This is a genomic window from Streptomyces sp. Root1310 (assembly GCF_001426425.1).
Classification (GTDB): domain Bacteria; phylum Actinomycetota; class Actinomycetes; order Streptomycetales; family Streptomycetaceae; genus Streptomyces.
This window is the reverse complement of record NZ_LMEQ01000012.1, coordinates 968619-1026289: the sequence shown is the minus strand read 5'-3', so window position 1 is coordinate 1026289 and position 57671 is coordinate 968619. Positions and strand designations below refer to the sequence as shown.

At 65.9% G+C, this 57671-nt stretch carries 44 protein-coding genes and 2 tRNA genes (1 of these 46 only partly in view); 14 read left to right on the top strand and 32 right to left on the bottom strand.

Annotated features, from left to right (window positions below):
- Positions 1-29: 29 nt before the first annotated feature.
- The 3 genes from lysA to ASD48_RS22660 form a co-directional block, all read right to left on the bottom strand.
- Positions 30-1421, bottom strand: a complete 1392-nt coding sequence (gene lysA, locus ASD48_RS22670) for a diaminopimelate decarboxylase (protein WP_057603449.1) — start codon at positions 1419-1421, stop codon at positions 30-32.
- Between the two features lie 15 nt (positions 1422-1436).
- Positions 1437-2528, bottom strand: coding sequence for an ArgS-related anticodon-binding protein NrtL (gene nrtL / locus ASD48_RS22665; protein WP_057603448.1), 1092 nt, complete (start codon positions 2526-2528; stop codon positions 1437-1439).
- A gap of 565 nt (positions 2529-3093) precedes the next feature.
- Positions 3094-3636, bottom strand: coding sequence for a response regulator (locus ASD48_RS22660; protein WP_079073909.1), 543 nt, complete (start codon positions 3634-3636; stop codon positions 3094-3096).
- Positions 3637-3756: 120 nt separating this feature from the next.
- Between ASD48_RS22660 and ASD48_RS22655 the strand changes: the two genes are divergently transcribed.
- Both ASD48_RS22655 and ASD48_RS22650 read left to right on the top strand, forming a co-directional pair.
- A tRNA-Arg gene (locus ASD48_RS22655) sits at positions 3757-3828 on the top strand.
- 276 nt (positions 3829-4104) lie between these two features.
- Positions 4105-4728 (top strand): hypothetical protein, encoded by a 624-nt coding sequence (locus ASD48_RS22650; RefSeq protein ID WP_242432677.1) that lies wholly within the window; start codon positions 4105-4107, stop codon positions 4726-4728.
- 50 nt (positions 4729-4778) lie between these two features.
- Here the strand turns inward: ASD48_RS22650 and ASD48_RS22645 are convergent, their stop codons facing one another.
- The 12 genes from ASD48_RS22645 to ASD48_RS22590 all read right to left on the bottom strand — a co-directional run bounded on the left by ASD48_RS22645 (position 4779) and on the right by ASD48_RS22590 (position 12375).
- Complete coding sequence (locus ASD48_RS22645; RefSeq protein WP_057603446.1) at positions 4779-5657, bottom strand: nuclease-related domain-containing protein; 879 nt, start codon at positions 5655-5657, stop codon at positions 4779-4781.
- A gap of 97 nt (positions 5658-5754) precedes the next feature.
- A complete protein-coding gene (locus ASD48_RS22640) occupies positions 5755-6099 on the bottom strand; it encodes a hypothetical protein (protein WP_157880668.1) in 345 nt (114 codons plus the stop codon).
- Positions 6100-6130: 31 nt separating this feature from the next.
- Entirely contained in the window at positions 6131-7504 is a 1374-nt protein-coding gene (locus ASD48_RS22635) for a tyrosine-type recombinase/integrase (RefSeq protein ID WP_057603444.1), read from the bottom strand.
- Complete coding sequence (locus ASD48_RS22630) at positions 7501-7695, bottom strand: helix-turn-helix domain-containing protein (RefSeq protein ID WP_057603443.1); 195 nt, start codon at positions 7693-7695, stop codon at positions 7501-7503. The genes ASD48_RS22635 and ASD48_RS22630 overlap by 4 nt, the downstream gene beginning before the upstream one ends.
- The gene (locus tag ASD48_RS22625; RefSeq protein WP_057603442.1) at positions 7671-8993 is read right to left on the bottom strand and encodes a replication initiator; all 1323 of its coding nucleotides are present in this window, start codon (positions 8991-8993) and stop codon (positions 7671-7673) included. The genes ASD48_RS22630 and ASD48_RS22625 overlap by 25 nt, the downstream gene beginning before the upstream one ends.
- A 130-nt stretch (positions 8994-9123) precedes the next feature.
- Entirely contained in the window at positions 9124-9369 is a 246-nt protein-coding gene (locus ASD48_RS22620) for a hypothetical protein (protein WP_057603441.1), read from the bottom strand.
- Between the two features lie 13 nt (positions 9370-9382).
- Positions 9383-9577: a hypothetical protein gene (locus ASD48_RS22615; protein WP_057603440.1), complete on the bottom strand. Its 195-nt coding sequence runs from the start codon at positions 9575-9577 to the stop codon at positions 9383-9385.
- A 9-nt stretch (positions 9578-9586) separates the two neighbouring features.
- Entirely contained in the window at positions 9587-9778 is a 192-nt protein-coding gene (locus ASD48_RS22610; RefSeq protein ID WP_057603439.1) for a mobile element transfer protein, read from the bottom strand.
- Positions 9778-9969 (bottom strand): hypothetical protein, encoded by a 192-nt coding sequence (locus ASD48_RS22605; RefSeq protein ID WP_057603438.1) that lies wholly within the window; start codon positions 9967-9969, stop codon positions 9778-9780. The genes ASD48_RS22610 and ASD48_RS22605 overlap by 1 nt, the downstream gene beginning before the upstream one ends.
- Before the next feature lie 19 nt (positions 9970-9988).
- Positions 9989-10624 (bottom strand): DUF2637 domain-containing protein, encoded by a 636-nt coding sequence (locus ASD48_RS22600; protein WP_057603437.1) that lies wholly within the window; start codon positions 10622-10624, stop codon positions 9989-9991.
- A 3-nt stretch (positions 10625-10627) separates the two neighbouring features.
- The gene (locus ASD48_RS22595) at positions 10628-12013 is read right to left on the bottom strand and encodes an FtsK/SpoIIIE domain-containing protein (protein WP_057603436.1); all 1386 of its coding nucleotides are present in this window, start codon (positions 12011-12013) and stop codon (positions 10628-10630) included.
- A gap of 5 nt (positions 12014-12018) precedes the next feature.
- A complete protein-coding gene (locus tag ASD48_RS22590; protein WP_057603435.1) occupies positions 12019-12375 on the bottom strand; it encodes a hypothetical protein in 357 nt (118 codons plus the stop codon).
- Positions 12376-12740: 365 nt separating this feature from the next.
- Between ASD48_RS22590 and ASD48_RS22585 the strand changes: the two genes are divergently transcribed.
- Positions 12741-12956, top strand: a complete 216-nt coding sequence (locus ASD48_RS22585) for a hypothetical protein (RefSeq protein ID WP_199875901.1) — start codon at positions 12741-12743, stop codon at positions 12954-12956.
- Positions 12957-13005: 49 nt separating this feature from the next.
- Here ASD48_RS22585 and ASD48_RS22580 read toward each other — a convergent pair whose 3' ends face one another.
- From ASD48_RS22580 to ASD48_RS22570, 3 genes are all read right to left on the bottom strand, one after another.
- Complete coding sequence (locus ASD48_RS22580; protein WP_057603434.1) at positions 13006-13734, bottom strand: GntR family transcriptional regulator; 729 nt, start codon at positions 13732-13734, stop codon at positions 13006-13008.
- Positions 13735-13817: 83 nt separating this feature from the next.
- Positions 13818-14255: an ATP-binding protein gene (locus ASD48_RS22575; protein ID WP_057603433.1), complete on the bottom strand. Its 438-nt coding sequence runs from the start codon at positions 14253-14255 to the stop codon at positions 13818-13820.
- Between the two features lie 284 nt (positions 14256-14539).
- The gene (locus ASD48_RS22570; RefSeq protein ID WP_057603432.1) at positions 14540-15280 is read right to left on the bottom strand and encodes a GntR family transcriptional regulator; all 741 of its coding nucleotides are present in this window, start codon (positions 15278-15280) and stop codon (positions 14540-14542) included.
- 81 nt (positions 15281-15361) lie between these two features.
- Between ASD48_RS22570 and ASD48_RS22565 the strand changes: the two genes are divergently transcribed.
- Together ASD48_RS22565 and ASD48_RS44320 are read left to right on the top strand one after the other, a co-directional pair.
- Positions 15362-16474 carry a DUF1152 domain-containing protein gene (locus ASD48_RS22565; RefSeq protein ID WP_079073908.1) on the top strand — a complete coding sequence of 371 codons (1113 nt, stop codon included), beginning with the start codon at positions 15362-15364 and terminating at the stop codon, positions 16472-16474.
- A gap of 57 nt (positions 16475-16531) precedes the next feature.
- The gene (locus ASD48_RS44320; RefSeq protein ID WP_157880667.1) at positions 16532-16720 is read left to right on the top strand and encodes a hypothetical protein; all 189 of its coding nucleotides are present in this window, start codon (positions 16532-16534) and stop codon (positions 16718-16720) included.
- Positions 16721-17299: 579 nt separating this feature from the next.
- Here the strand turns inward: ASD48_RS44320 and ASD48_RS44315 are convergent.
- Positions 17300-18394 (bottom strand): hypothetical protein, encoded by a 1095-nt coding sequence (locus ASD48_RS44315; RefSeq protein ID WP_157880666.1) that lies wholly within the window; start codon positions 18392-18394, stop codon positions 17300-17302.
- Between the two features lie 2406 nt (positions 18395-20800).
- Between ASD48_RS44315 and ASD48_RS44815 the strand changes: the two genes are divergently transcribed.
- The 5 genes from ASD48_RS44815 (at position 20801) to ASD48_RS22540 (ending at position 29916) form a co-directional block, all read left to right on the top strand.
- Entirely contained in the window at positions 20801-21427 is a 627-nt protein-coding gene (locus ASD48_RS44815; RefSeq protein WP_079073906.1) for an SHOCT domain-containing protein, read from the top strand.
- Between the two features lie 1105 nt (positions 21428-22532).
- Entirely contained in the window at positions 22533-24068 is a 1536-nt protein-coding gene (locus ASD48_RS22555) for an ATP-binding protein (protein ID WP_242432676.1), read from the top strand.
- Positions 24069-24135: 67 nt separating this feature from the next.
- On the top strand, positions 24136-26922 hold the full coding sequence (locus ASD48_RS22550; RefSeq protein WP_057603429.1) for a Z1 domain-containing protein: 2787 nt from the start codon (positions 24136-24138) through the stop codon (positions 26920-26922).
- The gene (locus ASD48_RS22545; protein WP_057603428.1) at positions 26919-27923 is read left to right on the top strand and encodes a PD-(D/E)XK motif protein; all 1005 of its coding nucleotides are present in this window, start codon (positions 26919-26921) and stop codon (positions 27921-27923) included. Before ASD48_RS22550 ends, ASD48_RS22545 begins: the two co-directional genes overlap by 4 nt.
- A complete protein-coding gene (locus ASD48_RS22540) occupies positions 27916-29916 on the top strand; it encodes an AIPR family protein (protein ID WP_057603427.1) in 2001 nt (666 codons plus the stop codon). Before ASD48_RS22545 ends, ASD48_RS22540 begins: the two co-directional genes overlap by 8 nt.
- A gap of 66 nt (positions 29917-29982) precedes the next feature.
- Here the strand turns inward: ASD48_RS22540 and ASD48_RS44310 are convergent, their stop codons facing one another.
- On the bottom strand, positions 29983-30162 hold the full coding sequence (locus ASD48_RS44310; RefSeq protein WP_157880665.1) for a hypothetical protein: 180 nt from the start codon (positions 30160-30162) through the stop codon (positions 29983-29985).
- Between the two features lie 193 nt (positions 30163-30355).
- On the opposite strand from ASD48_RS44310, the gene ASD48_RS22530 reads away from it, so the two are divergent.
- Positions 30356-32329: a DNA cytosine methyltransferase gene (locus ASD48_RS22530; RefSeq protein ID WP_057603425.1), complete on the top strand. Its 1974-nt coding sequence runs from the start codon at positions 30356-30358 to the stop codon at positions 32327-32329.
- Positions 32330-32346: 17 nt separating this feature from the next.
- On the opposite strand, the gene ASD48_RS22525 is transcribed toward ASD48_RS22530, so the two are convergent.
- From ASD48_RS22525 to ASD48_RS44305, 6 genes are all read right to left on the bottom strand, one after another.
- A complete protein-coding gene (locus tag ASD48_RS22525) occupies positions 32347-33666 on the bottom strand; it encodes an ATP-binding protein (protein ID WP_057603424.1) in 1320 nt (439 codons plus the stop codon).
- 604 nt (positions 33667-34270) lie between these two features.
- The gene (locus ASD48_RS22520; protein WP_057603423.1) at positions 34271-36073 is read right to left on the bottom strand and encodes a DUF1998 domain-containing protein; all 1803 of its coding nucleotides are present in this window, start codon (positions 36071-36073) and stop codon (positions 34271-34273) included.
- Entirely contained in the window at positions 36054-39230 is a 3177-nt protein-coding gene (locus ASD48_RS22515) for a helicase-related protein (RefSeq protein ID WP_057603422.1), read from the bottom strand. The genes ASD48_RS22520 and ASD48_RS22515 overlap by 20 nt, the downstream gene beginning before the upstream one ends.
- Positions 39227-40744, bottom strand: a complete 1518-nt coding sequence (locus ASD48_RS22510) for an NERD domain-containing protein (RefSeq protein WP_057603421.1) — start codon at positions 40742-40744, stop codon at positions 39227-39229. The genes ASD48_RS22515 and ASD48_RS22510 overlap by 4 nt, the downstream gene beginning before the upstream one ends.
- Positions 40741-45456, bottom strand: a complete 4716-nt coding sequence (locus ASD48_RS22505; RefSeq protein WP_057603420.1) for a DEAD/DEAH box helicase family protein — start codon at positions 45454-45456, stop codon at positions 40741-40743. Before ASD48_RS22505 ends, ASD48_RS22510 begins: the two co-directional genes overlap by 4 nt.
- Positions 45457-46470: 1014 nt before the next feature.
- Positions 46471-46614, bottom strand: a complete 144-nt coding sequence (locus ASD48_RS44305) for a hypothetical protein (RefSeq protein WP_157880664.1) — start codon at positions 46612-46614, stop codon at positions 46471-46473.
- Between the two features lie 87 nt (positions 46615-46701).
- Here ASD48_RS44305 and ASD48_RS44300 point away from each other — a divergent pair.
- Both ASD48_RS44300 and ASD48_RS22500 read left to right on the top strand, forming a co-directional pair.
- Positions 46702-46789: transfer RNA gene (locus ASD48_RS44300), tRNA-Arg, on the top strand.
- A gap of 314 nt (positions 46790-47103) precedes the next feature.
- Positions 47104-47682: a suppressor of fused domain protein gene (locus ASD48_RS22500; protein WP_057603419.1), complete on the top strand. Its 579-nt coding sequence runs from the start codon at positions 47104-47106 to the stop codon at positions 47680-47682.
- Positions 47683-48250: 568 nt separating this feature from the next.
- On the opposite strand, the gene ASD48_RS22495 is transcribed toward ASD48_RS22500, so the two are convergent.
- The 4 genes from ASD48_RS22495 to ASD48_RS41350 all read right to left on the bottom strand — a co-directional run bounded on the left by ASD48_RS22495 (position 48251) and on the right by ASD48_RS41350 (position 55032).
- Complete coding sequence (locus ASD48_RS22495; protein ID WP_063887480.1) at positions 48251-50470, bottom strand: peptidase domain-containing ABC transporter; 2220 nt, start codon at positions 50468-50470, stop codon at positions 48251-48253.
- A gap of 116 nt (positions 50471-50586) precedes the next feature.
- Positions 50587-51162 (bottom strand): hypothetical protein, encoded by a 576-nt coding sequence (locus ASD48_RS22490; RefSeq protein WP_057603417.1) that lies wholly within the window; start codon positions 51160-51162, stop codon positions 50587-50589.
- Positions 51163-51180: 18 nt separating this feature from the next.
- The gene (locus ASD48_RS22485) at positions 51181-54549 is read right to left on the bottom strand and encodes a type 2 lanthipeptide synthetase LanM family protein (protein WP_079073904.1); all 3369 of its coding nucleotides are present in this window, start codon (positions 54547-54549) and stop codon (positions 51181-51183) included.
- A gap of 252 nt (positions 54550-54801) precedes the next feature.
- Positions 54802-55032, bottom strand: coding sequence for a mersacidin/lichenicidin family type 2 lantibiotic (locus ASD48_RS41350; RefSeq protein WP_063887479.1), 231 nt, complete (start codon positions 55030-55032; stop codon positions 54802-54804).
- Positions 55033-56305: 1273 nt separating this feature from the next.
- On the opposite strand from ASD48_RS41350, the gene ASD48_RS22475 reads away from it, so the two are divergent.
- Positions 56306-56560 carry a hypothetical protein gene (locus tag ASD48_RS22475; protein ID WP_057603415.1) on the top strand — a complete coding sequence of 85 codons (255 nt, stop codon included), beginning with the start codon at positions 56306-56308 and terminating at the stop codon, positions 56558-56560.
- A 120-nt stretch (positions 56561-56680) separates the two neighbouring features.
- Here the strand turns inward: ASD48_RS22475 and ASD48_RS22470 are convergent, their stop codons facing one another.
- Together ASD48_RS22470 and ASD48_RS22465 are read right to left on the bottom strand one after the other, a co-directional pair.
- Positions 56681-57514: a DUF4436 family protein gene (locus tag ASD48_RS22470; protein ID WP_057603586.1), complete on the bottom strand. Its 834-nt coding sequence runs from the start codon at positions 57512-57514 to the stop codon at positions 56681-56683.
- Positions 57515-57576: 62 nt separating this feature from the next.
- Positions 57577-57671, bottom strand: the final stretch of a protein-coding gene (locus ASD48_RS22465; protein ID WP_057603414.1) for a hypothetical protein. 130 nt of this gene lie beyond the right edge of the window; the window shows 95 of its 225 coding nt (coding positions 131-225); its start codon lies off the right edge, out of view; it ends in the stop codon at positions 57577-57579.

The following is a 57671-nucleotide window of genomic DNA, read 5'->3' as shown; positions in this document are numbered from 1 at the left end:
CGGCTGTTCCCGGCTGTTCCCGGCTGCTCTCAGCCGACGTCGAGTCGCAGCAGGTCCTCCTCGGTCTCCCGCCGCACGATGACCCGCGACTCCCCCTCGCGCACGGCGACCACGGGCGGGCGCAGCACATGGTTGTAGTTGCTGGCCATGGAGCGGCAGTACGCGCCCGTGGCGGGTACGGCGATCAGGTCACCCGGTGCCAGGTCGGAGGGCAGGAACGCGTCCTTCACGACGATGTCGCCGCTCTCGCAGTGCTTGCCGACGACCCGCGCCAGCATCGGCTCGGCGTCGGAGGTCCGGGAGACCAGCGCGACGCTGTACTCCGCGTCGTACAGCGCGGTACGGATGTTGTCCGACATGCCGCCGTCGACGGAGACGTACGTACGCAGTCCGTCGAGGGGCTTGATGGTGCCGACCTCGTAGAGGGTGAAGGCGGTCGGGCCGACGATGGCGCGCCCCGGCTCGACGGAGATACGAGGAGTGCGGAGCCGGGCGCCCTCACACTCACGGGTGACGATCTCGGTGAGCGCCTTGGCGATCTCGTGGGGCTCGCGGGGATCGTCGTCGCCGGTGTACGCGATGCCGAGGCCACCGCCGAGGTCGATCTCGGGCAGTTCGACGCCGTGCTCGTCACGGATGTCCTTGAGCAGCCCGACGACCCGGTGGGCGGCGACCTCGAAGCCGGACATGTCGAAGATCTGCGACCCGATGTGGGAGTGCAGTCCGATGAGTTCGAGCCCGTCGAGCTGAAGAGCCCGCCGGACGGCTTCCGCCGCCTGTCCGCCCGCGAGCGGAATCCCGAACTTCTGGTCCTCGTGCGCCGTGGCGATGAACTCGTGCGTATGGGCCTCGACGCCGACGGTGATACGAATCTGCACCCGCTGCCGCTTACCGAGGGACTGCGCGACATGGGCGACGCGCACGATCTCCTGGAAGGAGTCGAGAACGATACGCCCGACCCCGGCGTCGATGGCACGGTGAATTTCGTCGACGGACTTGTTGTTGCCGTGGAAGGCGATGCGATCGGCGGGCATGCCGGCGGAGAGGGCGGTGGTGAGCTCGCCGCCCGAACAGACGTCGAGGTTGAGCCCCTCCTCGTGCAGCCACCGCACGACGGCCCGGGACAGGAACGCCTTGCCGGCGTAGAAGACGTCGGCGTCGGCCCCGAAGGCGGTACGCCAGGCACGGGCCCGCTCGCGGAAGTCGGCCTCGTCGAGGATGTAGGCGGGGGTGCCGTACTCCTCGGCGAGGGCGGCGACGTCGACACCGCCCACGGTCAGCACACCGTCGGTGTTACGGGTGACGGTGTGCGCCCAGACCTTCGGGTGGAGGGCGTTGAGATCGGCGGGCGGGGCGGAGTAGTGCCCCTCCGGAAAGACGTCGGCGTGACGGGGCCCGGCGGGGTGGGCGGAACGGCTCATCTTCGGCGTGCTCTTTCAGAGATGGTCGGGTGCGTCGATGCCGAGCAGGGACAGGCCGCCGGCCAGCACCGTCCCGGCGGCTTCGGCAAGCGCGAGCCGGGCACGGTGGGCGGCCGAGGGTTTCCCCTCACCACGGGGCAGGACGGTGGGGAGAAACGGCGTGACGGCGTCGGCGACGGCGAGGAGATGCCGGGCGAGACGGTCGGGAGCGTGCTGTGTCGCCGCCGCGGCCAGGACGCGGGGATGGTCGGCGAGCGCGATCTCTAGTGCGCGTACGTCCTGGACGACTCCGGGGTCGGCGTCGAATCCCAGGTCGGCGGCGTTACGGCTGAGCGCCCGGGTGCGGGCGTGGGCATAACGGACCCGGAAGAGCGGGTTGCCCTCCCGCTGGGACAGGTAGGCGGAGGCGATGCGGGGCCGGTCATGAGCGGCGGGGTGGAGCAGAGCCCAACGGCCGGCGTCGCGGCCGAGCGACACGGGATCGGCCGGGCCGGCGGGGACGGGACGCACGTTCACCTCGAGCGGAGCCGGCGCGTCGGGCGTGCCGTACGCGTCGACCTCGACCCCGAGCACCTCGGTCCACTCCCGCTCGGGACGCGCCGCACAGCTGGTACGGACGAGGGCCCCCTGCGAACGCAGCACACGGGCCACGGCGTCCATGACGACGACGGCACGAACCTCATGAGGGGCATGCAGCTGCACGACCTGCCCGGTGGCCCGATCGACACACCCGTACCCGCCCCCGCCCCCGCTGCGACTCCGACTCCGACTCCGACTCCGACTCCGCAGGATCTCGCCGACGAGCGCGACCGACCCCTGCGCCGCCCCCTGCAGGCTGATGTTGAGGAACCCGGGCCCGGTGACGACGACGTCACCCACCCCGGCGGCACCGAGAAGGTACGGCCGGAGAACCTCGGCGACCCGCTGCGGCGGCTGCCCGGCCGGCCGCGCGAGCTGCAGCGCGATGTTGGTCGCGTAGTCCCCACAGCCACCGGGCCCCGGAACGGTGACCACGGCCCGCCCCGGCACGACCACACTCAGCTCCCCGTCATCGACAGCACGACGCACCGCGCGCAGCACGGTACGTGAGAGCTCGACGGGGGTCACGGGACAAGCGTAGGGGAGGAGGGGGGTGGGTAGGCGACCCGGTTTCCCAGAGGTCCGGGATGTGGACGGGGAGGGGGCGGGCGGTGGCGGGGCGGGGCGCTGGTGGCGAGGGGCGGGACGGGGGCGCTGGGCGCGGAGGGGGCACGGCGGGGACGCCGGGCGCGGTGAGGGCGCTGGGGGGCGGTGAGGGCGCTGGGGGCGGAGGGCGTGTGCCGGCTGTAGGGCCGTGCGGTCCGCCAGGGGCAATGGTCCGAGGCGAGCCAGGGGGCCGGGGGCCGGGTGAAGGAGCCGAGCCAGGCGAATGGGGCTTGGCAGGTCCAGGTGGATCCCGGTGGATCCGGTCCGGGTAGGCCTTGACGGGTCCAAACATGCCTTGGCGGGTCCGGGTGGGTTCAGTTGGCTTCGGGCGGCAGAGCCACGGGACCGTACCCACCGGGACCTGGACGGGCCACGGGGAATGATCTACGGCCGCACCGATACACCCGCGCACGAACACACGCACCGAGCGCGGAGCGTGGGGTACGGGGCACGGATCCACTGACGCTGTTGGGCCTACAGAGCGGCTCTACTCGGCCCCGGAGCCCGCGGTGCCCGGCCCCAACCCCGGCCCTGCACCCTTCCCCGCCCCTACGCCTTCCTCCGCCACACGCACGGTCCCGAGCCCCCGCTCCAGCCCCAGACCTTCCCCACGCTCCATCAACTCCCGCACGACGGAGACGAGTTCGGCAGGGTCGAAGGGCTTGGCGAGGAACGCGTCGACGCCCACCTCGAGCCCGGCTTCGACCTCGTACTGCGTACAGGCGCTGATGACGACAAGGGGAAGATCACGCGTCCGAGGATCGGCACGCAACCGGGCGGCGGTACGCAACCCGTCCAGCCGGGGCATGACGACATCGAGCGTCACAAGATCCGGCTGCACCTGATGAACGACATCCAGACACTCGACGCCATCGCCCGCGGTCACGACCTCGATGCCCTCCAGCTCGAGATTGACCCTGATCAGCTGCCGGATGACCTTGTTGTCGTCCACAACAAGCACCCGGCCCGACGCGCCTGGCACAACTCGAGAGTAGGTCCGGACCGGCCACCGCGTCCGGGTTTTCCCCACTTCCACCCCGTGCGAGCGACCCTCACCCCCGCCCGGACCCGCAGAAACCCGTTCATGAACACCCCGGGCGAGCTGGTAGTGTTCTACCCGTCGCCGCGAGCAACACCTCACGACCGACACGCCCCCGTAGCTCAGGGGATAGAGCAACGGCCTCCGGAGCCGTGTGCGCAGGTTCGAATCCTGCCGGGGGCACCTTGGATCAGGTGCCCAAAGACCCCGCCACCAGCGCTTTCGCTGAGGACGGGGTCTTGGCGTATGTGCAGGCAGATGCAGCCTGAAGCGGCCGTGTGTCGAGGTCTGTGGACGAGGCGTGGACGGGATCTTGAGGCATTCCCGCAGGTGGCGCAGCGCATCGAAGTCGAGCAGCCGCGCCGCTCGCTATCGTCGTCCCGGTAGTGGATGGCGTCGAGGGTGGGAAGACTGACGACCGCCGCCGGCGGGCAATGATCGGACGAGGTGGGGGATCTCGTGGACGTGACCACGCTTGCAGTTGCGCTCATCGGCGTCGGAGGAACGTTGGGTGGAACCCTGGGTGGGGCGTTGCTCAGCCAGCGCGTCACCCGGGAGCAGAACCAGCGCGCCGATCGTGAACGGGCAGAGGACCGCCACGACCGAGCGCAGGAAGCCAGGCGGGATCTCTATGCCCGTTTGAATACCACGGCTCGCGCGTACCGGGTCGCTGCCCGAGACGCAGTCCTAGCGGCCGAGCGCGGTGAAAGCGCCGAACCAGCAGTCCTCAATGCCGCAAAGGAAGCCTGGGCAGAGCAGTACTCCTTGGCCCAGATGGCTCTACCGAAGGACGTCAACGAGATCGCCTCTTCCCTCAATCGGGCGCTCGGAGTCGGGTACACCGTGGTGAAGCAATTGGCGAGCAGCCCTGCCCCAGACAGGTCGTACGACCGGGCCAAAGATTGGTTCAGCGGCCCCCTGTCCGACGGGGTGTATCTGCTGCGGGTCACCCTGCGCCATGACCTCGGCGTCGAGGTCGAGCCTGACTTCGAGCACACACGCACGCGGATGCTCGCTGTGCTCGACAACGAGCGAAGGAGCCTTGAGCGTCTGCTCTCCTCCGAACAGGCACAGGCCGGGTGAACGACGAGGCTCCCGAGCACCATTCGGGAGCTTCGGAGACGCCCAAGTGCTCAAACCTTTGGTGTCGCCATCGGCGGGACCTGGCGCCAGGCCTGGCGATGACGAGCAACGCTATACACCTGCTCGACCTGTTCGGCCATCAGCACCCCGGAGAGCGGCGCCAGCGCCGCCACCTGACGCTCCTGGTACACGCGCACGCTGAGCTGTGTGGCAACCACCTTCAGATCGGTCACGCCGACGAAGACAAGCACGGGCTCCACCGGTACGGGAAAGCCGCAGTAGCGCTCAATCACTCGAGCTACTCGCTTCGCTTCCGCCCGGCTCTTGCGCGCGTAGGGGACGGGCTTTCCGTGATTGACCTTCACGGAATCGTCGCCGACCCATACGGCCTTTTTGTGGTGGTGCTTGGTGTTGATGCTGAACACGCCGCCGGGCCCGACCAGCAAGTGATCGACGTCCACCTTGTCGGCCAGGGGGATGGAATGCAGGACCCGCCAGCCGTGACGCACCAAACGGTTCAGCTCGGCTCCCACTCTCCTCTCCCCTGCCAGGCCCTTACGCCACGAGTCCGACTCCGTGGGGCGCCGCAGAAGCTGTGAGATGACTCGTTCGATCAGACCCGGGCCGGATTTGTCGAGCAGGTCACGGAGGGACTCACCGGGACGGTTGGTGGACAGATCGTCGGCTGGCGTCAGAGGCGGCAGCATCAGACGGGCTTCAGCCTCCGGTACCCCCTGCGACAGGACCGGCTCAGGGTTGTTGCGTAAGTGGTGTGTCAGCGCAGCGATCACGTCATCGCGATAGTCAGCGACCAAGACGGTGATGTCGCCCGTCCTCACGTCCGCCCAGCCGACCGCGGTGCCATCCGGCAGATTCGCGTACCAGCGATCATGTCCGTACCGCTTCCAGCGCGTGACCTGCAGCTCCACGAGCCCCCCTCAGCCCGAAGCATCGCAGCAGGTAGGGCTCAAAACGAGAGAGGCCCCGGACAATATGCCGGGGCGGCCTCACAGGTGGACTCAGTGATCAGACGTGCATTTCACGGACCAGTGCGTCGTCTCCCTGGTAGAGCTCCAGGGAGTAGCTCAAACCGAGGCGATGAAGTACGCCGCCGAGTTCGTCGAAGTGTTGAGGGTCGACGACTCCGTTCAGGAGGATGTCTGGACCCTCGATCGGCTCGACCTCCAGCTGGCACCAGCTGATTTCGACTTCGTAGCCGTGCCAGGAAGACGACCTCGAACTCCACCCCGTTCGCACGAAGTGCTGGGCCACCGCAGAAGCATCCCGGCAACCGCGCAGGACACCGCATACGTTGTTGCCAACCTCCACCCACTCAGGATCGATCTTTTGGTCATCGTCGGATATGGCCACGCCGGAAGTATGAGGCCCAGGCTTCGTGTGATCACTCGTATTCGCGCAACAGATCCTCGATACGCCGGTTGGCGACGTCCTGCCGTCCGTCGAGGCACTTCGCGTAGCGGGTCAGCAACACCTCGACGCTGTTGCCAGCGCGCTCGGCGACCTCGGTCGGGTCGACACCGGCATTGAGCCAGGTCGACAGGGCCGAGTGTCTAAGGTCGTATGGCCGACTCGCGAGCGGCGAGGAGGCTGCGGCCGGTGGGAGCGCGAGAAGCCGGGCCTCCTGCCACACGCGGTAGTAGGTCGAGGACGGGACGACCGAACCTCTTTCGCTGAAGAACAGGCGCCCGTCGTCCGCCGTGCCAAAGGTGGCCAGGTGCTCACGGAACACGGCGACGAGGTGAGGCGGAATAGGTACCCGCCGGACGTCCTCGGTCGGCCGGTTCTTCAGCCCGCGGTCATCGTGGGTCTCCCCCGAGTCGGTCCACTGCTTGCCGACCGACGGGCGCGTTCGGTGGAGCACCGCCGAGCCCCAGCCCTGTTCGGGGAGGATCAGGTCCCTCTCGGCGAGACCGACCGCTTCAGCCGGCCGAAGGCCACCGAAGTACATCGCGGCGAACAGACCCACGAGACGACGACCGCGGGCACGTCGGTATCCGCCCACGTAGGAGACAGCCGCCAGGAGGTTGCGAGCCTGCTCCGGGTTGGCGACTACGCGCGGGTCCACCTGATTGGACACCTTCGGTTTCTGCCAGCGAACCGCAGTGATGGGGTTCTCGCGCAGCTCCCCCAGGTCGACCGCGTAGTTCGTGGCATTGACGAGCGTCCGACGCTTGCGCCGCACGGTCTCTGCCGCTGCCGCCGTACCGTCGAGCTTGAGCTTCAGCGAGTCGAGGACCGCGCGGGCCGTGGCGGGCTCAGCAAGATCGGCGAGCGGTCGGGAGGCCTTGGACACCCAGTGCAGAACGTTCCGCACGTCGTCCGGGACTTCCCGATCGTCGGGCCCCGGCAACACGAAGGCCCAGTTGCGCAATGCTTTGCGGATCACCTCATCGGACGGCCGTCCGGCACGCTCGTCGAGGAGCTCCAGCGTCACGCTGGTGAGGGATTCATTGATGCCGTCCCTCGTATTGGGGGCGGCGTGGGGCCACTTCATAGCCAGGTATCTGAGGGCGAAGGCGTACCAGGACACGGCCGACTTCTTCTCTTCCATCGAGGCCGGGAGGCCCGACTCGGTGTCGAACTCTTCACCGTCGCGCATCGCTCGCATGAGCTTCGTGCGGAAGTGGTCGGCGAGCGCCTTCGTGCGGAATGACTCCGAGAGCACATTGCCGGCAACGGACCAGCGGACACCGTACGAGGGCGTTTTGGTGTCCCGCTTGCGAACCGCCCAGACCTTCACGTCAAGGGACTTCACGCCGCTGCCTCCAGCTGTCGAAGCCACGTGGTGAAGTCGCTACGCCATACCCGGAGCTCTCCGTTGGGCAGCTTGAACGCGGCCGGCCCGTGTCCCAGCTCCCGCCAGCGGTAGAAGGTGCGGCGAGAGACGCCGCCCAGCTCGTCCAGGACCTGGCGAACGGTCATCAGCTCGTCGCGACGGGCGTCCATGTTGGTTCCCCTTCCGTTCCGGGGGCGGGTTCGAGGGATGTGGACAGCCAGGCTTCGGCGCGGGAGAGGCCGGTTCCGGCGAAGACCCAGTGCGAGAGGACGAGGGTCGTTCCCGTCGGCTCTGTCTCGACCACCAGGGCGACCTGTGCGCGTCGCCAGTCGGCGCGGGCGGTACGCAGCGCGCCGAGGGTGGTGGAGTAGCGGCGGGACTTGGTGGAGAAGTGGCCGCGGAAGCCGAGCATGTGCGCCCAGGCCCGTAGGCGGAGCTCGGCGAGCTCGGGGCGTGCACCGAGGGACCAGGCGACGCGGATCATGCGCCGGGCGTGGTCTGAGATGCGCGCCTGGGCGAGTTCGGCGAGGAACTTGAGCGGGCGGTCGAGCGTGCCGGTCGCCGTCTCGGCCCCCTTGGTCGCGTACTTCGCGATGTAGGACGCTACGGCTCGTTCGGTGAGCTCCTGGCCGTTGTCGAAGTCGGCGGATCGGATCGTGCGGACGTCGAGTTGGCGGCCGAAGGCGAAGGTATGGGCGCGTCCGTCGATGGTCGGGCCGTCGACGCGAGCGGCGGTGGCTGCCGCCTGGATGGCGTCGGTCAGGAGCTCTGCCGTCGCCCAGGCGGGCGGTGGGGTGTCGCCGCCTTCCGGGCCGTCGATACGGATGACCGCGTGGAAGTGCACGGCACCGCGCTTCTGATACTCGGCGACCTTCGCGAAGGAGACCCGTGCGTGGTCGCGGAAGGTGCGTTGGGTGAGGGCGGCGCGCTTGGCGATCTCCCGGCGGAGGTAGATCGAGAAGCGCCGCCAGAGGTGCCCGGCGTGGGCGTTCCAGAGCACGGCCGCTTCGTAGTCGTACCGGTCCGGATCGAGGGGCGTGCCTAACGTGCTGTCGTTCTCGTCGTGGCGGGCACCGCAGCGGCAGGGGCGTCCGTCGGTGCGGCGGTTGTGGACCGGGCCGAAGCCGGGGGCGGTGAAGGTGGCGAAGACGCGCGGGTGAGTGGCGACCTGGTCCGAGGTGCCTTTGCCGCCGCGTAGTCCGGCGGTGATCAGGTGGTAGGTGTCGCGGCGGTAAGTCTCGGCGCAGGCCGGGCAGCGGGTCGCGCGGCGGTTGTTGCAGCGGACGAGGAGTTGGCCGGCCGGGAGGGCGGTCGAGTCGAGGTGGTGCAGGGTGCTGCCGATCTCGCCGGTTGTCGTGTCGACGGCGTATTCGGTGCGGTGGCCGTCGAGGCGGACAGGGTGGGTGCAGCCGCCCAGGCCGGAGAGTTGGCGGGCCAGCTCGGGCATGGTGCCGAGAGAGGCCAGCATGGAGAGTTCCGCCAGCGGGGGCGGAGTCTGCCGGGTGATGATGGGTGTTCCTTTCGGCTGTTTCGGCGGTTGGGAGGGACGGCCCCGGGGCGGCGGGATGCTTGGCGGCGTTTGCCGCCCCGGCGGCCGGTCAGCGCCTGTTGGCGTTGTTCAGGAGCGAGCGCAGGACCACGGCAGAGATGGCCACGGAGATGGCCGTGATGGCGACCGCCGCCAGAAGCGCGGTGAGGACGACACCGCCGACCAGGACAGCGGCCACCGGGCCCGCGTAGGGGCTGAGCGAGCGGCCGGCCCTGGGCGCCGGGACGTGGTGCTGCTCGTGGTGAGTCAGGGCCGACGGCGGAACAGGAACGTCGGGCAGCTTCGGGCGGAACATGGCGGAGCTCCTTTCAGCGGTTGTCGCCGTTGACGACCCCGACCCCGGAACGGGTGCCGGACTCGATGACGGGGGCGAGGAAGGTGTGCGAGAGCCAGAAGCCGAACAGGGCGATCACGACGGCGACCCACATGCGGACTCCCAGGAACTTGATCGCTGCCCAGGCGATGACGCCCAGGACGAAGACGAGCGGGAGCGAGACGGTCACGGGATCTCCTCAGCGGACGCGGCAGCGGTGGGTGCGGGCGGCGAGTTCGGCGGCGGCGCGGGTGTCGAAGTCGTTGGAGAAGTCGCAGCGGGGGGCAGTGCAGACGGCGGTGTGCTTCTCGCGGCCGCGGCCGTCGTAGGCGGTGCCGACCTGGACGGGGCCGATGCGGACGACGTTGCGGAAGCGGCGGTTGGCGGGCATCAGGGAAGCTCCTCAGGGTTCTCGCCGGTGAAGTCGGCGACGTGGTCGGCAAGCCAGCGCAAGATCTCGTCGCCCTCGTAGCTGTCGGCGGTGAGAATCACCGGTTCGGCGATGAGCACGGCTTCGGTGAGGCGGTTCTGTCGGGTCAGCTCGGCGGCACGCTTAAGCGCGCGGAGCGTGGACGGACGCAAGGTGGAAAGTCCTCCGGAGTCAGGCGAGTTGGGCGGCGATGGCTTCGGCGAGCGGGAGCGGTACACCGAGCCGAGTGCGAAGGGTCGGGGTGTCGATGTCCGTCCCGGTCCGGGTCCGGTGATCGTCGGCGACCTTGCGAGCGAGGGCGACAAGCGCGGGCGGGACAGGGGCGGAGGAGGGCTGTGCGGCCGGTTGTGGGTCGGCGGCGGGCAGCGCAGGGGCGGTAGTCGTGACTGGTGTGGCCGGCGCCTCGTCCTGATCCGGGACCGGCACCTCGTCGCCGTCCGGGGCCGGTGCACCGTGCGCGAGGAGCGTTCCGCCGAGGAAGGCGACCGCGGGCCACCCGGCGACGAGGATGCGCAGCCAGGCCGGGACGTCCCCGAGGTCGAGCAGGCCGGCCGTGGCGACATTCGCGCCCAGCGATGCGACCAGGGCGACGACGAACCAGCACCAGCCGGCGGCTTTCGCCGTACCGGAGCGCAGCCGTCGCCAGGCCGCGACGAGGAGCAGGTCAACGCTGACCGGGTAGGCCCACGCCTTCCAACCGTCCTGCCCGGCCGCCGCAGCGAGGTCGTGCAAGTGGGCGAAGGAGAGCGCGGCGGCGATGGCCGCTTGGACCAGCACGGGGTCGACGCGGATGCGGTGGGGGCGCATCGCTCAGTCCTCCGGGGTGTCGCAGGCGAGGCGCGCGGTGGGTACCGGTTCGGGGCTGTCGAGGACTACGGGCGGGACATGCGGCCGGAAGGGCGTGAGCGCTGGAACGTCCGGGGCGAGGTGTGCCGTGTCGCGACAGGTGGCCGCAGCAGCGGCGAGGGAGAGGTGCGGAGTACGGATGCGGGACCAGCCGCCCGAGGTGTCACCGGCCACGGCCAGGCCCGGCAGCTCGGCGGCGATGGCGCAGGAGGCGTAGACCGCTTCGGGGGCGATGTCGCCCAGGGCCATCTTGGCCGAGGCTTCGTCGTTGACGCGGTGGCATACGCGGCCGGTGAGCTGGGCCCGCAGCATGGTCGCGCCCTTGCCCAGCTCGGCGCCGAAGCGCTGCCCGCAGACCTCCAGGTAGATACCGGCCGCACGGCCCAGCTGGGCGAGGCGGATGAGGTGGGTGACCATCTCATCCCGCCGCTCCTCGTCCTTGCGGCTCGCGACGAGGAAGAGTTCGGCCACCTCGTCGACGAACAGCACGATGGGTACCGGGCGTTCGCTCTCGGGCAGTCCCCAGATGTCTGAGGTGATCTCCTCGTCGGGCGTGCTTGGGGCGACGCCCTGTCGGGCCTTGATCAGGTCGTATCGGTCCTCCATTTCCTTGACCAGGACCGGGAGCAGCTCGGCAGCCTCTCCCGGATCGGTCGCCAGCGCGGCAAAGCGGGAAGCGAACGGAGCCAGCTCCACACCCCGCTTGCAGTCGACGCCGACCAGGGCGACGGACTGTCGGGCAAGCCCGGTGATCAGGTTCCGCAGGTACATGGACTTGCCCGACAGCGTTGCTCCGAGGACAAGTTCATGCGGGACGGCGCGGTAGTCGCGTAAGAACGCCGTGGCGTCCTCCCGCAGCGCCACCGGCACCTTGAGGAACCCGCCCTCGATCCGTCGGGGCATCCGGACCTTGCGCAGGACGTCGAAGCCGATGAGCCGCAGTTCGACGACACCGGGCTTGACGTCCTTCACGTACACGCCGTGGACGCCCCAGGCATGGCGGAGCCGTTCCGCCGAGGCGGCGACGTCGGCGGGTTCCTGCCCCGGAGCGAGGCGGAGCCGGACGCGCAGGCCGGTCGTAGTGGGCCGGATGATGCCCCGCCGAGGCGGGACCGGACGGATCTCCCGTCGGCTGGTCGCCTTGATGGCCAGCACCCGCAACCGGGACGGCGCGACAGTCAGGCCGCAGGCGTCCATGGTCGAGGAGTACGAGGCCAGCAGCCGGGCCACCGAGACCGGCAGCCCGACCGTGGACCAGTACGCGGCCGGGTTGGCGTGCCGGACGTAGGCCGCGCCGCCTATCGCAGCGAGCGGTGCACCCAGCTCGGCCAACGTGATCAGGTCCGTCACGACGATCAGCCCGCCTGAGCGACCGGGACCGGGAAGGCACCCGGCGCGATCGCGGTGGCGCGGTAGGCGATGCCGTGCCGCTGCTGCCCGTTGAACACGCTCTCCCACGGCCGGGCGATGAGCCCCGGCAGGGACACCGGAGCACCGACTGTCAGGCCCTCCGTCACACCGCTTTCGGGAACCGTGACCTGGATGAGCGACGAGTCCCCCTCGTCGATGAAAACGACGCCGACGGTCATCAGCGCCTCACCGCTCACGGCGTCCTTGGCGATCTCACCGGTCTGCCGGTCACGCACCTTCGGTGCCGGCGCTTCGGTGAGCAGGATCGTCGCGGTCGAGGCGTCAACGCGGATCACACGCACAGAGATTTCTCCTTTGGAGTCGACCAACTCGCTACCTGACAAGTTGACTTAGCAAGTTCGAAAGTTAGAGATGCCAGGTTGACTTGTCAAGTGATTCCCGTGCCCGTCAACGAGCGTCACCAGCACCGCGAGCGCACCATGAAGCCAACCGGTGCAGAGGAGGGCGGGACATGGGCCGAAGAGACCGCGCTCAAGGTCCACAGCCATGGGATCCACGTGACTCGCAAGGGTCCACGCCACCACCGGACGCCTGGCCGACACCGCCACAGGGGCCCCCGCCAAGCAGTCCCTACCAGGGCGGGCCGCCGCCTCAACCGAAGAAGCGACGACGCGTCTTCCTGTGGCTCTTTCTTGCTGTCCAGCTCTTGTTCCTGATCTGGGTGATCACGGGTGCTTCGACCGCCAGCGGCACGCCCGAAGACTGCCGAAGCCTGACAGGCGACGACCTGAAGCTGTGCGAAGACGCGAGCGAAGTCGGAACGACAATCGGCGTAGGGCTCATCATCGGCCTATGGGCGGCCGTAGACGTCATCCTCGGCTTCACATACGTGGTCTACCGGCTCGCCAACCGACGGACCTGAGACGAGCCACCGCACTACACAGCGCGCCTGACCCGCACATCCGGACAGCTCAGCCGAGTCGGTAGGTATCTTCGAGTTCCTGCCCATCAGCAGGAAGCAGCACGTCAGAGACCTGCAAAGCCTGACCGGACGCATCTCGGGCGACGACCAGGACGCTGAGGACGGGCACGCCATCAGGCAGGCCGAGGAGCTCGGCCTCACCGGCATCCGGCATCCGGGCCGAGACGCGCTCCGTCACATGGTCGAATCGGACCTTCTTCCGACCCTCAAGGTGTTCTCGGACGCCGACGCCCAGCGGTTCGGAGTTCCCGAGCTCAGTGCCTTCGACGAGGCCGGCCGGGAAGTACGAGGACGCGAGTTCAACAGCCTCGCCATCCACCTCGACCAGGAATCGGCGCATCAGGACCTTGGCCCGCCTGGGTAGCCCGAGCACGGAGGCGACACGCGCCGGAACCGGCACCTGGTCCACTAGAACCAGGCGTCCAGGAGTCCGCGACTCATCCCGCTCCAGCACTTCGCGCCCGCGGCGTTCCTGCTGCTCGACGTCGGCCGACCGTCCGCGCACGATGGTGCCGTAGCCCTGCCGGGACTCGATCCAACCGTCTCGTTTCAGCAGCTCAAGGGCGCGCACGACGGTAGGGCGGGACATTCCGAACGCCTGGACCAGCTGATTTTCACTGGGGACCTTCGTGCCCGGCGGGTACGTGCCGTCCTCGATGCGCTGCTGGATCGTCTGCGCGAGGCGTACGTACTTCGGCGCCTCTACTTCATACGCCATGCACGCCGCCCGTCAGGATTGGCCAAGTCAACTGGTCAACCAGACTAGCGACAGTGCATATAGAAAAGAACCCGGCTCCCCCTTCAGGTCGGCCAGGCATCGGCCATCACGAAGGAGACGACCGTCCCGCCGAAGCGACTGGGCCCTGAGTGCCAGGACTCGGCAATGGAGTCGACGAGGAGCAGTCCGCGCCCGTGCGCGTCGACAGCGTCGGGCTGCCGCAGCCTCACCCTGGCCGGGAAGCCGGCATTGTGCACCTCGACCTTGAGCGAGGCCCCGTCCCGGAACCACTCCACCCGGACACGCCACACCTCATCGGACCGCCCGTAGACGATGGCGTTGGTCACGAGTTCCGAGATCATCAGTACGCAGTCGTCGACCGAACAGGCCGGGTTGTAAGGGGCGATGAACTTCCGGAACCAACGCCTGGCCAGGTGCACGGACTCAGCGACGGGATACAGGGTCATCGCCCCGAGTCGCGGCGAGTCCTCAGAGGGATAGCGATCGATCGTAAAGGCCATCCGTGCTCACTCCTTGCCGCTGCCGTCACAGTCGAGGCAGCGCCGTTTCGATGCGGCACGGGCACGGTCGTCGACGGTTGACAGCACCAGGGCCGTGCGCGAGCTGACGCGTTTCCAGCCCCGCCCACGGCACCCCCGGCAAGCTAAGTGCGCGCCTTGCTCCGGCCGCTGACCCGTCACAACGTGCCCCCTTCATGAAGTGGCCTTAGCCACTTAATGGATAGTGGCATTAGCCACTCACGCTGCGCAAGCGAAACTGCCAAATGACGATCCATCACGTGCGCTCAGGTGAGGGGGTAGCCCTGCTCGAACGCCCAGCGCTGCGGCGGGTACGTGGCTTCGGCGAACTCCAACGGCCGGTCCTGGAGGTCGAAGACGACGTGGTGCACGATCAAGACCGCGGATCCGGGATCGAGTTGCAGGTCTGCCGACTCCTCGTCGGTCGCCTGCCGGGCGCACATCCGATCCTCGGCGTAACTCCCCTGCCGCCCCGTCATGTTCTCGACGTACATCAGGGTCCCCTCTTGAATCCGCTCCGGTTCCAAGAGCTTGGGCGCCCGCTGCCCGACATCCGGCGCGAACCACGAAGTAGAAAGGGTCATGGGCCCGTCCTGGTTGTTCGTCACGCGCCGACGGTGCACGGCCCGCCGATCCTTCACCAGACCCAGCGCCTCAGCGACGTGATCCGGAGCATCCAACCAGCCGGCCGAGGTGATGACCGCGTACTCACCAGGGGTGTAGATCTTCCCCGTCTGTCGCGCCCGCCCATACAACTCCCTTGCCCGGCGGTTCACTTCGAGGCTGCGCACGTACGTGCCAGAGCCCTGCCGCTTCTCGACGAGCCCCTGGTTGCTCAGCGCCTCCAACGACCGCGCGGCCGTCGGCCTGGACACCTTCCAGTTCGTCGCAAGCTGCCTCTCCGAGGGCACCTCGTCGCCCGGCCTGAGGTCGCCCCGAAGGATCTGATCGCGGATGTAGTGAGCGATCTGGAGATACTTCGGTTGCGCCTCTTCGATCTGAGGCATGTCCCCTCCTCGTCCAAGTGGCTATGGCCTCTAGCCACTATAGGGTGAGTGGCCAGACCCCGAACCCGTAATGTTGCGCACATGACGCGGTTGATCGTCGCAGCAGGAGGAGGGGGCGACGCAGTCGCCTCCGCAATGCTTGACGCCGCCTTGTACGGCGACGACGACCAGGCGGTGATCCTCACCTACGCGTGGGACCGCCTGTTGGTCGACCCAGTCCCAGGCCCCCGAGGCCCCGCCGACTTCACGGGACTCGAGCCACTCACCCCATCTGTCTGGTCGGTACCGGCGGAAGCCCGCCCGATCGCTCCAGCAGGCTCCACACTCCCCCGGCTTGCGGCAGAGCTCCCGCACACCTTCGCCCTGATCGATCCGCATCACGGCGTCCAAGGTGTCACGCGCCAACTCGAAGAGCTGATCAGTAGCTTGGAGCCTGCCTCAATCGACCTCCTGGACGTGGGGGGTGACATCCTCGCGCGAGGCGATGAGCCGACGCTCAAGAGCCCGCTTGCCGACGCTCTGACTCTGGCCGCGTGCTGCCGCGTGAACGCTCCCGTGCGGCTCCTGGTCGCAGGCCCCGGCCTGGACGGTGAACTTCCGCTCGACGAAGTGCGCAGCCTGCTTGGCCCCCTCGTCCACACCTTCACCGCGAAGGACACTGAGCCGGTCAGCGCAGTCCTGGAGTGGCACCCGTCCGAGGCAACCGGGATGCTCGCAGCGACAGCACGAGGGATACGCGGCATCTGCGAAGTCCGGGATGCAGGACTCCCCATCCCGCTCACGGACGCCGGCCCGACGGTCCACGAAGTCGACCTGGACGACGCCCTGAACCGCAACGAGCTGGCCCGCGCCATCCTCTCGACCACCACCCTGGACGAGGCCGAGGCGCACAGCCGCGAGGTCTGCGGCTACTCGGAAATCGACTACGAGCGCAACAAGGCCACCTGGCTCAAGGACCAGCTAACGGTGAAGCTCGATCCTGACACTGTGATGCCCCAGCTCGACGAGTTCGAGAACGAAGCTCGAAGCCGCGGAGTCACCCACACCACGTTCCGCCGGCTTACCGAAGCTTTGGGCATGCCCGGCGGCCAGCGCGAAGACCTCCGGGCCCTGCTCATCCATAGGCGACCGGAGCGATACGCAGCACCCCTCTGGGAGCTGTCAGCCGTCGAGGACGAGACGCAACCACGATGAGCGTCTTCAGGAGCGATCTCAGCTTGGAGGTACACCGGCACCGGGGCGGAAGCCTACGTGGCCCTGAATCTGGCGACCGGCAACATCAGGTTGTCGATCCTCTGGACGCAAGAAATTGAGCTCTCCGCCGACAATGCCGACCAGGTAGCCGAAGCCCTCCAGCGAGCAGCCGCGGAATCCCGAAGCCTCGCGATGACCAAGGAAGCTCAAGCCACCGAGGACCCGACAGGCCCACCAGTAGCCTGAGTTACAACCTTCTTCACAGGTTCAAGGCGGCCCGCCTACGGCGGTCCGCGCGCGCTGGCGGCCACGGGCCGCCGCCGCTCCCTGTCTCCGCCACCGCTGCGCCGGCCCCGGGCCACTCAGCGCGCAACACCGCCGGGACGGACAGCCAGAGCAGGAAGCACCCCGACGGGCCGAGCGCCAGGACCAAGCTGAGGACGGAGCGACGGCAGAACGCACGATCACCGTTTCTTTCAGGGAAGCCCGGAGGCGAGCCAGGGCCGGCCCGTACGTTCGCAACGCTTCAGCAGGTGGGACTGCGGATCGTGACGCATCGAGGAGGCGTGGCTGCGGTCCGGCCAGGGTTGCTGGAGACACACATGGCGGGTGCTCGTTCGGCGAACCCGCCGCCGTGGCTGACTTTCGGTGGCGGGGGTCAGAACGGGGCTTTGTCTGACAGGACTTCATGCGTGTTTCACTCCAACTCGGCAGGGAGACAACCGTTCTGTTTAGGCTACTCCCAGAGAATTCCCTCAAGCTATATCAAGGCTAGTGGAAACGGAAGTTCGACTCAATCGGGCTACGCTCTCCAGAACGCTTTTATCAATGTCGGGGGCGTACAGGCTCAGCTAGATGGAGGAGGGCCACGTTGAGGTATAGATCATCGTCAGTCAAATTAAAGATGTCGTAGACGGTTTCCCAGGTGGATGCATATCGGGAACATATGTCGCACATTGAAGATCCATCCATGGAGTCCTGACCCGATATGTGCTCTCCGATTAGTTCGGCCAGAAGTTCGCGACAACGTTGAATCGGTGAGATAGCACTGTCCGGACTCAAGTTATGACTCAAGGAGTCAAGCAGGCTATCTAGCTGATCTGGAAACTTATCGACCTGAGTCAGCGACCGCTGGTTGGTCAACGGCATGAAATCAGCCCGCAGCAAGTCATCTAGTTCTGGAACGCTAGGTGGAAAATCAATGCCTGCCAGTGACCCAGGTTCCGCTATCTCTCTGGTCTTGGCGACAAGAAGCTTTCTGTCGAGCCAGCATCGCGCTTGGTCTCGTGCAAAGTCATATAGGCACTCCCATATTATCTGCTCATTTTCCAGCCATTCAATCAGTGGCTGTATACGGTCAGGTGACTTTCCCTTTCTGGAATGCCAGGTCAGCTCCATGGCCTTAGCCGTGCAAACGAGTAGCCTATGGTCGTAAGCTGCCATCTCAAGCGGTACGGAGAAGCGCGGGCGTTGGCTGCTGCGTGCAGGGTTTGGAAAGATTTGCCGTTCAAAGTTGGCGAATATCGATGTTCGGCGCAGCTCGATCAAATCGGGATCTTCGGATAGTAGCCAAGACGTCTGCAGAGGATGGAATTTGCTCTCCGGTTTACTCAGCGCATCCTGTAGTTCGCGTATAGCAGCATCGGCAAAGTGGGCGCGCGGCACAGTCCCGTTAGCGGTATCAAGGCGCCCCATGGCAACGGCATAAACACAGGCAGTGTTGTAATGATCCTGTCGTGTGCCCCCGGGGCGGATGCTCCAGCGACAGGCTCTGTATATTCGCTCATCCAGATCTTCCGGTGGCCATGCCATCTTACTCGCAATGCGGAAAATTCGTTTGCGCCATTTTAGATGAAATGAACTGCCACCAAGAAGCATTTTCCCTGGAGGCAATCCCAAATTTCCTGCGGAGTTCACCATTCCCCTATAGTCCGCCCACGCACGAGCCAGCCGTAGTGGGGTGCCGACATCCCGATTTATGCGCAGGGAGGTCCGATTTAGTTTCCATCCGCCTTGTATCTGTGGAAGGAAATTAGCTAGTAGGTAGTCCTCTGCGAGCCGGCACATTTCATAGGAGCAGGCCCGCGCAAAAAGCAGAGCTACAGTCCTAACATCGCGCCGCCTTTCGAGCTCATCGTGCATCCATTGCCGAGCACGCGACTCACCGCCGGGCGCTAGATCGGAGGCGGCACGCCAATACTTGTCTACGAAAACAGGCGTTAGACGGCCGCGAATTTTTGCTCGCTCGTCTGCTCGCCGTGCGTGCTCCGATTCGTCTCTCTTGCACCACTGGACAGCCGTAATCTCCGATGTGCCAAGGACGATGGCGTATCGATACCGGGCCTGCAGTAGAGCTGGGTGCCGCCAGAAGTAAAACAAAAATGAGAACCTGCGCCAACTCCATGGGTAATGCCACAACCTGTCAACGCCCCAAGCGCTCTTCCTTGCAAGACTTATAGCGCTGTAATACGTCTCAAGTGCATCAAGGTGGAGCCCCAATTTCTCCTGGATTGCGGCGATCTGAATCCGTAGATGCAAGTTCATGGGATCGAGGCGTGCTGCGACATAGTAACGGTCCAACGCCTCATCGAACCTTCGTTCAATTTCTAGTTCCTGCGCCTGCTGGTAGGAAGCAAACAACTGGGTCGGTAGATCTCTCCCCCGCCACGCATGCCAGGGCTGTTTTTTGCCAGCACGCGTGACCGGTATAAGCGCTGCAACTACCCAGTATCCGGCAGCACGCACAACCTCTTGCCAATTGCGCCCCCAAACCGTCTCGACGCGAGTGCCACGGGTGGCAAAAGACGTTACGGTTACCGTGACACCCAGCGAGGGAGCGCAGTCTCGTCCCCGCAGTACCCCGCTCACTCTATACGCCACTCTAGGCCGAAGTTGGCTAAAAAGATGCAACAAGCTAGTTCCGAGCTTTTGGGGTTCGACATTCAGGTCACCCAAAAGGTCTAGAAAGTTTTCCGCCGGAGGTTTTACTGGAAGCTCGGTTGGAGGGTGAAGGTCCGTCTCCGAGAGCTGTTTACGAAACTGCGCCGTGAGGTCCGTAACGTTCGGCCTTTGTTCTTCTGTTGTGGCATCAATAAAGTCTCGCACTTCAACAGGGCCCGGAGCGTACGCGTTTTTTGACAGCAGCAACCGGCGTCGCACCACGAAAAACAGAATTAGGAATGCAAGGCAGGCAAGTTTGACACTCAACGGGGATCCATCATTCGTGAAATTTATGACAGATGCTGCCCCGGTGAAGAATTTTTCAATGCCGGATAGGCCATCGGGTTTGGATGCATAGTGGTCGCCAGCCCACCATAGGAGGTAGAAGAGTGATATTAGAACAAGTCCATTGGCTATCCACCAGTAGGCAACGTGGGGCATGGGAAGAGAATTGCCTGACAGGCGTTTTCCGTGACGCGAGAGCATTGCTTCCTCCGGTATCCCTATCGCCTATCCATTCTCGTACAGTGGGCATCATTCGCAAGCTGAGACGTGTTTCGTGGAAAATTCAACACCTCATGCAATGCGTGCCATGCCCTGTTGGCTCGTCGGTCCTAGGTGTTCAGACCTTGCTTGCCGCGCAGAGGGAGGCGGACCGGGTGGTGCGTTCAGCAAGGCTGCTGGCATGACGGCAACGCTGACGGCACCGACGACACACGGGGACTAACGGCCGACACCACCAGCCATCATTCCGGTGAGAGGCGAAGTGCCGACTCAACAGGCTGCCCGATCGTACGGATCAGAAGGTTGCTGACATCCACGGCTGACGTCAACGACGCCGGACAGGGGCGTACACCAGTGACCCTGTCCGGCCGTCGCACCAGTCGCCGACCGCAGCCGAAGCGGGCCCGGATCGAACCCTTAAAGCGGGTGTCGGACCTACCTCCGACGCCGGAAGTAAAAACCGACCGCCACGATGAGGATGGAGACCACGAAGGCCCACACCGTGGTTGCCACGTTGTACGAGCTGTAGACCAGGGCAAGCATGCCCAACAGTCCGCGACGCGGTACCCGTTGCCGCACAAACAGCAGCGACCGCTACGTGGCGACTGCGATGACGGCAACGACGACAGACGGCGGTAGCTGGCAACGGTTGCGTCCAAGGAAGTGGTGTAGGGGCTCCCACCTGGTCCGGCGTGAGCCCACGACCAGAGTCACGGCGCCGACGATGCGGATCTTCGGCTTGTGCCTCTCGTGCCGGTTCTTCGTTTTCAGAGAGGTTCAGATGTCATACGACGACCCGCCTGAGCCCTCTCGACCCGTCGACGACGTCCGGCTGATCTTCTGGGCTTGATTCGGGCCGAAGTCTTGCTCTACGTTTCGCGAATGGCGATTCTGCAGACGCTGACAAACCAAGGACGCGTAGTGGGCGGCCACTTGGCGAGCGGCAGCGTTCTCTCAGGCCACGGCGGACTCACGATCCAGCACCCACGCAACCCATTCAAGCGGCACAAGCTCAACGCCGAGACCGTGCTCGAGTGGGAGGCACTCTCGACCAGGGAAGGTGTCGCTGGCGTCATGGGCCAGGCTGCCGCGAAGGCTGCTCTGCCTGGGGTGATCGGTAAGGCTGTCGGTGCCGGCCTCGGGGCTTCCATGAAATCCGGGCACACCGTCCGCGTGAACTGGGCCGACGGCGCTCAGTCCATCATTGAGTTGCCGGAGAAGCTGTTCATGATCTTCTCCGTGTTGCTCGAGGGCCAGCAAGTCGTAACTGATACCTCCGCGCAGGCCGAGTCTTCGGACCCCCTCCCGGCGCAGCCTGGCGTGACCGGGAAGATCTTGGACCTCGCTTCTTCGGTGATCCAGCGAGGCAAGCATGGGGCACCGGCCGAGGCCGCAGCACAGCCGGATGTTGTCGAGCAGATCGCGAAGCTCGCGTCGCTCCACGACGCTGGCATTCTCACGGACGAGGAGTTCGCGGAGAAGAAGGCTGAGCTGCTCAAGCGTCTCTGACACTTGAGGCGGCCGCCCGGGTCGACGTGCATGATCCAAATTTCTTGGCGTGGCACTGACGTCGGTTCTCGCTCGGGTGGTTGGACCCTACTCCGCAAGATCAACCGACCGGATCTGCCGCAAGGTGAGCGCCAGATCGGCCACGCCCTGAGATGGCTCACGGGCGGCAGCTCGCGCCAAACCTCACCCGGGTATGGGGTCCGCCATCAGATCACAACGAGGCGCGTGGCGTCGGGCTCGCATGCCACATCCCACCAGCGGCTCTTGTCCTCGACGGCGCCGTCGCGGGCCTCGACGGATTAGCGGGCGGTCTCGTCGTCCTCACGTAGAGCAGCACCTCGCGTCGGGAGAGCCGCCCCCCACACTCGCCCGCCTCGCACCGCCCCTCTGGAGAGGCGTCAAGTCGTCAACTCGGCGGGCGAATCGCAGGTGGCGTGCGCCCGCCAGGGCGCGGTCGGGTCAGCGGATCGGAAGGTGCAGTGCGGTGGATGGCCTGGCGTCCTGGGCGGTGCAAGGTTGCTCAACAGTGGCCAACGACGACCAATGACACCTACGCAGGCGCAGCAAGGCACCGCTCGGACCAGCGAATACGCAGGTCGCCAACTTCTTGGGCCAAGATCCAGGGCAAGAAGAGGCAGTCTGGCTGCGCCCGTCACTCAGTCGTCAAGCTTCGCCCACTTGGAGGGGCAACAGACCCCCTTCTATCGGCGCGACTTGCTCTGGTCGACGGCGTCGCAGCGTGGCTGAGGCCGGTGGGGTGCGACATTTAGAGCGTGCGTGGTCGGTCGTCGTGGCAGATGGCCATCGGCTGAGTTGCAGGCGTCGCACGGAGGGTGCCCGCCGTCAACTGATCGGGGCAAGAGCGGTCCACCCCTGGACCGTCGGGCCAACTGTTCCCACCGAGCTCGAATCCTTCATGACATACCGGTCCTACATGCCGCATGACCGCGTCTGCCACCGAACCCTGCAGTGGTCACCTATGGACATATCTATAGGTTCCCGACATGACGGTTAGTCACCATTTCAACAAAGTGACGTACCCGAGGTGCGCCCGTGGTCGTCCTCTCGCCTAAAGATCGCCTTGCGCACAGAAGCTCCACAATCGGTGACGAGGGGATATCTTCATCATCCAACCGTCTTGGACTGGAAGGGCAGGGCCAAGTACCGCATGGCGTATGACCTCGCACCTCCCGAGCCTGCTGGGATGGTGGCCTCCCTGAGTTCGCTGGGCTACTCACTCCCTGATGCCGTCGCAGACTTGGTGGACAACAGCGTCTCGGCCAGAGCGGGGACGATCGATGTGGAGTTCACCTGGGACGGGCGCTTCTCGTGGATAGCCGTGGTCGACGATGGTCATGGCATGTCGGAGGATGCCTTGGTCACCGCGATGACCGTCGCGGCCCGCTGGTCAGCAACCGACCGCACTTCGAGGGACCTGGGCCGGTACGGAGTGGGGCTGAAGTCAGCTTCCTTCTCCCAGTGCCGGCTGCTGACGGTCTGCACCGCGGAGGTCGACGGCCCTTGGCACTCGCGGACGTGGGACCTGGACGTGGTTGAACAGACAGGTGAGTGGCGCCTGCTCCGACAGCCGCCGGCCGAGGCCGAGAAGGCCTTGGAGCAACTCACCGCAGGACGGTCCGTCGGCACGATAGTTCTTTGGCAGCAGCTCGCCGGATACGGGGAGATCACCGCAGGCGATCGCAGGACCCAGCGGCAGTTCTACGACGAGGCCGAGAAGGTCCGCGGCCACCTCGGACTCGTCTTCGCCCGGTTCCTCTCTGGCGCGGCCGCGCTGACGTTGCGTGTCACGGGCCTTGCCGTCGAGCCGTGGGACCCGTTCCTGTCCAACCATCCGTCAGTGTTGCATCATCCGGTGGAGAACCTGCCACTCGAAGGGCACAAGGTCAGGGTCGAGCCGTACGTACTCCCGGGTCTCCAGCGGCTGACCTCTGCCGAGGCGGAACGTGTCGGAGGTCCCAAGGGGTGGCTTCGGCAGCAGGGCTTTTACGTGTACCGCCGTAACCGCCTTCTCCTCGCAGGAAGTTGGCTGGGCATACGTGGGCTCCGGCGCGAGGAGAAGTACAACCTGGCCCGCATCGCCGTCGACATTCCGGCGGAGACCGACGCCCAATGGCAGGTTGATGTCCGGAAGGCGACAGTGGTGCCGCCGGTCGTACTGCGCCAGCATCTTCAGCGCATAGCGCGCACGGTTCGGTCCGCCGCAGCCGAGACCGTCCGCAACCGGGGTCAGATAGCGGCACGGCAGCGCGCCGAGAACCTGTCATTCGCGTGGAACGTACGGCGGGACGAGAACATGGTCCACTGCCGGATCAACCGAAAGCACCCCTTGGTGGAGGCGGTACTACAGGAGGGGGGCGGCGATCCGGCGAACATCCGGGCGCTGCTGCGGTTGCTGGAGGAGACAGTACCCGTGCCAGCGCTGCGAGTGCTGCACGAGGTCGACACAGCAGATGATCCCGAACCCTTCGGTGGTCCGGGAAGGGCCACTGATGAGGCGATCAAAGTGGCTCAGCGCATGTTCGATGTACTTGTCGCCCAAGGCCGTTCTCCGGATGAGGCACGACGGGTCATCCGCACAACGCAACCTTTCGACCAGCTGAATGGATTCTGGAACAAGTGACCGCACGGGTGGGGCGTACCCTCCCGTTCCCATCCAGCAAGTCACATATCTCCAGGGGGAGGAATTCGTGGATCCGGCAGTCAGTAAGGACCTGTCCTTTGCGCTGAAGGTAGCCATTCAGTTTCTGCCGGAAGACCGGCAGGCTACTTCCGACGAGGTGACCAAGGCTGTTGAGACGGCCAAGATGGTCGCCGGCCTCAACGGCGTAAGGGTGGAGGCAGCCGATCTGCGCAAGCTGGTCGAGTCCCGCACCACCATCTTCCAGGAAAGTTCAGCAGGGCTGAGTGACAGTGAGAACCACGTCCGATGGCTGCCCGATGCCAAGAATGACCGTTCGTGGGCCTTCTGGACCCGGTATGAGCGCTTTCTGAAGCATTCGCGAGGCATGTCGCTCCAAGTAGTGAACAGCATCGACCGGACGACGGACGAGGTTCTCGGGGAGCTGGAGGATCCGCACCGACCCGGCTCTTGGCGTCGAATGGGGCTGGTGATCGGCCAAGTCCAGTCCGGGAAGACCGGCCAGTTCATCGGTCTGGCGGCAAAGGCTGCCGACGCCGGATACCGGCTGATCGTAGTCTTCGCCGGCGTCCTCAACGACCTACGCGCCCAGACACAACTCCGCGTCGACGAAGGCTTGCTGGGCTTCGACACTCAGTACCAGCTCCGGTCCGACCAAGAGGGCGCCGACCGCTACATCGGCGTCGGCGCCATGGCCGGTGAGCCCCGTCTTCACGTCGCGTCGCTGACCAACAGCACCGAGAAGGGCGACTTCGACCGGAAGACCGCCTCCAAGGCGAACCTACCGATCGGCAACTTCCCGGTTGTTCTCGTAGTCAAGAAGCACCCGAAGATCATCGACTACCTGCGCACCTGGGTCACGGAGGTCCACGGCGTCGAGGACCCCAAGACGGGTCGCAAGATAGTGCAGGACATCCCGCTCTTCGTCATCGACGACGAGGCCGACAACGCGTCCGTGAACACGGCTGGTGACGGTGCTGACCCCACCAGCATTAACGCCGCTATCCGCAAGCTGCTGACCAGTTTCGACAAGTCGTCCTACGTGGGCTACACCGCGACCCCCTACGCGAACATCTACATAGACCCGGATGCTGACCACGACAGCCTCGGCGGCGACCTGTTCCCCGAGAGCTTCATCCGTACATTGCGGGCGCCGTCCAACTACCTCGGTCCGGAGCGACTGTTCGGTCTGCGTGCCTATGCGGAAGAAGAGGACATCGACCCACTGCCGCTGGTACGCCATGTCGACGACACCGAGAACTGGGTTCCAGAAAAGCACAAGTCCGGCTTCACGGTGACCGCCGAGCTGCCGGATTCGTTGCGGCGCGCCATCCACTCCTTCGTACTGACCTGCGCCGCCCGCCGCGCGCGGGGGCAGGTAGATGTCCACAACTCGATGCTGGTGCACGTCACCCGGTTCACCAAGGTCCAAGGGCAGGTCCGAGACCAGATCGACGACTACGTGAGGCTGCTCCGGAACGGTCTAAGGGACCGCTATGGAGATGCGTCTCGTGCGCACATGAACGAACTGCGGCTTGTATGGGAGGAGGACTTCGAGCCCACCACCGCTTTCTTCACCGCGGACGAGGCCGAACGGCTGTCCTGGGAGCAAACCGCCGCCGAAATCCTCCCCGCGATCCAGAAGCTCGAGGTCAAGGCCATCAACGGGGTGGCCAAGGACGTACTCGACTACTACTCGAACCGCCACACAGGCATGTACGTCATCGCTGTCGGCGGGCAGAAGCTGTCGCGTGGCCTCACCCTTGAGGGTCTTTCGGTGAGCTACTACCTGCGCTTCGCCAAGACCTACGACACCCTGCTGCAGATGGGCCGCTGGTTCGGCTACCGGCCCGGCTACGAGGACCTGTGCCGGCTGCATACGACCACGCAGTTGGTGGCGGCCTACGAGGAGATCACAGCCGCGACCGACGAACTCCGCCGAGATATCGAGGAGATGGCGGCGATCGGCTTCACCCCTCGTGAGTTCGGTCTCAAGGTGCGCACGTCCTCCTTGGGCCTGAGCATCACAGCCGCCAACAAGATGCGTCAGGGCACGCGGGTGCGGCTCAGCTTTTCCGGCGAACTGGCCGAAACAACCATCTTTCCTCTCACTAACGGGAAGCCGAAGCACAACTTCGACAGCCTGCAGACATTCGTCGGCATGCTCTTGGCGCACACTGCACCGCAGGTCGACCCGAAGACTGGCAGTCTCGTGTGGTCGGACATCCCCCCAGAGTTGGTGGCGTCCGGCTTTTTCGACCCCTACAAGTCCGCGCCGGAGGCAAACCGGATCCGTCCGGACGCCATCTCTGCCTACATCCAGCAGTGCGCCAAAGCCGGAGAGCTCGGCCGGTGGACCGTCCGGATCGTCTCCCGCCGGGGAGCGGAAATGTCCGTCGCCCTCGCGGAATACACCTTGGGCGCAGTCACACGAGCGGCCTCCAAGACCGCGCGCCCGGACTCTACGAAACACACCATCAAGCGCATCCTGAACCCCAAAGACGAGTCGCTAGACCTCGACCCAGAGCAATACGAGGCTGCTTGGGAGGCGACGAAGAAAGCCGCTGAAGGGCGCAAAAACCGCAACGGCGGACCGCTCGCACCCACCCTGCCCACGGGTGAGCCGCTTCGTTGGCAGCGCCGTCCCGACCAGGCTCACCTGCTCATTTACATGATGGAGCCGCCCAAGGCGAACCCCGATGTACCACTGATCGGGTTCGCCGCCAGCTTCCCCTTCTCCAAGGCCCACACCGCGACCGAGTACGTCGTGAATGCTCCTTGGTGGAAGGACGACTCGGACGACCTCAGCGACGAGGACGGGGCCGAAGACGCGTGATCAACGAAGCGCTGTGGCAGGAGCTGGAGGCGCCGCAACCGAACCGAGGGCGCTCCACCCGGCGGTTGTTCCCCGAGAGCGGGCACGACATCCATGTGGGCGTGTCCCAACCTGGGCGGCAACGCATGCTGCTGGTGAGAGGCGGTTCACGGGCGGTCGACCGTGCGCGCCCCCTCCTTGCCGGCCTGCGGGAGACTCACGGACTGAGTCTGTCCTGCAGTTCGGTGAGTAATCGCGAGTTCGAGCTCCAGATCTCCCTGACCGCCGGTGAGCTGCGGGAGGTCTTTACCCCTCTCGCAGAAGACATCGCGCGTACCTCGAAGGACGCGTCACCGGAGACCGTTCTCGAGCGGGCGGTCCGAAGGTTCACGCACTGGCAGCAGCTCATGCGCAGTGTCGGAACGCAAGGTCTGGGCAGAGAGGCCCGGCTGGGGCTCTACGGGGAGCTGCGCTGGCTTCGCACCCACCTGCTCGCTGTCCTCCCGACGCATGTTGCGGTGGAGGCGTGGACCGGGCCAGAAGGCAGCAACCAGGACTTTCAGCTCGCGCCCGTCGCCATCGAGGTCAAAACGACCACCAAGAAGAACCCGAACACCGTCCGGATCGCCAACGAACGGCAACTCGACGATCGTGGCGTCAGCCGCTTGGTGCTCGTGCACCTGGTCCTCGACGAGCGCCGGGGCGGTGTGGGCGAGAGCCTCAACGCAGTGGTGGACGATATCCGCACCGCCGCCAGCGCCACCTCGGCATCCGCCCTGTTCGAGAACCGTCTGATCCAGACCGGTTATTTGCCGCACCAGCGGGACCTTTACGATGAACCGCGCTACACACTTCGTCGCGCCGACTTGTGGACCGTCGGCAAGGGATTTCCGCGCATCGTGGAGACCGACCTTCCCGACGGGATCGGCAACTGCGCCTACGACATCAGCGTCATCGCGCTTGAGAAGCACCGCACAACGACCGATGAGGTCACCGAGGTAATCAGAGGAACTGATGGCTGAGCTGCCCCTTGCCGACTACGCCCGTACGCTCACGGGCGACATACAGACCTTGGCAGAAGCGGAGGACGGCTCCATCCCGAGGACGTTCACCCGTTGGGTTCTGGAGCAGTTGGAGGAGTCCGGCTTCGTCTCCAACATGACCGTCGCCTACCACAGCGGGCACGGCGTCATGGTGTACGGCTTCGGATACAGCGACGACCGCTCGGTTCTCGACCTCTACACCACGGATTTCAGCCTCGAGCCCATGGTCGACAGGCTGACCAAGGCCGACGTGACAAAGCACTACCGCAGGCTGCTCGCCTTCCTGCAGAAAGCCGGCAGCATCCGGGGCAACTTCGATCAGCCCACTGAGGTGCACCAACTGTGCGAGGGCGTCGAGAAGCTACTTGCCAACGCCTCCAAGGTGCGCCTCTTCCTTTTCAGCAACTGCGAGTCGGCAGCCCGCACGCAGCCGGAGCCCACCGACTTCAAAGGCCTCCCCGTCGAGCATCACCTCTGGGACCTCGCCCGGCTCTACCGTCACCAGACGTCCGGTGCCGCCAGCGAGCCGATTGTTGTGGAGTTCGACCCGCCGATCAACTGCCTGTCGGTGCAGAGCATCGAGCCCAATCTCTCCGTCACCCTCGCCGTCGTTCCCGGACGCCACCTCGCCGAACTGTACGAGGAGCACCGCACGCGACTTCTCGAGCTTAACGTGCGCGCGTTCCTGCAGGCCCGTAGCACGGTCAACCGGGGAATCCGCCTCACCCTGCTCAACGAGCCGGGGCGGTTCTTGACCTACAACAACGGCATCACGGCAACGGCGACCGCCGCGGAATTTGTCGAGGACGCTGAAGGCAGGCGTGTCGGCATCCGCAGTCTCACTGGCCTCCAGATCGTGAACGGCGGGCAGACCACCGCCACCCTCCACCACGTCTTCAAACGGGACAAGAAGGATCTGGACGGTGTCAGCGTCCAGATGAAGCTGACGCTGATGGGCTCGGACGATCTGATGGCAATCGTCCCAAGCATCTCGCGGTACTCGAACACTCAGAACAAAGTCACGCTGGTCGATCTCTCGGCCAACGACAAGTTTCATGTCGAATTCGAACGGGTCAGTCGCACCCTGTGGGCTCCTCCAACCACCCCCGGCGGACCGCAGACACGCTGGTTCTACGAGCGGGCTCGTGGCTCGTACGCGGTGGAAGAAGCGAAGCACACCTCCATCGTCGCGCGGCGCAAGTTCAAGGCCGAGAACCCGGCCGCCCAGCGATTCGCCAAATCTGACCTTGCGAAGTTCGTCAACGCCTGGAACGGGTTGCCGCACCTTGTAAGCCGCGGAGCGCAGAAGAGCTTCGCCGCCTTCCAGGCCAACGTCAAGGAGCAGCCCCCAGTAATCGATGTGGACTACTGCCGCCGAACGGTCGCCATGGGCATCCTCTTCAAGGAGGTCGACAAGGTGGCCAAGGCGCACGACGCGGGAAGCCACAAGGCCCTGATCACGGCCTACACGACGGCCCGCCTCTGCGAGGAGACTGGCCGGCGTATCGACCTCGACCGCATCTGGCGGGAGCAGCAGGTTAGCGACGCGATCGTCCAAGCCGCCCACGACCTGTGTCCGCTGATCATGGAGATGGTCATCCAGGAGGGCAAGCACGTCACCGAGTGGGCGAAGAGCAGCAAGTGCTGGGAAGAGGTATCCCAAATCCCTTGGAGTGTTCCAGAGGAACTGGCCGAGGAGCTGCTGGCGAGGCCTGTCGAGTTCGCGGTGGACACCCAAGAGGAAGAGGAAGAGCAGCTTTCCCGGCTCAAGCAGATCGAGCTGAGTGAGTGGGAGATGCTGGCCGACTGGGCGCGGGAGACACGCGCCCTGGAGCTGGCCGAGCAGCAGATCGCCACTACGATCGCCGCCAAGCTGGCGACCAACGCCACCATCACGGCGGCACAGGTCAGGAAGGCGCTGGAGGTCTACGACAACGCGATCGAAGAGGGCTTCAGCGCGTTCGCGCCGTAGGACGGCGCCTGAGGGCCTGCTCCCGAGACGGGGAGCGCTTTGGGAACAGGCCCTCGCCAGCCTTGATCAGGGCGTGACCTGGCCGTCGTCCTCCTCGCTGGAGGCTTGGCTGTGCAGATCGGCTTCCAAAGGTTTGCCGACGCAGTGCTCGCGCAGCGGGCACTGCGCGCGGCCGGGCTGGTTGACTTGCAGTCCGAGCAACAGCTTGCGGTGATGATCGCTACGAAGCTGGCCCGGCGAAGGCAAGATCAGGCCTCCACGACCAGGGCATATCCCGGAGGTGCGCAGCAGCCCTCCAGCGCTGGCCCCGTGCGGCGGGACCCAGCACCCCTTCTTTAGCAGGTCCGAGGATGGCGTCAGCGGTGCGGCACAACGCGGTCCCGCCGTCGCGTCGGAAGTAGCAAAGGTAACCTGTGTTGGTGTTTTCTCAGGAGGCGTCATGACGGAGATCGCGGAATCCTCGCGCAGCCCATACAAAGTGAAACTGGTACGGGGCCCCTTCCTTCGTCTGGAACCGCACCCGGAGGAGTGCGGGGATGACACCGCCTTCTTGCACTACGCGGAGCAGCTGCGTACGGAAGGGAAGCTGCTGGCAGCCGACCTGTTCTGCGGAGCCGGCGGTCTGAGTTACGGCCTGGAGTCTGCCGGGTTCCGTGTCGTCCTGTCCGCCGACCATGACCGTGAGGCCCTGGAGACGCACCGGCACCACTTCGGCGGGCTGACCTTGGACTGGGATCTAGGCGATGCGGACCGTGTCAAGCATGTGGCCGAGCTAGTCAAGCAGGCCGGTATCACCCTGCTTTCCGGCGGGCCACCATGCCAGCCCTTCTCCAAGGCGGGACGCTACAAGATCCGGCACCGCGTCCGGGAGGGACAGCGTGACCCATATGACGAGCGCCGGGACCTCTGGCGCTCATTCTTGGAGGTTGTCCGTCTCGCCCTGCCGCCTGCAGTCGTCATGGAGAACGTGCCAGACATGGCGCTCGACCGTGAAATGTTCATTTTGCGGACGATGGTCCACGAATTGGAGTCCCTGGGATACGCCGTGGAGGAGCGCGTCGTTGATACCTGGCGCTATGGCGTGCCACAGTTCCGACAGCGGTTGATACTAGTAGCGCTGCGTGACGGGCATCATTTCGAATGGCCCGATGAGACTCCGGACAAGGTTACGGTATGGAACGCCATCGGGGATCTGCCTGAGGTCGAGGGTGGGTGGCGCCCAGAGGGCGGCGCGCATGGATGGAAAGAGTACACACAACCCCTCACCCGCTTTCAAAAGAAGATGCGCAAGCAGGTGCCGAGCACAGACGCGGGCAAGGTTTTCGACCACATCACGCGACCGGTTCGAGAAGATGATGAAATCGCATTCGAGTCCATGTCTACCAGCACCCGGTACTCTGACCTCCCCGATGAATTGAAGCGTTATCGGGACGACATTTTTCGCGATAAATACAAGCGTCTTGACGAAGACGGCCTGTCGCGAACTATCACAGCTCATATCGCTAAGGACGGATACTGGTACATCCATCCCAGGCAGAACCGAACACTGACCGTGCGCGAAGCGGCCCGCTTGCAGACGTTCCCGGATGGATTCCGCTTTGCTGGTCCCCCCTCGGCCGCATTCCGGCAAGTCGGTAACGCGGTGCCTCCGTTCCTAGGTGAGCATCTAGGCGGTGCAGTCATGGCTGCCTTGGACGAACCGCAACCTGCCGGGCCCACCACGCAGCACATCGCCGAAACCTTGGCGAACTGGTTCACAAGCCTGTCGCATCGCAATCTTCCGTGGCTCACGGCGTCGTCTCGCTGGCAGGTCATCTCTGCAGAAATCCTGTTGGATAGAATGCCATCTCAACAATCCCGCCCCCTCTGGCCATTGCTAGCGCGCTGGACCATGCCCACCGACACACTCACCGCAGAGAAAGAACTGCTCGAGATTTCCCGATGGATCGGTCGGGAGCGGCGTGGCGAGCAGCTTCTCGCTGTAGCTACCGAGCTCGTCGGCGCTCCTCACATGCTTTCCGATGATGAGTTGCTGCCCAAAGTTGCCGGCATCAGTCAGGCCGTGGCCGACCTGGCCATTCTGACCGTACCGGTCAGCGCTAACGACGATGAGGCGGGTGGAGCCGATGATTCCGAGTCGGAAGAACCAGTGCTTGCACGCCAAGGGGTTCTTCGTGTCGCTGCACGGATGTCCGGCGAGGACGTCCACCGGCGCAACCGCCTAACCGATGGACGTCTGGCCGTGGCACGCCTGATCGGTTACGGCGCAAACGCGCGCAACGCACATTTGGGACTGCTCGAGCTCGCCACCAGCCTCTGCCGCCCTGCCGACCCGCTGTGCGTCGAATGCCCGCTGCAGAAGCTATGCGCTGGTTCTAAAGCCGAAGAGCAGAAACAGCAACTTCTCTACTGACAGCGCCAGCTGGTGGCTCACGTGTTCAACCCCAGCACCTGAGCCACCGCAGGGGCTTCCCTCTCAAGGACCGCCACGATGCGCAGCAAGGCCTCGTACTCCCCCGCTTGCATCGACGCGGCACGAAGCGCAAGCCCGGCATCTTTCATTGCGGCCGCCTCTTGTGATTCGGGACCATTCCATGCCGTCTGACGAGGCAAAGAGGGAACGGCAGTTCCGACTCCTGTGCCACGAGCAGTCTTTCGGTACGCCTCGTCCGCTCGGCTGCACAACTCGTTGATCGGCCGCTCCAGCATCTGGCGCAGCTGAATCGGGACGGTTACGCGAACCTTAGCAACGTTGATATTGAATGCGCCGTCTAGATCGGTGTCAAAGTCCAGTGAAGCGCGAGCCAGCTTGGTGTGTTCGTCGATCCCGCGAATGCCGTTCCAACCACCCCATTGCACGAGGCGATCTGCTCGATAGATGTAGAGCCCCTGTTGGCGGTTCCACTTCAATGGACCTGACAAGCGCTCAAATTGCTCTGGTGAGCTGAAATTTTCCTTGGCGGGCAACACGTAGCGACTCATTCGCACAGTTCCGCTGACTTTCCCTATGGTTACTTCAAACCGTTGACTGGGAAGGTCCGCGCGTGCAGGCTCGTGCGGAGCGAAGGGGTTCCACGGCTCAACCTTTTCGCCGTTCACCGTGATGATGATCCTTCGTCCGCTGCCAGTCCCCTCAAGGAAGCGGTGAAAGACCATACCGAGATGCGCAGCCGTGCGTTTAGCCATGGCATCCAGTCTCCGGCGCGCCCAGCCGCCTTCGGGTCGGCTTTCTGGCAGAACCCGGTCCAGCTTGTCCCAGACGACTACCGTGCCGATTGCCTCAGTGAGGTAGGCAACTGCACGATGAGGTAGACCCTCACGCCCGGGGCGCAAAACCACCCATTGGTCCGATTCCGAGACCACGTCGAGATCGAGGGTGCGGATGTACAGACGGGGCGCGTTGACCGACGTTCGAGTAGCAACGGTGACAGCACGGCACTGGGACAGCGATGCCGTTTTCAACCCCAGCCCGTAGCGGCCAAGTTCCCCTTGCGCGTAGCCGCGTCGACTCCCGTACCGGAGCGCTTCCGTCAACTGACTTTCACTCATGCCAGCGCCGTCGTCAGCAATAAGAACGTACGAGTCGGGGCCGTCAAACTCTATGAAGATGTCTACATGATCGGCGCCTGCAGAGACGCTGTTGTCGACAAGGTCTGCAACGGCGGCAGGGAAGTCGTAACCGATGTCCCGCAACGACTCGGTGAGACGAGCCGCGGAGGGGGTGATGCTGTCAAACTTCGGTGGAGTCATAGATCAGGTGCTCCGAGACGTCGACGAGGGCGTCCAGGATCCCACACCCCACCACCAGACATGCTGTGGGCCCGGGTTGCGAGGGCTCGCCGTAGTCGCAGGATCGGGGAGAGGCCGATACCGGCGGGAAAACGACCGGTCGGCAGCTCCGAATGGGAGAGCGCGAACCGCCCCCATCGGGGCGCATCACGTTCGGCACTTCACATCGCACAGAAAGCTGCATTCCACTTATCCGGGAGGCGCGTTTGCCGCGATCCATCATCGACGGCTGAGTGAACTCGTCGCCGCCAACGGGAGCCGCTGGCGGTTGGAGCAGCTGGGAGTCTGTGTTCATTGAGGACGCACGGGTGCGAACTCCTGAACCGCTACTCAGTCGGCCGTGGACTATCCGTGGACTGGTCTCGCACGATCAGTCACGCCTAGGGCTATGGCCTGCTGCTTTATGCAGCTCTCAAGCGCCCTCCGGAACGGGCAGACTGATCAGCACCTCAGAGTCTGAGAGGGCAGTGATGGTTACGGGCCCCTTCCCGCCCGAAAGCGCCCGAGGGATGGCCGCTCTGCGGCCCCAAGCACGTGCCACGGGGCCGCAGAATGCTGAAGGTCGTCACCCGGGCCGTCGGATGTCCGTCAGAACCTCGTCCAGCAGTCCTCTCACGTCGCTTCCGCCGAGGACCAGCTGTCGATCCAGCAGCCGGTTTCCGGTCTCGCAGGAGGTCTCACTCACCAAGGAGCACCCGTGGCAGGCTGAGAGGTTCAGCTGTGAGGCTCCCTGACGGTCGCTTTCGATGCAGACCGGGTCGTTGGAGCAGAAGTCCGCGTCGTCCAGTGCTGCCACCAGGAGTGGGATCAGCTTCTTGGGCTCCCCGAGCCTGACGAGACCGCCGAGAGTCCCCTGGGCGTCCCCTGCCGCGGTATAGATCAGGATCCCGGCTGTCTTGTCCGTGCGGTCGGAGTTCGCGTAGATCCTTTCCTGGAGCGAGGCAGAAGCGTAGCCGCTGGCGAACGCCAGCCGACGGATGAGCAAGTGCGCCAGCGTATGCAGGGCGATGTACCTGGGTTCCGGCACGTCGAGGCGGCCGGCCCAGGGGGAGTCGGCCCTTCTCGTCTTGAGGATGCCGGCGCGTGCCTGCACCTCCGGCTGTGCCTCCCATGCGGCGAGCTTCTCCTCGTCGAACCGCAGGAAGATTCCTTCCCCGAACAGTTCGATCGCCGGGTAGGTGGGCCGATACGACCGGTCCGACCCTAGATCGGCGTTGATCAGCGTCGCTTCCGCGTCGTGGCGTCGGAACCCTTGCAGGGCACGGACCTCCCGCACTCGGCGTACCTGTCCGATGCCGCTGATCTTGGCGAGAAGGCTCTGCGGTCCCGCGAGCCCTTCGAGGCTTCTCCCATCGACGACGAAGTCGCTTCCCGTGCGGTCGCGCCCTTCGTCGAGTTTCTTCAGGAACGCTGACCACTCACCGTCCTTCAGGTCGAGCAGAAGCTCGCCCGCAGGGCTTTCCTCCCCCGCCGCGACGCCGAGGACGGTTTCCGCCGTCACTCCGAGGTCGTCGGCGATCAGCTGCGCCAACACTTCCGACTGGGGTCCGCCGTTGTCGGTCACGACTGTCCCGAAGAGCATGTGACCACGGATCTTGTCGGCCGTCTCCGCGGACCGCGGGCGTTCCTCCGGGATATCGAGAGCCGAGATCCTCTCGGCGATGTAGTTGCCCGTGGCACCGCGCTGCACGGCGACCAACTCGTACGGGCAGGGCTTCTTGACAGAGCTCTCCGGCTCCCAGGGCTGCCGTCCCGCGCAACGGATCCCGTCCTGGTGCAGGGCCCCCTTCGTCACAAGTTCCGCGAGCTTGCGCTCGTTCTTGCACCCGTAGCACTTCACCACCAGGCCCGCGAGGCCTTCGCCGCGGGTGGCCAGCTTGTGAAACCTGAGTGCCTTGTAGTCACGGCAGAAACGGACCGCTTCGTTCAGGCGCGCCGCGCGCCCACGATGCGCCCACTGGAACCAGTTGATGTCCTGGATGTGGCTGCCCTTTTCACAGACGGCGACATATCGCATCGGTACGAGCGCGCCGCCGCAGTCGCAGGTGTTGCTCCACTGACCTTTTTTCCTACCGGTCAGCTTCGAGAGCTTGTCGCAACGCTCGCAGAACCGCCAAGCGGGAAAGCGCCAGTACGGCAGCGCAGGGGTTTCCTTTGCGGCCCGGCCCGCGTGCGCCGGCGGTTGTCTCAGGACACCGGCACCGAGGCGGGCCATCAGACGCTCACAGCTGATCTCATGGGCGACCTTCTTGTCCCACCAGGACGTGTCCGGCGCAATGAGCGACTCGCCTCGCACGTCGACGATCGCTCCCACACCGAACGGTGAGATCGTCTCGGAGAGGCGCAGGTCATGCCTGATCTTCTCCATGGTGCACCTCCTCCTGCGGTTCTTGGACCTCGACCGCCACGTTGGGCTCCACGGACCTCATCGAGTCTCCGACGAGCCACCCCTCGCCGGGCTGACCGAACTTCTTCAACAAAGCTGCCTGGTCTTTCTTCGTCCGCTGGTAGTACAGAGGCTCGCCCGACTCCCGTGCCTGGCCTGCCCGCCGGTCCCAGTCCCTCAGGAGGCTCCATACCGCGGAGCGTGTTTCCGGGGCTTCGAGGCCGTCTGCGCGCGTCACGTAGCCGAGGAACCGTTCCACGAGTCGCTCGACCGCTTCGCGGATCCTGTCGTCCCCGAGGTCGAACCGACCCGCCGCTTCGTTCGGGGCGAAAGCGGTGAACGACTGCCGCATCAGTCCCACGAGCGCGCCGGCGAGCGAGCGATCGCGCGAGGCCAACGACCACGGCGTGACGCTCGTTGGCTCCACGCTCCGGTAGAGGGTCTCGTGGTAGCCACGGAAGGTCTCGAAGTGCGACCGATCACGGGCCCTTCCCGACCGGAACAGCGTGACGACGACGCCCTTCGTGTCTCCACGTCCGACACGGCTCGTGGCCTGGATGTACTCGGCCGTGGTCTTCGGCTGCCCCACCATGAGCATCAGCGCGAGCCGCGGGATGTCGATGCCCACGGAGAGCATGTTCGACGAGAGGACCACGTCGACAGCCTCCGGCGACTCGTCGGCCCTGACCCTGAGCGCGCGGAGATCGTTCGGCAGCTCCTCAGCTCCGCGACGACTTGTCAGTTCCAGGATCTTCCCCGCCCTGACGGGCCGCAGCGGGAAGCCGAGCCTCTCGGCTCGGGGCTCCAGACGACCGTTGACGTCGTCGACGACCAGCGTCCCGGTACGTCCGAGCTCACGAAGACTGTTGTGGTACATGACCAGCGTCCAGTACGCGTCCCGTGACGCGGCGGACGGGGCGCGGGTGGCGAGCGCCTCCGGCATCTCCACCATGGGGGTGACGGCTGCGATGACGGCCGACGGCTGCGAGACCGACTGCGGCATCAGGCCGACGTAGAGACGTCCTTCTCCGTTTTCCACCGGGCGGGAGAAGAAGGTCCGGTCGTCGTCGAGTCCCGATGGCGGGTACAGGGCGACCTCGCGCCCGTACAGTCCCTCCACCTGTTCCTCGGACGCGCGGATGGTGGCCGTCGAGGCCACGATCTTGGGGCTGGAGCCCGACCGGCTCAGCAGGAGCTGGATCACCGCGTCGAAGACGGCGACGGTGGTTCCGAGCGGCCCTGAGAGCAGGTGCAGTTCGTCCTGGATGATCATGGACGGTTGTCTGAAGGTGGTCCCGAGACCGAGCAGCCTGCCAGCTTCCGGCCTGAACTGCAGACGCGCGAACTTGTCGACGGTGGCCAGGAGGATCGTGGGCGGTTCGTTGTATAGCACCTCGTCGACGACCGCGAGCGGGAGCTCGCCGGCGAAGTCGCACGACGCGTCGACACAGTGGAGCACGACGTCCACGCCGTCCAGGCGCATGCCGTAGTCCTCTGGCTTGTCGCTCCTGAGCCTCGGCACCAAGGGCGTCAGACACCATGGGCAGCTCTCGACCTGAAATTCGTTCGCCTCTTCCGGGCGCGCGGCCTTCTGAAGCCTCTTGAGTGCTTCACGTGCGTCTACTCGCGTGCCGGGGGTGACTTCGTTGCCCACCCACAGACCGATCGAGAACGGCGCCATGCCCTTCGCCCGGTCGTCCGTGGCCCGCAGCCGCTCCATCGCGCAGACCAGTGCCGCGGCCCGTTGGAACTGTTGAGAGGTCAGGAGCCGCAGGGTGTAGCGGGTGATGACTGCGGTTCCCCCGCCGGCCGTGCCGTGAGCGAGCCGTCGACGGAACACCTCGATCGCGGCGAGACCCAGGTATGCCTCGGTCTTGCCGCCACCGGTCGGGAACCAGATGAGGTCGACGAGGTCTCGATCCTTGTGCCCCTCATCGACGGTGGAGGCCAGCGACACGAGCAGGAAACCGAGCTGGAAGGGGCGCCACCGCGGCTCCGGCACCTGCTCCTCCGGCTTCCCGTGGTTGGACGCCTGCCGCATCTGAAGACGCATGGCGGCCATGCCGAGTGAGAAGGCCGTTCGAAGGTCCTGTCGTCCCGGCGCCCGGAGGAGGTCTATGCCTTCCCTCATCCTGTCGACGGCGTCCTGCGAACGCTCGGTGATGCGGACGGCCACGGCCCTGTCGTCGCTGAAAGCCTCCGCCCGTTCCATCTGACGGCAGGCCCAGCCGGCGAACGCCTCGAGGAAGGCGTCCAACGATCGAAGGACCGCTTCAGGATCCTTGTCGATCTGCTGGAGGTGCCGCAGCTCCAAGGCCTCGGCCTCGGCCGTCCCTTCGTCGAACCCCGTGGTCTCGACGGCGGGCACCACGAAGGCCGGCACGGGCTCGAGGAAGACCTTGGCACAACGGCCCTCCGCGAACTCCCAGTCCGCGGCCATTCCGTGCCCGACCGCGTAGACCTTTCGGTTGCGATACCGCAGGCGCAGCTCGGCGGCTTCCGGGTCGGTGACGATCGAGCGCGTCGTGTCGTACTCCAGGATCTCCGCCCCGGCGGAGGGAGCGGCGGCTAGGTGGACCTGGAACAGCGTCCGAGGGATATCGAGTCGGTCATCGCCCGTTGATTCGGTCAGGACCCGTACGTGGACGGTGACCAACGAGTCGCCCTGGAAGTCGCGCCAACGCGACCCGATTTCGACCGAGACACCATCCACGGAAAGGCGCTCAGGCCCCTTGTCCCGCCGGAGGTCGAGGCCGTCGACGGAGAACCGGGTACGCCGCCACCTGGGCGGCCCGTCTCCCTCGACAGCGGCGTACGTACCGCACGAGAAGTCGACGTCGACCGAGTCGCCGTCGGTGACGAAGGAGAGCGCGACAGACGAGGGCTTCCAGTCCTCGGCCAGGGGGACACCGGCCCCGCTCTCCTCGACATCACCATCGGGGACATCCGCCGATACCTCTTCGTCCGTGTTCCGGTCCCCGTGAGAGCCTCGTGCCTCGGCTTCGACCGGGAACAGCATGCCGACGGCGTACTGCCGGTGAGGCAGGTTCGCCGTGACCTCCTCATCTCCGGCCTCGGGCCCCACGTAGGAGGCTCGGAGATGGTGGAGGGCCTCCTTTTGGGCCGCTGTGAGGTTCACTTCCCAACCTGCTTTCGAAGAAGATCCTGGAGCCGCTTCTTGTCGTTCTTGGACGCGACCACGTGGAGCGTGACCCGCGCCCGCGTGACGGCCACGTAGAAAGCGGCGAGCCCCCGGTCGTCGTATTCCTGGGGCAGGTCGCAGACGATGACGTGCTCTGCTTCCAGCCCCTTGGCGTAACGGGGGTTGGTCACGAGGAATCCGGCCTCGGTCCTGTGCGGCTCGGCGTCCTCGGACACACTGATGATCCAGATGTCCTGGCGTCGTGCCCCGTTCGCGACGAGGTCGCGAGCCACGGTCTCGGCGGCGGAGACACCGGCCGTCCCGTCGGACCACCGCCATTCCACTCGGTCGCCATGGACGATGCCCGGGTCCCCGACGTCGGCGCCGAGGTACTCCTGCACGACGTGGACGATCGCACGGGTGTTGCGCACGTTCCGGTCCAGGTCGTACTGGAGCGCCTCCTGCTGGACCAACTCGCAGACGTCCGGGTCGAACTCGCCGTCGACGCGTGCCTGGTTGTTGGGGTCGAGGAACATCCTCCACCGGCCGCCTTCTCGACCCCCGCGGATCACGGCGTCCAAGGCGTCCATGCCGCCGGCGTTCATGAGGTCCTGTGCCTCGTCGACGAAGACGACCTCGTACTGCTTGTCACCGGACAGGTCCGCGAACGGAAGGAGATCGACATCTCTGCCCTCGATCCGCGGACCGAAGAAGTCGACCAGGGCGGGCGAGTGGAAGGTGATGAGCACCGACTTCCCTTCGCCCGCCTCCTGCTTCGCGCCCTCCGCCAGCACCAGGGACTTCCCGGTGCCCGCGCCACCGAAGACGAGCATCCTCGGGTTCCGGGAGAGCGCGGCCAAGACTCTGGCCTGTCCCTCGGTCGCTCGATTCTGCTCCTCCAGCACGGCGCCCCGCTGCGCATCGATGACGGGCATCCTGGTGAACTCACCGAAGAGGCGCGCTCGAAGAGTCTCGGACCGGGCGACTCTGATGCCGTAGGGAGCGGGCCTCGCCTCGCCGGCAACCTTCTCGAAGGCTTCCGTCAGTGCGGCGATGCTCATCTGCTCCTTGGCCCACCAGTGGCTTCCCTTCCATTCGACGGCTGCCGGAGGCGCGTCGATGTCGGGGGTGAGGGCAACGGCCTCGGTCGCGAACCAACCGACGCCTTCCTCCTGGAGGATGTCGCGCAGCGCGTACATCGCCGACTGCGCCTGGTCCATCGGCGACTCGCGCAACTTCTTCCAGTCACCGTGGCGGTCGATGGAGTACCAGACGCCGTCGTACTTCCTGACGCCCCCGCCCTTGACCTCGACGATGACGACGACGCCGTTCCAGAGCACGACGAAGTCCGCTTCCCCTTGCTGCTTGACCGCGTGGCTCCGCAGCTTCACGGAGTGGAAGGCGACGGCGTCGGGGGGACCGTCGATCGCTCGCAGCAGTCGGGCCACCCGCCGTTCGGCGTTGCTGGTGGTGGTCGCCTCGATGTCGGCGAGATCCGGTATGAGGATCATGATCCCTGCTTTCGCCAGAGGTCTTCGTAAGCGCGGTATCCGAGGAAGTCATTGACTGCACCGAAGTTGTCGGCGACGTCCACGATGAGGCACTCCGGCTTGCCGCCGTTCGCGGGGCCGCGCAGACCGCGGCCGGCCATCTGGATGTAGGCGCTGGGACTGAACGTCGGCCGCGCGATGTAGAGGGCCCGGACACCCGGTGCATCGAAGCCCTGGATCAACAGGTCGCAGTTGGCCAGGACCCGGATCTCTCCCTTCTTGAACTTCTCGATGACGTCACGGCGTGCCTGCCGTCCGGTCTGACCGCTGACCGCCTCAGCCGCGACTTGCCGGTAACGAAGCGTCGCGGCAAGGACTTGGGCGGACAGGACGTTCGGCGTGAAAACGAGGATCGGCCACTCCGGATCCCGGCTCAGGATGTCCTCCACGAGGATCCTCATGCGGGCCTGGTCGCGGCCGATGCGGTCGAGGACCTTGGGCTCCAACTTGCGCCACGACTGGACCTGCTCGAGTTCATCTGGCTTCAGTGCGACGTCCACGCCCGGCAACACCTCGTGTCGGACCCGGGCGAGGACTCCCCTCTTCGACAGCTCCTCGTAGGCGTTACCGTCGAAGGCGCTCATGATGTGGTGACCGAAGCGGGCCGCCAGCTCCTCCGTCGGCTTGGTGACGACGTCGCTTCTCCCCTTGAAGGGTGTCGCCGAGACACCCACCAGAGGCCGTTCCCAGCTACGACCGTCGACTCCGAGCCACCTGAGGATCTTCGTGTACATCTTCGACCCGCCGGCCCGGTGCGCCTCGTCGATGAACACCGCGGAGGCCCTGCTCAGCCACTCGTACTCAGGAGTGTCGGCCACCCGGTCGAGCTTGGCGTCGGTGGCTACGACCACACTGAACTCGGTGTCGGGTTCGTGGACGACGTTGGTGTTCCAGAGCCGGCCGATCGTCAACGGACGCTCGTCCCCGAGCCAACGCCAGACGGTACCGAACGTCTGCACCGCCTGCTCGCAGAGCTCCTCCGACTGCGCGATCCAGAGCACGGTTCCGCTCATCTCGCCGTCGACGAACAGCCGCAGCACCGTTTCGGTGGCCACCCGGGTCTTCCCGGCTCCCGTCGGGAGTTCCACCATGCCCTTGAGCGCACGACCGTCCCGTCCCCGGGACGTCAGGACCTCCTCCAGCTCCTCCCTGATCCTCTCCTGGAAGTCGTGCAGGGGCTTGAGCTTCACGGCACCGGGCACGACGAACTCATCGTCCTGATGTCGGGTGCGACGCCCGGCGTACTTGGCGCCGAACCCCATCTTCCGCAGCCAGGCGACGGTCGACGTTCCCCCCGCCCACGTCGTGGGAACGTCCGTGTACCCCTCGGCGCTGAACTCCTCCGCGAGAAGCTTGATCGAGTCGCTGCCATAGACGGTCAGGAAGAGCTCGGCGACAGACGTGGAGCCGTCCACCAGGCCTTGGCCCTCAAGTGCCTGCCAAAGTCCCTTCGGCAGGTTCTCCTTCAGCGTGTCGTCACCGATGTAGATCGCCAGCCGCTCCACGTCACTGGACGCGGCCCGGGCGTCCTGCCGTTGCGTCTCCAGGTGTTGGTCGACGCGTGCCTGAAGGATGTCGCTCAACTCGACATTCGACAGGCGCAGGTCGAATGCTTCGCTGACGATGTGCAGGACACGACGTTCGTCGAGTTCTGCCTGGACCACCAGGGTCATTCCCTGGCGGTGCCACTCGAGCGACTGGTCCTCGACACCGTCCTCCGTGGTCACACGCTTCGTGATCTGGACGACCTTCGCCACGGTCGCGTTCGTGACCTTGTCCTCGACGAACGTCGAACGCAGTCCGGTGTACAGGTCGATGACGCGCTCCTCGACCTGCCGGCCGTCGACCAAGAGTGAGAAGGAGAAGCTGTCCTCGAACCGTCGGCATCCGACCACTTCGACGAACTCGTCCGCTTCGTCCTCATCCACCTTGAGGTACGGCTTCTGCCTCAGGCTGAGGAACTCGCGTTCCTCCTCGGTCGTCGCCAAATACACCGCATCGGGCCGCCTCCTCTCGATGACGCGTCCCACCCGGGCGGGGATGAACATGGGATGCCCCTCCGGGAATGCGCACCGACTCGCGGTGAGGACGAATCCCGTCAGGGCCACGTTGCTGATCGGCGAGGTGACCTCCGCCTCGAGCGCTTCACGCAGGACCTCCGCAGGGACCTCGCCCAGGTCCTTCGGCAGCTTCAGGGCGTCCTCGACGTGGCGCGGTCCTCGGAAGAGAGGTAGCAGGGCCTCGTACTCAACGAGAGACGCGGAGACGACGCGACCGGGAGCCCGGTGGCCGCGATTCGACTTCAGCAGGCCGGCCCGACCCGCCGCCCAGCGGACAGGGGACAGGACCCGATGGCTGAGCCCCGTGTCGATGTCAGTACAGAGCCAGTGCCCCACCTGGTCGAGTCTGAGCAGTCCTTCCGTCCATCGTTCGCGCAGGGGTTCGGGCGCGCCCGCCTCTTGCAACATCAGGAGCGCCGAGAACGGACCGGGACCCTCTCCCCTGTCGAACTCGACCTGCTCGACAGGGCGCTCTCCGGGCCCGAGCCGACGGTTCACCTCGTCCAGTACGTACTGGCAGTAGTCCTCGAAGTGGACCTCGTCCTCGAGCGAGTACGAGGCCACCGGCTCGGTGATGACGCCTGCCGCGTGTGCGAGCTGGGGAACACACTTCGTCCGGTCCAAAACTCGATCGGGAGCGCTGTCGCCAAGGCCGTCGATATCCAGCACGTACGTGGGTGGAGCCCAACCACCGTCGCGTGTCGGCACCTTGAGGGCGCCCGCCTTGTTGCCCGCCACGACCTTTTGTGCCTGCGCCATGGGCACATCGGTGGCAGCGTCCCAGAACTTCGGGAGCTCGTCGTCCTCGGCCTCCGGTGACAGCCTGGCCATCCTGGCCTCGAACATCGAGAGAGGATCGAGGTCCCGGAAGCCTCTGTCCCCGAGCTTCTTTTCAACGCCGGGAACGGCCAGGAAGTCCGGATCGACGAAGCACGCTCCTTCGATGTCGACATCCTCCGCACGATGGAGGAAGACCCGGTCGCGGTCCTTGAGGGACAACATGCCACCGGTCGTCGGTATGACCTTCGCAGGACCGAAGCCGTTGGGATTGCGCAGCACGAAATCGAGCGCCTTCGCTGCAGAGGCCACGTCGGGCCCCTCCGCCCACTCACGCAGCCAGGACAGGACACCTCGCTTGGGGATCCTCTCCAACGCCTTCAGATCATCTCTGGGTCGTGAGTCGGCGAATGCGGTGGAGACGCTGCACACGTAGAGCGCCCTCAAGCGAGTCACACGCTGCTGACCGTTGGCATAACAACGCCAGTGCGGCACGGCGTCGTCGGTGTGGGGCGACTTGATCCACTCTTCGTGGTCACGTTCGGACGCCTCACTGACGCCGAAGTCGAGGGGGCGGAGCTCCGGCGGCGTGCGTAGCATGCCGGTCGCGTCGGGGATCAGAGCCTTCTCACAGCCGAGCTGCGGAACATGGGCGCAGAGAATCTCGTCGCCGAACGAGTGGGTCTCACGGCCACGCGCCGGCATGTAGTCCAGGTGTGCTGCCGGATCGTCGACGGACGAGACCTTCGGCAGCATGTCGAGGAACATTCCCGAGAGAGTCACGAGGATCTCTCGGTTGTACGTGTTCGAAAGCAGGGTGGTGCGGTCGTCGTTGACGCTCCAGGGGGCGTTGAAAAGTGCGGACGCCGATGTCCTGTCCTGGAGCGGGAAATACGACCAGAACTCGCCCGTTCTCCGCTGTGCGAAGCGCGCCGGCATCGCAACCGTGACCTTCATTCGGTCACGTGACACCGCTTCGCCGACTTCGATCCGAGCCTCGGGACTGGGTACATGCATTCGGTTGTCGACGTACCACTCTTCGTGGTCATCGTCCGGACGCTCGATTCGAAACCTGCCGTCGCCCAGCTCCCGCGACACATGACTCGTCACGAAGTTCGCGTCGGCCCCGATCACCCGGAGCCGGATCTCACGTACCGAGTTGACGAAGAGGAGGAACTCGGACCGAAATTCCTCGATCTCCTTCTTGAGATTCTCCAGCCTCGTCGCATGCGGCAATCTGACGATCGTCACCGCCCACTCCGCCAGCTCGGCCAGGATCGGATCCTTGACGAACTCGGCCTCCGCGTCGATCCGGGTGAGGGTCCTCAGGACCGGAAGTCTCTTGGAGGCGGGCGCGATCGTCGCGATCGCCGCCTTCGTCTTTGACGAGTGGAACTCGAAGGCGACCGACCGGCTGAACACCTGTGGGGTATCGGTGACCGCGAGCACCGACTTGAAGCCGAGCCCGAACCGCCCGATCTCGTCACCTCGCTTACCACTGAGATGGGCATGGGCCAGCGTGGTGAGGCCGCTTCGGGAGAACGGACGGCCGGCGTTCGCGCAGTACAGGGTCTGGCGGTCAAGATCGAGGACGATCTCGACCCGCCCCGCTCCCTCCTCGTGCTCGGCAGCCCCCGACATGGCGTCAGCCGCGTTCTGCACCAGTTCCAGAAGGGTGCGATTCGAGTAACCGCCGACCCGGATGGACTCCTCTTGGTTGGCGTGCTCCGTGATCAGGTTCGGATTCGCACGATACGAATCAATCGCCCGCCCGAAGAGGTCATCAACCTCGCGGACCAACCCGGCGTCGGGGACCCACTCAGCACGTTTGTTCATCACGACTACACCGCCTCAACTGCTGTCACCACGATGCACCACTGACAGCCCTGCATTTACGTGGCTCCTGAACTAAAGATGGCCCCTGTTTCCGGTAATGCGTTCCATCGCACGCCGTCGGGCCTGCTGCGGACAATAGGAACAGCCACCGACAGGCCGATTTTGGTGGCCTTGGCGGACGAGCCGTGGTCATCCGGCGTCCGAACGTCCAACTGCCTGCGGGTCGGGAGTTAGGGCCCTAACCCTCTCTGCAACCAGCGCGTCCCGATGTCAGCGATCGGGCTTAGAGGATGACGTCGCGCATCCATTTCCGGGATCAGCCGAACGTATCCATGCTCCAACGAGCCGATGTTCAGGGTGGACTCATACCCCAAGCCATTGAGGCAAGGCCGACTTCCCTGGAAGCGGAAGCCTTCGACATCGACCCTGTATGGACCGCGCTGCGGGAGTGGTCCTGCCAGCCCCAGCGGCGCGCAGCCGGGTCTCCTCGTGTGTGACTGCAGGATCAATGAAGCGCCCCAGCCCCCCGCCTGACCCCCCGCCAGGCGCGCACACCAACCTTCACAAGTCCCCCTCATTCATGGAGCTTAAGCGTTCAATAAAACGCCACGTCAGGGAACCCCTGTTATCGATTCGCAATCTACGTGCAGCACACGGGGGGCCGCGACAGAGGTGTCACACCATCAGGAAGTTTGCCTGACAGGCAAAATGCCTCGTGCCGGGAGTCGCCTCGACCGAACCAACTGGCCGCCCTCAACGGCGACCGCTGCCTAGCGGCACACCTTGGTGGCACATGAATCGATCTTCACAAATCCCCGTGTCTCGTGCCCTGTTCCAGGCTTCAGGAACCCCTCAGGAAGCGGAAGCAGTTTTGCCGAATCAGCTGAGACCAGTGGGGCACACCACCGAGAGAGTGCGCCCCTTGTGCGCCCCCGTAGCACCCCACCGGATCACGGAACGGCTCACGGCTTGCGGCATAACGAAGAGAATCGCGCTCGCACGGGTGGCGGTCTCTCAGTCAACCTGGATCTCGTAGCGGGCGGCCCGCACGCCGCGCCAGGACTCGGGGCCCCAGGACTGGCAGTGGCTGGTCGCCGGTCCCCGGACGGCGAGGGCACCGACGGCCTCAGGCCGCCAGGGCAGGACGGGCGCGCTCATGTCGGGGTGGAGCCAGCGAGAAGACGGACGGGTCGATCCGGCGAACGTTCTCTGTGGACTAGCTGTGGACGAACTTCGCCTCGGCAAGCCAGTGAAAAGGCCTGACCTGCAATGACGTAGTGATTCTCAACGGCCTCCGGAGCCGTGTGCGCAGGTTCGAATCCTGCCGGGGGCGCCTTGCATGAGGTGCCCAAAGGCCCCGCCACCAGCGCTTTCGCTGAGGACGGGGTCTTGGCGTATGTGCAGGCGTGTGCCGCTCGGAGCGGCCGTATGTCGGGGGCTTGGGACTGTGCGTGGACTGGCCGCCGACCAGGAATCAGCAGGTCAACCCCAGGAAATGACGCGACCCCCGGACCGTAGTCCAGGGGCCATCATGCCGCAGGTGTGCGTGAGGGGCGTGTGGATCAGGGCCCGTCGCCGGGCTCGTCTCCCTACTGGTGTTGTGTAAGTGGTCAGGGGTAGTCGATCGCAGTTTGGGATGATCGAGCGGTGAGTGATGCAAGGCTGCCGGCCGCGGAGGCCGTTGAGTCACACGTCCGGGCGTTCTTCGTAGGGCATTCCGTCGAGGCCGTCGACTACGACCTCGGCCCTGAACGGCGAGCGGCACTGCCCGCTCTGCGAGTTCTCGTCGTGGAGCCCGGCCCTCGCAGCGACAGCTGGGCCTATGTGACCGCCGGTTGCTGGGCCCCGATGGAGAAGCACGGTAACGGCCTTGAGTTCGTCATGACCGCACACGTCCGCGACCAGCGGTTCATCGAGCTCATGGCGATGATTGCCTACTACCACTGCGGAGGGCACCCACTCGACCTGGAGCACAGCATGCCGATCGGTGAACCGTGGGTGCCGGGGTCGACCTGCGACCACCTGCTGATCAGTCTGCCCTACCTCCACGGCCCCGACCTTGAACACTGCCCGCTGCCTGGAGGACACGTCCGCATTCTGTGGACCCTGCCGGTGACCGCCGCCGAGATCGAATTCCGTCGGCAACACGGACACGAGGCGTTGGAACAGCTCTTCGACGAGGCACAGATCATCCCCACGGATCCCTTCCGAGTATCGGTCGCCTGAGCTCCGCATTTCCGGCGGTGACCGCTCGGGACGTCAACCGGGTTCCCCGCGGGTGGCTGCCTCAGCAGCTCACTCAGCGCACCAGGGATCATTTACGGGACAGCCCTAAATCGCCGCCCGGGTCCCTCGACTTCAGCCCCCGCGGTGACGGCCCCGCGCTCGGTTACCGGGCCGGCACCGTCACGGTTGGAGCGTGAAGGCCGGTGAGTGCGCCGGGTGTACTGACCCGCGTGCGCCCTGGTGGTCGGAGGTCGCCGACTTTGCGCCCTGCCCCTGTGTCTGCGGGGTGGCAGAGGCTGGGATCCCTGAACGCGAGGCGGAACGGCGGGGGTTGACGGTGGCCGAGTGGAGGCAAGGGAAATGCGGTTGGCCGACGGCGGCCGGACGGCGCTGTCAGAACAAGACCATGAAGGGCACGGCGCGCTGCCACCTCCATCAAGGTGAGTGGACGAAACGAGGCCAGGCCGAACTGAAGAAGCGGGCGGGCAGGCGTCGCAAGAAATGAACCCGGCCGGCGGTTGGCGGATACGGCCGCGCTTCGGAGCGCGGCGGGAAGGGCCTCGGATTCTCAGCGGTCGGGGGCGCCGGGGAGGGGCCGTGCCTCGTCGCTCGACTCGAGCTGCTGGCCGACGAGTCTCGCGTAGTGACCGGCTCGCCGTAGCAGGTCGTGATGGCTGCCCCGCTCCACGATGGTTCCCTGGTCGAGCACCAGGATCAGGTCGGCGTCGCGGATCGTGCTCAGGCGATGCGCGATGATGATCTGGGTGCAGGCCAGGGTGCGGAGGTTCTCCGCGACTCTCCGCTCGGTCTCGACGTCCAGATGGCTCGTGGCCTCGTCGAGCATGATGATCGCCGGTTTGTGCGCGATGGCTCGTGCGATGGCCAGCCGCTGTCGCTGACCGCCGGACAGGGCGCTCCCGCCCTCGGAGACGAAGGTGTCGTACTGCATCGGCATGGCCATGATGTCGTCGTGTATGGCGGCCAGCTCGGCAGCCGCGACCACTCGCTCGCGCTTGATCGACGGGTTGCTGAGCGCGATGTTGGACAGGATCGACCCGCTGAACAGTGCGCTCTCCTGCAGGACGACGCCGAACTGGCGTCTCAGCTCCTGCCACGTGACGTCCCGCAGCGAGAGGCCGTCGTACAGGATGTCCCCCTGTGTGGGGACGTAGAGCCCGAGCAGCAGTTTCCCCAGCGTGCTCTTGCCTGAGCCGGAGAGCCCGACGATCGCGATCCTCTCTCCGGGCCGTGCGGTCATGTCGATGTCACGCAGTACCTGGGGCCCCGTCTGCGAATAGCGGAAACCGACCCTGTCCATCCGCAGGTGCCCCGTGAGCCGTGGGACCGGTCGTGACACTTGTCGCACCTGCTCCGGCTCGGCCTCGGTCACGTCACGTATGCGATCGAGGTTGGCGCTGACGAGCTGGAACTGCTGGGCGCTGGCCACGAGCGACGTGAGCGGCGCGAAGAAGGCGGCGGCCAGGGCCAGGAGAGCCACCATGGTGCCCACGCTGATCGATCCGTCGAGGACCTGTGTGGCACCCACCCACAGCAACCCGAGCTGTCCGAACAAGGGCAGGGAGCCGAGTATCGAGGCCACGGTGCCGGACACATAGCTGTGGCGCAGCGAGATGTTGAGGTGGTCGAAGAACAGGTTCGACCAGCGGTCGAAGGCCTGTGTTTCGGCTCCGGCCGCTTTCAGTGTTCCGATGCCGACGATCGCCTCGCCCAGATATCCCTGGGACTTTCCGAAGGCGGCCAGTTCCCGGCCCGACAACCTGCTGATGGTGCCTTGGCTGAGCATGAGGACCAGCGCCCCCACCAGGCCGACGCCCAGCGTGAGCGCGCCGAACGGGGGGGACTGCCAGAAGAGGAGGAGCAGATAGAGCGTCACCAGTCCGCTGTCCATGACGGCGGACAGGAGCTGGTTGCTCAGCAGTTCGCGGAGCATGGCGTTGCTGGCCGCCCGGGCAAGCAGGTCACCGGTCGACCGCTGCTGAAAGTATTTGTAGGGCAGTTCGAAAAGGTGCTCGACGAAGCCGAGCATCATGCTGACGTCGATACGCGCGCGGAGGAACACCAACAGCCATTCCCGCAGCAGCGTCGCGACGGTCTGGGCGACGAAGATCGCGACGATGCCGATCCCCAGGACCGGCATGACGTCGTCCAGCCGGAAGGGGAGGACCTGGTCCACCACCACCCCGGTCAGGATCGGCAGGACAAGCCCGAGCAGGATCAGCAGCAGGGAGACCCCGAGCAGTTGCAGAGAAGTCCCGGGCGCCTGCCGCAGGAACTGAAGGATGTACACCCGGAAGGTCGCGCGGGGTGGGGCGGCCGCGCGACGGTCGAATGCCGCGCCCGGCTCGAGGAGGATGACCACCCCCGTGAACCCGGCGTCGAACTCGTCCGCCGTCAGCCGACAGCGGCCTCTGGCGGGGTCCACCACGTCGACGTGGTCGCGCGACCACCGTTCGACGACGAGGAAGTGGGTGAACTCCCAGTGGACGATCGCGGGGAGCGCCACGAAGCGGAGGTCGTTCCGCGGCAGCGAGACCGTCCTCACCCGCATTCCGTGGTCGCGCGCGATCCTGACGATCTCCAGCGCGGAGAGGCCGTCGCGGCCGACGCCGCAGCGCGTGCGCATCTCCGACAAGGAGGTCCCGCAGCCGTGGTAGTTGAGCATCATCGTCAGGCAGGCGAGGCCGCATTCCACCTCGCTCATCTGTCTGACCTCGGGAACCCTCCTGCGGTGCGTCCCGCGGTGCGCCTTGCGGGTCCTCCCGGTCACGGTGCGGAAAGGCCGGGACGGTGTGCGACGGGTGGGCTGTTCCGATTCCCCCGGCGCCGCGCCCGGTGCCGCTCGCCGGTGCGGTCGGCGGCCGGGGAACCGTGCGAACGGGTTCTTCACGCGGCACCGCCGACGGACTCGCCCCAGCCGGGGAAGAGCGTCAGGAGCCGCTGCGACCCGGCCTCCACCCGAGCGGTCAGGAGGCTCCCGTCGTAGGCGGACGGTCGCAGCGACGGTCCGAGCCGCACGATCACGACGGTCCAGGGCTGCCGGACGGTACCGGCCCCGGGCTCGAAGCGGTACACGGCTCGCGCGGTGTCCGGGCCGATCACGCCCGGCTCGACCCTGACGACGGAACCCGAGACGGACGGACCCGAAGAGCCGATCTGGGCGTGGACCGGCCGGCCGACGCGCACGTCCGCCGATCGGTCTGCCGGCAGGAACAGGGCGGCTTGTGTCGTTCCGCCGCCGGGTCCGGCCCGGGCGTCGTTCGGGAGGATCGTGCCCTGGGCGCTGACGTAGGCCGGCACCCGTACCGTCCAGGCCAGTGCCGCGGCGGCGATCAGCACGGCCAGCAACAGCCAGAGGCAGACGATGACCGGCCGGAAGGTGAGGCGGGGCACGATGTCCTTCGCCGTACCTCGCCGGTACGCCTGGACGGCGCTCTGCCGGAAGATCACACGGTGGGGCACGACCAAGGATCCCTTCTCTCAGCCCGGCGCCTGCCACCGCGGCGGAGCCAGGAGGAGGACGGACGGGACCTTGTCGGGCTCGGCCAGCCGGAGCAGCTCGTACCCGATCCCCGCCAGTCCGGTCATGAGCCCGGGCGTCTCCACTCCGAGGGGCACTCCCGTCACGAAGCCGTCGGTTCGCATGCTCGCCACGACCAGCGCCGTCGCTCGTTCCAACGCGTCGTGATCCGCGGGTCTGTCGAGCGACCGCGCCGCCGTCAGGAGAAGTTCGAGGTTCCCCAGCGCGCCGTGGCAGAGCGAGTGGCCCATGGCGAAGCCGTACTGTTCCGTGGCGGTCAGGGCGACGTCGATCTCGTCTCGTGTCGTCGCGTCGGCCAGCTGGTCGAGGGCGGCGAGACGTGCCAGGCCGATGCCCGGGGCGCCGTGGCACCAGGCCACCATGCTCTTGCGGGGTGGCTCGACGGCCGACTCGACGGGATCGGCCCGGCCGGTCCGGGGCTCGAAGACGCGCAGGTCGGCCCAGTTGTTCAGCTCGGGAACGAAGAGACTGCGGTCGTAGCGGAGCGCGCTGAGAGCGGTTCGCCGAAATCGGTCCTCGCCGCTCCGGGCGGCCAGCCGCAGAAGGCTCAACGCGATACCGGCCGTGCCGTGCGAGAACCCGCCCAGCGGCGGTTGATCCTCGAGCGTCGTCCAGGCGGTCCCGCGGTGCACGGGCCGCGCCCTGGCCAGGAGCCGCTCGCCGCAGCGGACCGCCACGTCCAAGGTCCGTGGCGAGGGACGGACCGCGTGCAGGCTGAGCAGCGAGAGGGCGCACCCGGCCGAACCGTAGATGACATCCAGCGAGAGGTCCCCGGAGATGAGCGGTGGCAGTCGCTCGGCCAGTTCGGCCGCTTCGTCGAGGAGATCCTGCTCGGCCCACAGGACGCCCAGGCTCGTGAGGACGTACACGACGGAGGCCAGTCCGTCGAACGCGCCGACCGTCGGGGCCGATCCGCCCGGATCCGGCTCCTCCCGGAGCCACTCCCGCACCTGGGTTCGCGCCGATGTCAGTGCCCGGCGTGCGAGGAGCGTGGCCGAGGGCTCGTCGGTGATCGCTCCCAGGTAGCCGAGGAAGAGCGCGATTCCGCTGGTCCCGGAATAGAGGTCGCTGCCCGAGGGGAAGAGGCCCCAGGCGGATTCGTCCAGAGGGCCCACGCCGAGCCAGTACGCGCCGCGCTCGTTCTGCAAGGACAGCTCGTCGAGTCGGCGCCCGACGGAGCTCGCCAGTGCCAGCAGCTGTTCTCGCGGCACCCGCCCGGTGACCGGGGAAGGCCGGTGCGTCGAGGGAACCTGTGCCGGCCGGTTGATCCTGTCCTCAGGGTCCATGAGCAGCGTGGCCAGCGACGCCTTGATGATCCAGCTCTGCTTGGCCAGGTCGTCGTCACCGAGCCGCTCCACTCGTTGCCGCACCAGATCGAGGCTGGGCGCGTCGAGGAAGTCTTCCCAGCGCTCCCCTTCCGCGGTGAGGACCGCCCGGCTGCCTGGGCTGGTGTGGAACAACGGGATGTCACCGTGCCACAGGTCCCGCTTCTCCGCCGGGATGAGGGGAACGAGACAGGGACGCTGCGCCGCTTCGATCCACAGGTGATCGAAGAAGCGATCACGGTCGAGCGCGTCACGCAGCAGATCCGGGTGGAAGCTCTCGTACCACAACAGGCCGTAGACGTTCGTCGAGCGGATGACGACGCGTGTCTCGTCATGGGCGAAGCGCGGGAGCTGTTCCGCCAGCAGTGCCGCTCGGTTCTCGCGGATCAGACGGTACATTCCGGCGAAGCCGGCGAGCACGGCGTCCTGATACTTCCAGACCTCGACGTCCTGGTCACCGAGACGGGGCCGGTTCTCGCTCACGGGCAGCTCGGTACGCCGCCGGCCCACCCGCATCTCGTCCGTCCCCGGTCTTTCCCAGCTGACAAGCCGGTGCGGGTTCGTCTGCCCCGGTTGCCCGCCGAGGCCGCTCATGTCCACGCCGATGGAGTTCTGGTCGGACCACACGCGCCGCGGCAGCAGCCCGACCTGCCACACGGAGCGGTCGAGCGCTCCCACCGCAAGGTTTCCCAGGGCCGGTCCCTCGGCATGGACGTGAGGATGGAACAGGGCTTCCAGGTCCACGAGCATCGGATGCTCGCCCGCGGCGAGCAGGTTCTCGTTGTGCAGGTCGGCGGCGTCCAGGACGTACAACAGCGCCAGGTAGCTTCCCTGACGCTCATAGAAACGGACGATCTCTTCCTCGCACGTGCAGGGGGTCGCTTCGACGAACTCCGACCAGCCGTGGTCGCCGCAGTCGACCAGCTTCAGCGGCCGCAGAGCGGGCTCGGCCCCTCGGTCGTCCAACCAGGACAGCAACTCCTGGAAGTGCACGTCCACACCCAGCGATCTCGGCTTGTACAGCAGCTTCATCCCCGAGCCGAACCGCAGCAGCAGCACACTGCGGCCCTTCCGATGACGGTCGCCCTTTCCGGCCTCCACGTCGACCAGCGGTCCAGGATCGCCACCCGGGGCGAAGGCCGCGCGGACGGACTGCCAGTCCGCGCACAAGTGCGTCAAGAACTCGTAGAGGTAGTCGGCCCATTGTTCCGTCGTGAGCACCAGTTGGCGTGCGAGCACGGGGTACTTGGCGAGCACGGCCACGATCGACCCTTCCTGCCGCAGTCGCCGGAAGAAGTCTTCGAAGCGTTCCTCCGCAGTCCCGCCTTCCAATCGCCCTTCCAGGCGGGCGACATGCAACTCGAGCAGGATCGGTTTGCTGAGCTGGAAGAGGATGAGGGGCGCGAGATTCGCGAGGTACACGCCGGGGAGCTTCTTCATGTCGAACGGGAGGAACCCGACCTCTTCGCGCAGTCCACGGATCCTTTCCTGGAGACGATCGAAAAAGTGCCACAGGAGCGGGCCGACCGCCAACAGGCCGGCGGCGAGGGGGTGATCGGCCTCCGCCTTCTCGAGCAGCGGCGCCCACTCCTCGGCCCTCTCGGCGGAATCCGGATGGGTGAATGCCTGCCGGAGAACGGTCAGCCAGTCGGGGGTTGCCTGGACGCGGGTCTTCAGACTTTCCGGATGCTCCGCAAGCAGAGCCAGCAGATCACTTTCCGAGAGCGAGTCCTGAGCCAGCCGCTGAGCGAACAACGGCCGCCGCTCGAAAGGCTTCTGGCTCTTCCAGGCTTTCAGGCGACCCGGCGCTCCCTCGAGAAGGAGGTCCGAGGCGTAGGACGTCTCCGTCGGGCGGATACTCGGTGTGTCACCGCGATCACCGCGGTCACGGCCGTCACTGCTGCGGTCACCGCGGTCACCGCGTTCGAGGAGGGAAAATGCCCGGTACCACTCGGGAGCCTGCCACACCTCTTCCGCTCTCATGTCCTGGCCGTCCCCTCGAATTCCACCCGCTGCTCAGCCCGGCACGTCGACGAGGGCTGCTGGACAGCGCCTAGCAGCCCTCGTCTCGTTTCGTTGATTCCTGACCTCGGCGTCAAGCGGGTGTCCTGTTGCCGTTACGCTGCAGAACCGCGAATACGGCCGGACGTACAACGGTGGCCGCGTACAACCGCGCTGGAACCGGAAAGCCGCCGATCCATGAGGTGCTGCGCGACCGAAAGAGGCATTTCGCCGTCAGCAGTTCCGGCAGGGGTTCTGCGAGTTGCCGCGGGTCGAGACGCAGGTCTTGGTGTTGCAGCCGACGCTGTTGCCGCTCTGGGCGCCACCCAGAACCTGCCCCAGCTCGGCGTCGGTGAGCTCTATGACGCCCGCCGGGTTGTCCGGCAGGTCGGCCAGCTCGGGGTCACTCAGACTGTCACGGTACTTCGGGTCCTCCCAGGCCCGGACGATCTTGCGGAGGCTCATGATGCTCTCCCTGTCTTCTCATTTCTGATTTCGGCCGTGGAATTCACCACCGTCAGGCGACTCTGTGCCGCGCCCTTCGCCGGCGGGACACCGGCCTGGGCATCGAAGCGCCGACCGTGACCACCGCAGGGTGTTTGCAACGAAGGACATACCTGGTTGCGCAACACCGGCGCGTTCACGCGCTATGGGGTGGCGCTTCTTGCCGAATCGGCAGTGTATGCACCGCTCCCGCCAACTGAGCACGGAACACGGCTGCCAAGAGAAGTGCATCGGCCGTTTGATCCCGTATACGGGGCGAGAGGATGCACACCCACTCCGTAATGTCGGACGGTTGCCCGAACTCCTATGCATATCAAGCCTTACTCCCGCCTCCCCGGCATGTCAAGACGGCACCGCGCCCCAGGCGATGGGGGCCGCAGATACGGCTCTTCGGCATTCCCTCGGGACGGGGACCTTGTTTTGCGGTCAACTGTTTCGCGGTCAATGAGCTCGCCCGCACCGAATGGGCCTCGGTCTCCGAGCAGCCGCCTCCCTTGAGGCGAGACGGGCGTAGCCGCGGAAGTCGCCCGGGCCGAATCCGCTGTCGATCACCGGACGCGGCCGTCCCCCGGCGGGCCGGTCGGTCGATGTCGTCCAGGGCTTGGCGCCCTGCTCCACCGCCGCCGGGTCATGGAACGCTCGTCGCCCAGCTGACCAGGAAACCTGCGCAGAGGGGGAGCTTCCCGGGCTCGGGCCACGGAAGCGCGTGTCACGAGGTGGCCAGGACGCAAGGCGCCCGGTCACCGGCATGGTCCGGGCCACTTCCATGAGTGAGGGGCCCAGCGGCCACCGTCCATCGGACGGTGAAGCTGAGCCGGGTTCGGCGTGAGTGACGAGAAGGCCCGTTCACCATCCTTGACCGCACGAATTCCACCGAACTCGCGGAATCGCTGGATCGCGGAATGGCTGAATCACTGGATCGCGGAGTTGCTGAATCCGATTCCTCGCGAGTCCCACGTACAGAAACCAAGGGGATCAGGGATCGAAACAGCAAAATACTCCCACCGAAGAAAATCCGAGAAGCGGGTCCATTCTCACTGGGTCCCGCTCTGCTACAGGTCGGCGCTCATCGGGGCTGATGGAGACGTCGCTGCTCGCGCGCGTGAGCCGTACCGATTTCGCGTAGCGGGTCCGCCCGTGGCGGCCCGGCGAGACGCCCACTTGGGCCAAGCCGACGTGCGCGCCGACTGCCGGCCCGTAAGGCTGAAGCAACGTCGCACGGCTAGGGAGCACCATGCCTCAGGAACAGTGTCAGGCGGCCAAAGCCAAACTCGAGCAGGCGAAGCAGCGAAGGAAGCGCCTGCAGAGGGACCTGACGGAGGACGAAGCGAAGCTCGCCCACTTGAAGGCGGAACCGCATCCGGACGCTGCGGCGATCGAGGCCCAGGAGCGCATGGTCGAAATCGACCGACGCGTTCTCGGAGCGGCCGAAGTTGAGGTCACCGGCTTTGAGGAGCTGGTCCACGCCCTCTGCGACGACCTGCCGTAGTCATGCCGCCCAGGACGCGTCGAGCGCCCTCACGGCGGCCTGACCGCGGGCGTGGCCGGCCCGCCGTCGGGGAACGGTGCCGCGCGGCCACTACGTGGGCGGCATGTCCTGGCGCGGCCACTACGTGCGCGGCGTGTCCTGGTGGAGGGCCTTGTTGACGCCGGTGACGACCACGGTGATCAGGCAGAGGGCGATGATGGTCTCGGCCCACAGGAAGGCGAACCAGTCCAGCACGCAGCCGATCGGGGGTGTGCCGGGGGCGGTGTTGCGGAACGCGGCGAGGGCGAACAGGGTGGCGGCCATCCAGGCGAGGCCGGGCCAGACAAGGCCCTCGCTGCCGGTCGTCAGGTACCAGGCCCCGATGAGCACGGACGCCGCCAGCGCCCACATCACCACCATCATGAAGACCGCGAAGACGAGCAGACTGCCCGATCGCGCCAGCCCCAGCGCCAGCACGGCCTCCTGCCGGGAGGGCGCGGGCTGCGCCGAGATCGAGAAGAGCGTGTCGTTGTTGGAGAACAGCATCCGTACCGGCACCTGCTTGCCGCCCAGCTGCGCGCGGAACGCGATGTCGGTCTCGTAGGTGTCGAACGGATAGTCGCTGATCGATCCGCCGGTGAGCGCGACCTGCACGTCTCTCGTGGCGAGCCGCTCGTGCGCCGCGAACTCCAGGTCGCTGAGCGTCGCCCCCGAGGTCTGGAGGCTGAGATCGGCCACCGGGGCCGCCCCGTCCGCCTCGCCGAGGGTCCCGCGCGGGGTCACCCACACCCGCAGTACCAGCTCCCTGCCCACGGCGTCGACACTCTGTACGACGGCCTCCACGTCCACCCGGTCGGCGGCCGAGGATCCGGCGGTGTGCACCGTGTCGGCCGCCTGCCGCTCGGTGAACTGCAGCCACGAGCCGACGCCCACCGCCACCACGATCAGGAACGCGATAGGGATGAGCACGGGCAGGAGGGACCGCCCGGAACGTCGTGGGCGAGGGGAGCCGGCAGGTGCCGGACGGCCCTGACGCATCACTTGGTCCAGATGGCCAGCAGTCGGTCTGCCGCACGGAAGTTGTCGGGTGGGTCCGCGTTGCACGCGACGGTGACGGCGGTGTCGCGGTCCG

What these genes read in the sequence shown, in the direction of transcription:
- ASD48_RS22530 (WP_057603425.1), top strand. Translation starts at nt 30,356, where the DNA reads ATGACGGAGATCGCGGAATCCTCGCGCAGCCCATACAAAGTGAAACTG.
- ASD48_RS22505 (WP_057603420.1), bottom strand. Translation starts at nt 45,456, where the DNA reads ATGAACAAACGTGCTGAGTGGGTCCCCGACGCCGGGTTGGTCCGCGAG.
- ASD48_RS22540 (WP_057603427.1), top strand. Translation starts at nt 27,916, where the DNA reads ATGGCTGAGCTGCCCCTTGCCGACTACGCCCGTACGCTCACGGGCGAC.
- ASD48_RS22510 (WP_057603421.1), bottom strand. Translation starts at nt 40,744, where the DNA reads ATGATCCTCATACCGGATCTCGCCGACATCGAGGCGACCACCACCAGC.
- lysA (WP_057603449.1), bottom strand. Translation starts at nt 1,421, where the DNA reads ATGAGCCGTTCCGCCCACCCCGCCGGGCCCCGTCACGCCGACGTCTTT.
- ASD48_RS22600 (WP_057603437.1), bottom strand. Translation starts at nt 10,624, where the DNA reads ATGCGCCCCCACCGCATCCGCGTCGACCCCGTGCTGGTCCAAGCGGCC.
- ASD48_RS22610 (WP_057603439.1), bottom strand. Translation starts at nt 9,778, where the DNA reads ATGCCCGCCAACCGCCGCTTCCGCAACGTCGTCCGCATCGGCCCCGTC.
- ASD48_RS22625 (WP_057603442.1), bottom strand. Translation starts at nt 8,993, where the DNA reads ATGCTGGCCTCTCTCGGCACCATGCCCGAGCTGGCCCGCCAACTCTCC.
- ASD48_RS22525 (WP_057603424.1), bottom strand. Translation starts at nt 33,666, where the DNA reads ATGACTCCACCGAAGTTTGACAGCATCACCCCCTCCGCGGCTCGTCTC.
- ASD48_RS22475 (WP_057603415.1), top strand. Translation starts at nt 56,306, where the DNA reads ATGCCTCAGGAACAGTGTCAGGCGGCCAAAGCCAAACTCGAGCAGGCG.
- ASD48_RS44315 (WP_157880666.1), bottom strand. Translation starts at nt 18,394, where the DNA reads ATGGTGAACTCCGCAGGAAATTTGGGATTGCCTCCAGGGAAAATGCTT.
- ASD48_RS22580 (WP_057603434.1), bottom strand. Translation starts at nt 13,734, where the DNA reads ATGGCGTATGAAGTAGAGGCGCCGAAGTACGTACGCCTCGCGCAGACG.
- ASD48_RS44815 (WP_079073906.1), top strand. Translation starts at nt 20,801, where the DNA reads ATGGCGATTCTGCAGACGCTGACAAACCAAGGACGCGTAGTGGGCGGC.
- ASD48_RS22630 (WP_057603443.1), bottom strand. Translation starts at nt 7,695, where the DNA reads ATGGACGCCCGTCGCGACGAGCTGATGACCGTTCGCCAGGTCCTGGAC.
- ASD48_RS22565 (WP_079073908.1), top strand. Translation starts at nt 15,362, where the DNA reads ATGACGCGGTTGATCGTCGCAGCAGGAGGAGGGGGCGACGCAGTCGCC.
- ASD48_RS22575 (WP_057603433.1), bottom strand. Translation starts at nt 14,255, where the DNA reads ATGGCCTTTACGATCGATCGCTATCCCTCTGAGGACTCGCCGCGACTC.
- ASD48_RS22485 (WP_079073904.1), bottom strand. Translation starts at nt 54,549, where the DNA reads ATGAGAGCGGAAGAGGTGTGGCAGGCTCCCGAGTGGTACCGGGCATTT.
- ASD48_RS41350 (WP_063887479.1), bottom strand. Translation starts at nt 55,032, where the DNA reads ATGAGCCTCCGCAAGATCGTCCGGGCCTGGGAGGACCCGAAGTACCGT.
- ASD48_RS22570 (WP_057603432.1), bottom strand. Translation starts at nt 15,280, where the DNA reads ATGCCTCAGATCGAAGAGGCGCAACCGAAGTATCTCCAGATCGCTCAC.
- ASD48_RS22620 (WP_057603441.1), bottom strand. Translation starts at nt 9,369, where the DNA reads ATGTTCCGCCCGAAGCTGCCCGACGTTCCTGTTCCGCCGTCGGCCCTG.
- ASD48_RS22520 (WP_057603423.1), bottom strand. Translation starts at nt 36,073, where the DNA reads ATGGAGAAGATCAGGCATGACCTGCGCCTCTCCGAGACGATCTCACCG.
- ASD48_RS44305 (WP_157880664.1), bottom strand. Translation starts at nt 46,614, where the DNA reads ATGAGCGCGCCCGTCCTGCCCTGGCGGCCTGAGGCCGTCGGTGCCCTC.